The following is a 56,496-nucleotide window of genomic DNA, read 5'->3' as shown; positions in this document are numbered from 1 at the left end:
CGACACCACGGCGCGTCCCTGACCATCGTCGGCTTCGTTATCAGCGGACATGTCGCCGGCATGTACGCACTGTCCCCGTTGACCGGCTGGCTGGCCGACCGGCTGGGCCGCATCCCCACGATCGGCATCGGCCTCGGCGTACTCGCGATCGCAATGACTCTGGCTGCTCTAGCACCGGATGACGCCCATGCGCTGACCGGACTCGCGCTCTTCACTCTGGGGCTGGGCTGGTCCGCCTGTCTGGTCGCCGGATCGACCCTGCTGTCCCGGTCCGTACCGGACGGCATCCGCACCTCGGCTCAGGGCCTGTCCGATCTGACCATGGGCGTCCTGGCTTCCCTTTCGGGCACAGCTGCCGGCCCGGTCCTCGCCTACCTCGGCTTCCATTGGCTGGCGGTCTTCTGCGGGCTGCTCCTGATCCCGGCCGCCCTGACTGCCGCCCTAACCAAACAGCAGATGCAGCGTGCGTGAACCCGACCGAAAGCCGATGCTCTGATACAGCGCCCGCGCCTGCGGGTACCCGTCATCCCCTCGCGGACAGACGACCGCTTTGGTGCCACCTGCTTCTCGCAGCGCACGCAGTGCGGCGAGGTTGACTGCCGCGCCGAGTCCACGCCGCCGGTACGCCGGAGCGCACCCGACGGGCTCGACCAAGCCGACCTGGTGCTGCTCGTCCAGCCAGATCAATGCCGAGGCGACGAACTCCCCCGCCTCGTTCTCCACGACCCAGTCCAGCTCGGGTCGGTAGGGCCAGGTCGACATCACCTGCGCGATGTCGTCGTCGGTCACCTTCGACGGTCCCAAGTCGGACCAGGCCGCGCGGTGTGCGGCACCCCGCTTCGCCACCTCGTCCTGCCGCACGTGGCGCAGGGTCAGCCCATCGGGCACCACTGGTTCGGCCAGTGCGTCCAGCGAAATCCAGTGGTGCGTGAAGTACGGCGCGCTGTCGTCACGCCGGAAGCCGGCCGACTCCAGTGCAGCCAGCAGGTGCTTCTCGGTCTCCAGTACGCCGGCAGCCAATCGCGGGCCGTCTGCTGTCGCCTGGAACCACTCGACGACTGTGGCGGCCAGCTCCGGCCGGTCCGGGTCGACGGTCATCAGCAGATGGCCCGGCTGCTCCAGCCATCCCCAGGCCACGACGTCGTCGCCGTCGCGCCAAACCGCCGTACGCCAATCTGCCGACGAGCGGCGGGCGTTCACGCTGCGCTCCCAGGCGACGTCGCCGAGGTGCAGCCGGGACGCCGGACTCCAGGTCCGCCGGACGAGCTCCTGCATGTCACTCAGGCCGTCAGGGCCGGCGTACTCGGTCATCTGCACGCAGCGCAGCATCGCAGTGCCGGGAGGCCGACTCAACTGCATTAGGCTCGAACGTCGTGAGCATCGCGGAGGGCGGGATCCCGAGTCCCAACATCTGGCACCACCCGAAGGTGTACGAGATCGAGAACCGGGCAGTGGACCCGGACGGCGTGATCGAGCCGGCGATGCGGGCCATCCGGGACTGGACCGGCGCGACGGTCCTCGACATCGGCTGCGGTACCGGGTTCCACCTGCCGAAGTTCGCCGCGACCGCCGGGCGAGTGATCGGCGTGGAGCCGCACGGCGCGCTGGCCGACGCCGCCCGTCGCCGTACGCAGGCATTGCCGAACGTCGAAGTACGGCAGGGTACGGCGCAGCGCCTGCCGGTGGCGGATTCGTCGATCGACGTGATGCATGCGCGCTGGGCGTACTTCTTCGGGCCGGGCTGTGAGCCGGGGCTGGCCGAACTGGACCGGGTGATGCGCCACGGCGGGACCGCGTTCGTGATCGACAACGACGGCAGCCGGTCGACGTTCGGCGGCTGGTTCAGCGCGTCGTACCCGATGATCAAACCGGCCGAGGTGGAGCGGTTCTGGACCGACCGCGGCTGGCACCGGACACCGTTGGACATGGGCTGGCGGTTCGAGAGCCGGGCCGACTTCGAGGCGGTGGTGAAGATCGAGTTCACGCCGAAGGACGCGGAGCGGATCATTGCCTCGCATGTCGGCGCCGAGGTCGACTATGCCGTCAACCTGTGGAGCAAGAGCTTCTGACGACACTCTCTGTGGCCTGCGGATCGACCCTCAGTACTCATAGGGTTGACGGGATGGATGGCCTGCTGCTCGAACGCGTTCCGGGGCTGCCGGAGCGGCTCCGGATCGATGTCGGTGAGCAGCGCGCGGTCGTCGTACCGCAGGCCGCCGATCGTCGCCGGCTGGCCGACGTACTGACCGGGCTGGAGGACCCGTCGCCCGGTGCGGTCGTGCTGAAGGGCGGAACGGTCCGGTTGGTACCCGCTGAAGGCGGACTGCTCCCCCACCTGACTGTGCTCGGCAACGTGATGCACGGCCATCGCACCACGAATCAGGTGACGACACAGGCTGCGCGGGACGAGAGCCTGGTCAAGGTCATCGGTTGTGGCCTCGAGGACGTCCAGGATCGCTACCCGCACGAGATCACCCCAGGGCGTCGTCGGCTGGCCGGCGTGGCCCGGGCACTCGGCGCGTACCCACGAGCGATCGTGCTGGAGGACGCGACCGGCCTGCCTACCTGGGGATCGCTCCTGTCGATCCGTCCAAACCCTGACCTCGCCTCGGTCGCACTGCTGCTCATCACGACCAGCACGACACGCACTACCGGGTTTGACGATGCCGAGTAGCCGCAGAGCGTTCCTCGGCGCCGCAGGAGCCCTCCTGCTGACCGGGTGTTCGAGTGACGTGCTGGGACTGCGGCGCGCGGTCCGGGTGGCGGTCAGTTGGAGTGGGCAGGAGTTGCGCGCGTTCCACAAGGTCCTCGATGGTCTGGGAACGCTCGAGTACCCGGTAGAAGTCGTACCGCTCGGCGACGACATCTCCACTGCGTTCGGTGCACGCTCCACGCGACGTCCGGACATCGTCATGCTCCCGCAGCCCGGACTGGTCCCACGTCATCTCGACGACCTCGAGCCGATGCCCGACGACCTCGCCCCGCTCGGGCGAGCCCGACTGTGGAATGAGCTCCTCACGCACAACGGCACGACGTACGGCGTCCCGTTCAAGACCGCGCACAAGTCGGCGGTTTGGTATCGGCCCTCGGTGTTCGAGCAGGTCGGCGTACAACCGCCTCGGTTGTGGTCGGAGTGGCTCACGCTGAACCGGACGCTGACACAGGCGGGCATCACCCCACTGTCGCTTGCCGCGGGTGACGGCTGGGTGCTCACCGACTTCCTGGAGAACGTGCTGCTCGGTATCGCGCCCAGCGTCTACATAGGTCTCGCAGCGGCGACCGATCCACGCCCGTCACAGCAGCCACAGTTCAGTGCGGCACTACGGCTGCTGGGGACCATGTGGTCGGCGCCTGGAGCACTGGCGGGCGGAGTGAAGGAGTCGCTCGTCCAGCAGTTCCCGGATGCTTTGATCGAGGTGTTCGGCCATCGCAGAGCCGCCATGGTGCTGGCATCCGACTTCGCCGAGCCGGTCGTCCGCTCGTTTGCCGCAGACCCGGATGACATCGGTCTCTTCACGTTCCCCCCGATGAGTCCGGGAGTTGCTGCACCTGTGGTGGTCGGCGGCGACGTGATGGTGCTACCGAAGCCGACCAGGGACGACGCCCGCGATCTGGTACGCCGCTTGTCCGCGCCGGCCGCTGCTGACCCGTGGATCAAGGAGGGTGGCTTCCTGGTCGACGGACGCGTCTCTGGATACACGCCCGAGCTCGCTCGACTTGCCATGCAGCTGACCAAGCCCGGTGAGCAACTCCAGTTCGACCTGTCCGACCAGCTCGGTCGGCTCGGCGACATCAACGGGCTCTGGCGCGTGCTGACCGACTTCCTGGTCCAGGTCGGCGGGCGCGGCGCCGCCGTCGTACCAGGGGCCGTGGACGACGCGATCGACGAGCTGCGCACGGTGGAGGAGAGCTGATGGGGCTGCAGACCAACGGCTTGTCCCTCGAGATCGTCGGCCGGGAGATCTCCGGCCGCCCGGTCCCCGGCAAACCACGCCGACCGGCCGGACCGTATCTGCTGGGGCTACCCGCATTGCTGCTCAGCTGTCTACTGCTGGTGCCGATCGGAGTGACGGTAGTAGCAGCGTTCCGGACGCCGGGCGGTTTCGGGTTCGGCAACTTCGCGGTGATGACCGACCCGGGCGCATTGCGTGCCGTCGGCAACAGTCTACTCTGGGTGCTGGTTGCCTTCGGGATCGTGGTGATCGGGTTCTTCCTTGCCCTGTTGAGTTATCGACTGCCCGCGGTGACAACGTTTCTGCAGCCCGCACTGGTCATTCCGTTCGCAGTGTCGGTGCTGGTGTCCGGCGCAACGTTCCGGTTGCTCTTCGACCCGACACCCGAGCGTGGGACAGTCACGGCTGTCTGGACGCGGTTGTTCGGGACGAGCCCGGTGTGGCTCGGGCCTGGTCTGTTCTGGCTCGTGCTGGTGTCCGCGTTCGGCTGGACCTGGCTGGGGTACGTCGTGTCGCTCTTCCGCGCCGGTCTGGACGCGATCCCCGACGATGTGACCAGAACCCTCACGGCAGAAGGCGTTCGGGGCTGGCGTCGGCTGCGTGCGCTCGAGATTCCGTTGCTGCGGCCGATCACCGGTGTGGTCACGCTGACGGTGGTCATCGCTGCAGTGCGGGTCTTCGATCTCATATTGATCGTCGTACCAGGGTCGATGCAGCGGTCCGCCGATGTGCTCGGGCTGAACTGGTGGCGAGCGACGACCAGTGGTGACGACACAGGACGTACGGCGGCGCTCGGCGTCGTGCTGTTCGCGATCGTCGCTGCGGTAGGGCTGATCGGCGTACGGGGATTGCGCCGGCGGCGGTGGGCGATGCCGGTGACCGTCGTACCTCCGGACCCGTCGCTGGGGCGACCGAAGCCTCGACGATCCGTCCGTCGGTTCGGCTGGCTCATCGGACTCGCAGTAGCGCTGGTGTGGATCTTCCCGGCCGTAGTACTCGTTATCACTGCGTTGCACTCCCCCGCGGAGGCCGGTGTGCGTGGCTGGTGGTCGGCGTCGGGACTCGGGTTCTCATCCTTCGCTGCAGCGGCGAATGTGGGATTGTTCCGGGCCCTCCTGTCCACCCTGATCATCGCGAGCGCCGCCACCGCCGTGCTGCTCGTGATCGCCGTACCGACGGCCTATCTGGTCGCGTGGGGTGGTCTGCCGATGCGCGTCGGCCGGACCGTGATGGCAGTGTTCGTCGTACTCGCAGTCACACCGGTGCAGATGTACGCCGCTCCGCTGCGCGACGCGATCGACGCAGCCGGACTGGCCGGTTCCCGGATCGCACTGGCACTCGTCCATGCGGCTGCTGGTCTCCCCTTTGCTGTGCTGTTGCTGCGGTCCGCCTTCGCGTCTGCCCCACCTGCGTTGGTGTCCGAGGCGTTACAGGGCCCGGTCCGGCAGAGCGCCGTACTGGCGACTGTGCAGCGGACCTACCGTCCCGCGCTGATCGCTGTCGCGGTGCTGGAGTTCGCACTGGTGTGGAACGACTTCATCGTCGGATTCCTGATCAGTGGCCCCGGTACGACGCCGTTGTCGCTCGTGCTGTGGGGTGAGGCTCGACAGTTCTCCGCATCGAGCGGACCGGTCGCGGCAGCTGCGGTTGTCGCGTCGATCGTGCCCGTAGTCCTGATGTTGTCGTTCTGGCGGACCGTGGTGCGCGGGCTGACGACAGGCAGCCGGCCATGAGCGAGCCGGAGGAGAAGGCGCCGGAGAGACAGGAGTCGCCGTACCAGACGCGCGGCTTCCGCTTTGTCATCGGCACTGTGGCGTCCGCGCTGCTCACCGGGCTCGCATCGGAGATGCTCAACCAGAGCCTCGACAGCGGCGGCTGGGTGCAGTGGGTCGGCCTTGGCGTGACCGTGTTGCTCGGCGCCATCACGATCATCCAGTACGGCCCGGCGATCCGGCGTTCCTGGCAGCACAGCGGCGAGAGCGCTCCTGAACTGCATACGACCGCCGAGGAGGCCGAGCAGTGGATGATCGCGCTGGGCTCCCACGCCGGCGGTATGGCGGCCGCCGAGTGGTACGCCCTGAACGAGGAGTGGCTCCGCGAACTGCTGATGGCCGAGAAGCCGCACGTCGACACCATCGACGACTTCGCCCGCATCTGCGACGCCCTCGAGGCCTGGTACGTACGACGCGCCGATCCGGATGCGCTGCTCCAGCTCAGCGACCTGTTGAGTGCCGCGGCCGAGGTGTGCGGTCGCCGCGATCTCGCCGAACTCGCGGCGGCGCGCGCGGCGACGGCGTACCGGATGCTGGGTGACCTGGACACGGCCAGCACCCGGCTGGGAATCTCCGACAACATCGCCACCCACACCCGGACTGCGGCCGCTATGACCACGCGACGGCAGGTCGAACGAGCACTGCTGTCCCTCGCCCGCGCGGACCGCTCACCGGCCGGGAACGACCGCGACGAAGCCGTGTTGAACGCCCGCGAGCGGCTGGACGAGGCACGGCTCAAGCGGCCCGGTCCGGACCTTGCGGCCGATATCGCGATCGCCGTCAATCTCGCCGTCGTACACTTGTACCAGCAGGACGCCGAGGGTGCGCTGGACCACTTGCGACCGGCCGTCGCCCGAGCAACAGCCGCGGGCGATCTGAGTGGCCAGGCGCACGCACTCGAGCTCATGGGCGTGGCCGCGTGGATGCAACGCAATCCGCACGAGGCGGTCAGCCGCTGGGACCATGCCGCCCACCTGTACGCCGAGATCGACGAACGCGAAGGCCACGCCCGCTGCCTGCAACACCTCGGCTCCGCGGAGGTCGTCGCCGGCCGCATGGCCGCCGCGGTCGAACTTCTCGAGCAGAGCGCGATGCTGCGGAGAACCGAGAGCGAGATCCTCGTCAAGTACCTCGACGCGGCGCGGCAGACCTCCGGCGTGCCGGTCGTCGCCGACGATGCGCCCCGCCGTACGGCCAACCGGTTGAGGCGGCTTCTCAGGTCGTTGAAGGGATTTGTCGGACGGCCCGTTTAGGTTGGTGCCATGGCGAAGGTGGCGACACAGGCTAAGGGCAAGCCGGCGTACGCGTGCTCGGAGTGCGGGTGGACGTCGGCGCGCTGGATCGGGCGCTGTGGCGAGTGCCAGGCCTGGGGCACGGTCGCCGAGGTCGGTGCGCCGAAGGCCGCGCGAATCACGGCAGGTCCGGTGTCGTCGCCCGCGATGCCGATCGCCAAGGTTTCCGCGATCGAGGCCGAATCGCGCCCGACCGGCATCGGCGAGCTCGACCGCGTGCTCGGCGGCGGCGTCGTGCCGGGCGCGGTGATCCTGCTCGCGGGTGAGCCGGGTGTCGGCAAGTCCACGCTGCTGCTGGAGGTCGCGGCGCAGTCCGCGCGCGGCGGCCAGCGGACTCTCTACGTCTCCGGCGAAGAGTCAGCTGCTCAGGTGCGCCTGCGTGCTGGTCGTACGGACGCTCTCGTCGACGAACTGTTTCTTGCCGCGGAGACCGATCTGTCTGCCGTGGTCGGGCAGATCGACGCGGTCGAGCCGGCGTTCCTGGTGATCGACTCGGTGCAGACGATGGCCCACCCCGAGGTCGACGGCGCGCCGGGTGGTGTCACGCAGGTTCGCGAGGTCACGGGCGCGTTGGTCCGGCTCGCGAAGGAGCGGCACATCGCGGTCGTGCTGGTCGGCCACGTGACCAAGGACGGCGCGATCGCCGGTCCGCGGATGCTCGAGCACCTCGTCGACGTCGTGCTCGCATTCGACGGCGACCGGCATTCCGGGTTCCGGATGGTGCGCGCGACGAAGAACAGGTTCGGCCCCTCGGACGAGGTCGGCTGCTTCGACATGGTCGACACCGGGATCGTCGAGGTCACCGACCCGACCGGCCTGTTCGTGTCCGAGCACGCCGAGCCCGTCGCCGGGACCTGTGTGACGGTGATGATGGAGGGCCGGCGTCCGCTGCTGGCCGAAGTACAGGCCTTGGTCGGGCCGTCCGCGGCGCCACAACCGCGCCGGACCACCTCCGGGCTGGAGTCTTCGCGAGTCGCGATGGTCCTCGCCGTGCTCGGGAATCGCGCCGGGCTGAAGCTGACCGACAAAGAGGTGTACGTCGCAACCGTCGGCGGCGTGAAGATCACCGAGCCGGTCGCGGACCTGTCCGTCGCGATCGCGGTCGCGTCCTCGGTGATGGACAAGCCGATCCACCCCGGGCTGATCGCGATCGGCGAGGTCGGCCTGGCCGGCGAGGTCCGGCGGGTCGGCGGCCTGGAGAAGCGGCTCGCGGAGGCGGCCCGGCTCGGGTTCACCAAGGCGATCGTCCCGGCCGACATCCCGAATCGGAGCAAGGACCTCAAGCCGATGGACATCCAGAAGAAGTACGGCTTGCGTACCTTCGCCGCGCCGGACCTGCCCTCCGCGCTGATGGCCGCCGGTCTCGCCTGAGGGCTGTGTTCCCCGCCACGTTCCCGCCACGTTCCTCGCCACAGGACGGACGGGGGATCAACAGACTCCCGCTCGGGAACGTACCCTAGGGGCGCCCCCACGCCGGGTTCATCGTCGAACCTGGAAGCCCTTGATGACTGCAGGAGCACCTGATGACCGGATCAAGAGTTGTCGCGCTCGGCCACTACCAGCCGGAACGGGTGCTCACCAACGACGAGCTCGCCACCATGGTCGAGACCAACGACGAGTGGATCCAGAGCCGGGTCGGCGTCCGCGAGCGCCGGATCGCGGCCCCGGACGAGTCCGTCGACGAGATGGCCTGGCGCGCCGCCGACAAGGCGATCGCGAACGCCGGCCTGGACATCGCCGAGATCGACTACGTGATCGTCGCCACCTGTACGGCGATCGACCGCTCGCCGAACATCGCCGCCCGCGTCGCCGCCCGGCTCGGCCTCGGCAACCCGGCCGCGATCGACCTGAACACCGCGTGCTCCGGCTTCGCGTACGCGCTGGCCACCGCCGACCAGGCGATCCGGGCCGGCGCCGCGACCAAGGCCGTCGTGATCGGCGTCGAGAAGCTCAGCGACTGGACCGACTGGACCGACCGCACCACCTGCGTGCTGATCGGCGACGGCGCCGGCGCTGCCGTCGTGGTCGCCGACGACACCGATGACACAGCCGGGATCAGCCCGGTGGTCTGGGGCTCAGTGCCGGAGATGTCGGACGCGGTCCGGATCGAGGGCCGCGAAGGCCCATTCCAGCAGGAAGGCCTGAGCGTCTTCCGCTGGGCCACCACGCAGCTGCCCGAGATCGCCCAGCAGGTCTGCGAGAAGGCCGGGCTGAAGCCCGAGGACCTCGGCGGCGTCGTCCTGCACCAAGCCAACCTGCGCATCATCGAGCCGCTCGCGAAGCGGCTCGGCGCGACCAACGCGGTGGTCGCCAAGGACGTCGTGGAGTCCGGCAACACGTCGGCCGCGAGCATCCCGATCGCGCTGTCGAAGCTGGTCGAGAAGCGCGAGATCCCGTCCGGCGCGCCGGTGCTGCTGTTCGGATTCGGCGGCGGCCTCTCGTACGCCGGACAGGTCATCCGCTGCCCCTGACGCGGCAACCGACGTACCGCCGTTGCCCGTGATCACGCGGGAATCCAGTACTGCACGGACCGGATGCACGGGCGGGTGCACGCGCAACCGCCGGTGCGGACCGCGCGACATCGCGTGCGTCCGGCCGAGCAGCAGATATCCGCACAACTGCATCCGCGTAACCGCATAGACTCAGGTTCCGTGGCACCGAACTCGGACAAGAACAGCACCGGCGCCCGCCTGCGTGCGACGCTCGCGGCGGTCGCGCCCGGCACCGAACTGCGCGAAGGCCTGGAACGGATCCTGCGCGGCCGGACCGGCGCGCTGATCGTGCTCGGCCACGACAAGGCCGTCGACGCGATCTCCACCGGCGGCTTCGAGATCGACGTCGAATTCACCGCGACCGGATTGCGCGAGCTCAGCAAGATGGACGGCGCGATCGTCCTCGACCGCGAGGCGACCCGGCTGATCCGCGCCGCCGTACACCTGATGCCGGATCCGGCGATCGTCACCCAGGAGACCGGCACCCGGCACCGGACCGCCGACCGGGTGGCGCGGCAGACCGGGTTCCCGGTGATCTCGGTCTCGCAGTCGATGCACATCATCGCGCTGTACGTCGACGACCAGCGGTACGTGCTTGAGGACTCCGGCGCGATCCTGTCCCGCGCGAACCAGGCCCTCGCGACCCTCGAGCGGTACAAGCTGCGTCTTGACGAGGTGTCCGGCACGCTGTCCGCGCTCGAGATCGAGGACCTGGTCACGGTCCGGGACGTCGCCGCGGTCGCGCAACGGCTGGAGATGGTCCGCCGGATCGCCACCGAGATCGACGGGTACGTCGTGGAGCTCGGCACCGACGGCCGGCTGCTCACGCTCCAGCTCAACGAGCTCGTCGCCGGAGTCGCCGGGGAACGCGAGCTGGTCGTCCGCGACTACCTCCCGCCGGCCACGGGTCGCCGGGCCAAGACGGCCGACGACGTACTGCTCGAGCTCGACGCGGTCAGCCCGACCGACCTGCTCGACATCGGCCAGGTCGCCCGCGCCCTGCAGCTCGGCGGCGCCGAACAGCTCGACGCCGCGGTCACCCCGCGCGGCTACCGGCTGCTGGCCAAGGTGCCGCGTCTTCCCGGTGCCGTGATCGACCGGCTGATCGACCACTTCGGCCACCTACAGAAGTTGCTCGCGGCAAGCATCGACGACCTGCAGACGGTCGAGGGCGTCGGCGAGAACCGCGCCCGCACGGTCCGCGAGGGCCTGTCCCGGCTGGCCGAGTCCAGCATCCTGGAACGCTACGTCTAGGCCGGACACGCCCTCGCCACTCGCAGTCACCTGACGCCTCCGGTTCGTGAAAGAACCGGGGGCGTCTTGCGTTTCGGCACGGATCGGCTAATACTCCACATGGAACATTTGGCGCGGAACAATCCAGCTGGAGGATCATGGCCGACCTCACCCCGCTGGCGATCTCGGTGCTGGCGTTGCTCGAGGAGAAGCCGATGCACGCCTACGAGATGTACCAACTGCTCGTCAGCCGGCATAACCACCGGATCGTGAAGGTCCGGCCCGGTTCGCTCTACCACACGGTCGAGCGGCTGGCCGGGCAGGAGTACGTCCGTGCGATCGGCACCGACCGGGCCGGGAACCGCCCCGAGCGGACGACGTACGAGCTCACCCCGGCCGGTCGGGACGCGATGGTCCGGCGAGTCGAGAGCGGTATCGAGACCTTCGTCTACGAGTACCCGGTCTTCCCGGTGTTCCTGGCCGAGGCGCACAACCTCGACGCCGAGGACGCCGTACTGCGGTTCCGTCGCCGGATCGAGGAGATGGACTTCTGGCTGGCCGACGTGGACAAGGCGATGGCCGGCGCCAAGGCCCGCGACGTACCGGAGGCGTACTGGCTGGCCGGCACCTATGTCCGAGCACAGGTCGCGGCGGAACGCGACTGGCTCACCACCATCATCGAACGTATCGAGAGCAAGGACCTGGAATGGCAACCGGACAAGACGCAGTGAGGCCCGAGGTGCGGCCGTGGCCGGCACTGTGGGCGTTGGTGCTCGGCTTCTTCATGATCCTGGTCGACTCGACCATCGTCTCGGTCGCGACGCCGGCGATCCTCGAGGACCTCGGGTCGGACGTCGGCACCGTCGTCTGGGTGACCAGCGCCTACCTGCTGGCGTACGCCGTACCGCTGCTGATCACCGGACGCCTCGGCGACCGGGTCGGCCCGAAGAAGCTCTACCTGACCGGACTGGCGTTGTTCACGCTCGCGTCGGTCTGGTGCGGGCTGACCAACTCGATCGAGATGCTGATCGTTGCCCGCGTCTTCCAGGGTCTCGGCGCCTCCATGATGACGCCGCAGACGATGGCCGTCATCACCCGGATCTTCCCGCCGGACCAGCGCGGCCGGGCGATGAGCTTGTGGGGCGCGACCGCCGGCGTGGCGACGCTGGTCGGCCCGATCCTCGGCGGCGTGCTCGTCGACGGGCTCGGCTGGCAGTGGATCTTCTTCATCAACGCGCCGATCGGCGTGATCGGCTTCTTCCTGGCACTGCGGCTGGTGCCGGACCTGCCGACGCACCAGCACAAGTTCGACCTGATCGGCGTGGTGCTGAGCGCGGTCGGCCTGTTCCTGCTGGTGTTCGGCATCCAGGAGGGGCAGAAGTACGACTGGGGTCAGATCAAGGGCCCGATCACGGTGTGGTCGCTGATCATCTCCGGCCTGGTCGTGCTGGCGATCTTCATCTTCTGGCAGTCCCGGAACCGCGGCGAGCCGTTGCTGCCGCTGGGGCTGTTCAAGGACCGCAATTTCTCGCTGGCGAACGTCGCGATCACCACTGTCGGGTTCGCGATCACCGCGATGGCGTTCCCGCTGATGCTGTACGCACAGGCCGTCCGCGGGCTGTCGCCGACCAGGTCCGCGCTGCTGCTGGTGCCGATGGCGGTCATCTCCGGCGCGCTCGCGCCGTTCGTCGGCCGGCTGGTCGACCGTACGCCGCCGCGGTTCATCGCCGGGTTCGGGCTGCTGTGCTGCTCGGTGTCGATGTTCTGGATGAGCCAGGTGATCGAGCCCGACGTCGCGATCTGGAAGCTGCTGCTGCCGATCGCACTGCTTGGTGTGGCCAACGGTTTCATGTGGGCGCCGATCGGCACGACCGCGACGCGGAACCTGCCGATGCACCAGGCCGGCGCCGGTGCGGGCGTCTACAACACGACGCGTCAGGTCGGCGCGGTGCTGGGCAGTGCGAGCATCGCGGTACTGATGGAGTCGCGGCTGGCGCACAACCTGCCGGGGATGGGCGGGGGCGCGTCCGAAGGGTTCACCGGCAAGTTGCCGGAGGCCGTGCGGCAAGGCTTCAGCGACTCGATGGCGCAGTCGCTCATACTGCCGGCCGCAGTACTGCTGATCGGGTTGGTCGCAGCGCTGCTGTTCGTGGCCCCGTCGCACCTGCAGAAGAAGACCGAAGGCGCCACCCAGCAGGCGAAGGCCGCCTGATCAGACGACCTGGAAGGCCTGTGCGCTCGACAGGTGGCCGTCGTACTCGGCTTTGACGACGTACGTTCCGGGCTTGGCGACCGGTTGACCCGGTAGACAGCCAGGCCCGGAGCGGTGACCGTTCCACGGCACTGTGACGGCAGCCTGCTTGCCCTTGGCAACGACCAGCGTGGCGGTCTGGATCACCTTGCTGCATTGGCTGGTGCTCCAGATCAGGTCCTTGCCCGACGTGACGATCACGGTCAGCGTGTCGTTGCTGATCGTTGCCTTGCACCCGTCATCGGCCGGGGTCAGCTGGACCACGAAGTTCAGCATCGAGCCGGAGACGATCTTACGGTTGCCCGGCAGCGCGTCGATCCGTACGTCGGAGCCCTTGCAGGCCAGGTCCGCGGGTGGCGTGGTCTTCGTCGGTGTCGGCGTCGGGGTAGGCGTCCGAGTCGGCGTCGTACTCGGTGAGGTGCTCGGGGCCGAGGCCGGCGGGGCGCCGGACGGGTTCGGCTGCGGGTCGGTCGCGGCGGTGTTCTGCGCGTCGCCGTCGCCGGAGAACAGCCGGGAGATCAGAAAGACCAGCACGACTACGACCGCGAGCACCAGTCCCCGGCGGAACCAGTACACGCTGGCGGGCAGGTGCCCGACCGGACGGAGCAGGCTGCTCATGAAGCGCACTCTAATATCGGGCCTGTGCTCGACCAGTCAGGCTCGCCGTCACTCGCCGCCACCGCTCTTCACGGACCGGTGCTGAATTGGTACGACGCCAACGCCCGCACGCTCCCGTGGCGGGAGCCGGGTGCGGGGGCGTGGGCGGTGATGGTCAGTGAGTTCATGCTGCAGCAGACGCCGGTGAACCGGGTGCTGCCGGCGTACCGGAGCTGGTTGGAGCGGTGGCCGAAGCCGGTGGACCTGGCCGCAGCGGCCCCTGGTGAGGCTGTAAGGGCCTGGGACCGGCTCGGGTACCCCAGGCGCGCCCTGCGGCTGCACGCGGCGGCTCAGGCGATTGTGGAGCGTCACGGCGGCGAGGTGCCGGACGACCATGCCGCACTGCTCGCACTTCCGGGCGTCGGAACGTACACGGCCGCCGCGATCGCGTCGTTCGCCTTCGGCCAGCGTCATGCCGTCGTCGACACCAACGTCCGCCGGGTCCTCGCCCGAGCCCTGACCGGCGTCGCCCAGCCCAGCATCTCCCCCACCGCCGCAGATCAGCGCCTGGCGGCTGGCGCGCTCCCGGCTGACGCGCCGACAGCCGCCCGCTGGGCCGTCGCCTCGATGGAGCTCGGCGCACTCATCTGCACCGCGCGGACGCCGCGCTGCGCCGACTGCCCGATCCGCTCGCAGTGCGCCTGGGTCCGCGCCGGCAGCCCGCCGTACGACGGCCCGCCGCGCCGCGGCCAGACGTACGAAGGCACCGACCGCCAAGCCCGCGGCCGTCTTCTCGCCGTACTCCGGGCCGCGTCGGCGCCGGTGCCCAAGGACAAGCTGGACGCGTCCTGGCCGGATGCCGTCCAGCGCGAACGTGCGCTGGACGGATTGGTTGCCGACGGCCTCGTCGAACCGCTCGCCCGCAAGCGCTACCGGCTACCCCAATAGCAAGAGGCCGGCTCGACGACTCGAGCCGGCCCCTTAGGTGCTGCTTCAGTTCTTCTTGCTGCCGGCGGCTTCTTCTTCGTCGTCGGCCAGCAGGTCGAGCGGCATCGCCGGGCTGCCGGACAGCGTCGCCAGCATCTGGCGGACGTTGGTCAGCTGCGCGTTGATGCTGTCGCGACGCTGCGTCGCGGCGGCGAGCTCACGCTCGGACTCGGCGCGGATCCGCTCGGCCTTGTCCTTCGCGGCGGCGACGATCTCCTGGGCCTGCCGGTTGGCGTCGGCCAGCTGCTGCTGCGACAACCGCTCGGCCTCGGAACGCGACCGGTCGGCCTCCCGCTGCACCTGGGCGGCGCGGTCGGTGACGGCGGCCAGCTGCTGCTCGGCCAGCGCGGTGCGAGCAGCGAACTCCTGCTCGACCTTGCCCCGGCGCTCGGCCAGGGTGGTCTCGAAGGCGGCCGCAGCCTGAGCGGACTTGGCCCGCTCCTGCTCGTACAGCGCCTGGGCCTCGCTGCGGCGCGCGGTGGCGTCGCGCTCGGCCTCGTCGCGCATGTCGTCGGCCTGGGTCCGGGCCTCTTCGAGGATCCGGGCGGCCTCGGCGTCGACCTCGCTCTTCCAGTCCAGGGAGTACTGCTCGGCCTCCTTGCGGACCTTCTTCGCGTGCGCCTCACCGTCGGCGACGATCGCCTCGGCATCGGTGCGGGCGCGGGTCACCAGGTCACGGGCCTCGTCGTCGGCCAGCGACAGGATCTTCGCGACGCGCTCACCGAACTCGGTGAAGGTGGGCGTGCGGTCCTTGGAGTCCTCCTGGGCGGAGATGACGGCCGCTTCCGCTGCGTCCGTGCGGGACTGCAGCTCCTGCACATGACGCTGCAGCTGCTCGGACTGCTGCTGCAGCGCAGTCAGAGAGGTGGTCAGCTCACGGATGTGCTGGTCCACCTGGGCAGGCTCGTAGCCACGCAGAACGGTACGGAACGGGGTTGGGCTTTCACTGCTCATGTTTTCCGATGCTCACTTCGATGGGTGGGTGGATCACACATTGTCACTGACAAGGATCTGACTGTCACGTCCTCATCCTGATTCCCCCGTGGAACCCTCACTGGAAGACATTCCACCACCTGGGCGGAACCCCGGTACAGCGAGTGCCTCGATCACACCCGAAAGCTGGGTGAGCTCCTTGGTGATCTCATCACGGCGCTGGTTCAACGCCGCGACCCTCGCCTCGGCTTCGGCGAGAAGTTTTCGGGCCTGTGCGCGCAGACTATCGGCGTGCTCGCGCGCCTGCGCCTCGAGCTGCTGGGCTTCGCCCCGCGACCTGCGGATCAGCTCGTGCGACTGGCGCTGTGCTTCGGCCAGGTCGTTGGCCGCGCGCTCGCGCAGATGCTGGGTCGCGGCCTCTGCCTCGGCCTCACGACGGTTGGCCCGCTCGATGATCTCGCGGGCGTCGTTCGCGGCCGCGGCCTTCAGCCGGTCGGCCCGGGCCTGCGCCTGGGCGGTGACCTTCTCGGCCTCCTGCTTGGCGGCCGCCAGTGTCGCCTCGGCCTGCTCGCCGGCGGAGTACAGCGTCGTCTCGGCGAGCGCGGTGAGCTCGGCGTTCTCCTTGGCGATCGCGTCCTGGGTCTGCTTCAGGCGGCTGGTCGAGCGGCCGACGACGCGGCGCAGATGCGCACGCTTGCGCCGCATCAGCTCGGTCGCGTCGGCGGCGGCCGCGGCGCGGATCGCCTGTGCTTCCTTCTCCGCGGCGCCGATCAGGTCGTCGACGGTCTTCTTGCTCCACAGCGTCTGCTTCTCGGCCTCGGCCATCGCCGCCTCGGCCGCCTTGTTCGCGTCCTCGACGATCCGCTGCGCTTCGGCGGACGCCGTGCGCCGGTCGGCCTCGATCGAGTCGACGACCAGCTTGGCCTGGGCCCTCGCGTCGGCCATCAGCCGCTCGTTACCGGCCTCGGCCTCGGCCTTGCGCTCGGCGATCTCGGCGACGGCCTCGGCCCGCAGCTTGTCGATCTCCAGCGAGATCGCGGCCAGCTTGGCCCGCTCGGTCTCCTCCAGCTCCGCGGTACGGCGCTCGAGCTCGGTCCGGTTCTCGCCGCGCAGCCGCTCGATCTCGGCATGCGCCTCACCGATCTCGCGCCGGGCCTTCTCCCGGGCCGCCTCGACCTCACGCTCGACCGCGGCCCGCAGCTCGGCGGCCTCGGACTCGGCCCGCGCGATCAGGGCGGCCTCGTTGCGCGCGGCGGCCTGGGACACCAGCCCGGCCTGCTCACCGGCGTCGGAGACCAGTTGCTGCGCTTCCTTGCCGGCCCGCTCGACGGTGGCCTGCGCCGACTCGCGCGCGAGCTGGGCCTCTTCGAGCAGCTCGTCGGCCTCTTCCTTCAGCCGAGCTGCTTCGCTCTCGGCGGCGGCGATCCTGCGCTGCGCCGCGGCCTGCGACTCCGCCCGCAACTGGTCGGCGGTCGCCTGGCTCTCCCTCTGCAGCTTCTCGGCCGCTGCCTCCGACTCGGACCGGCGCTTCGCGACCTCGTCGGCGACAGCGGCGCGGAGCTGCTCGGCGGCAGACTCGGACTCGGCCTTCAGCCGCTCCGCGAACGCGGTGGCCTCGGACCGGACCCGCTCGGCTTCCCCGTTCGCGTCATTGGTCAGCTTGTCGGCCGCGGCGGCGGCATCGCGCCGGACCCGCTCGGCTTCGGCGGTGGACTCGGCGCGCAGCCGGTCGGCGGCTTCCTCGGCCTCTGAGCGGACGCGCTCGGCCTCGGCCTCGGAGTCGGTCCGGAGCTGTTCGGCGGCTCGCTCCGCGTCGTTCAGGACCCGCTGGGCGGCCGTCATCGCGTCGGTCCGGAGCTTCCGGGCGGCGGCCTCGGCCTCGGCCTTCAGGCGCTCGTTCTCGGCGCGGATCCGGGTGGCCTCTTCGCGGGCCAGGTCGTTCTCGTGCTCGGCCTGCTCGCGCAACGTGTCGGCGATCCGCTGGGCCCGCTCGAGCACGCCGCCGGCCTGCCGCACGCCAAAGGAACCGGTGTCAGCGACCGGTTCCTTGGTCAGGGGCAGACGCGGAGCGTCCATGCGACGAGATGATTCCATCCCCGGCCCCCTTTCCGACAGTCCGGGTCCGAACAGCGTGCTCACAGGGTTACAACGCGGTAGACAGGCGGTAGGTAACTGCTTCATCAGCAGTCGCGCGATCTTCCCATCGATCCGTTGGCGGGCGCGACCCACTCCCGTATCGAACTGGTCACGCTCCGCAGGACGATACGACCAGTCAGTAGCCTTCGCGCAAATCAGGCGTGTCGCACCGGTACTCAGAAGCGAAGCGCAGTACTCCGGCCTGGACCACTGCCGGCCTCCGGACATGCAGAAGGCCCCGCCGGAGCGGGGCCTTCTGGGTTGGCGTTTGTTACGAGTCCTGCACGCCGGAAGCCGGGCCGGTGCCGCCACCGGCGGTCAGGTCGGTCAGCTCCAGGTCGGACGCCGAGGACTTCTCGTTGCCCTTGAAGGTGAAGAACTCGGTCACACCGTCGTCGTTGACCTTGCCCTCCGGGATCGCGTCGACCAGGACGATCTGGCCGGGACGCAGCTCTCCGAACAGGATCTTCTCGGCCAGCACGTCCTCGATGTCACGCTGCAGCGCGCGACGCAACGGACGGGCGCCCAGCACCGGGTCGAATCCACGCTCGGCGGCCAGCTTCTTGGCTGCCGGGGTGAGCTCGATCCCCATGTCCTTGTCCTTCAGCCGCTGCTCGATCTGGGCCACCATCAGGTCCACGATCCGGACGATGTCGTCCATCGTGTGCTGGTGGAAGACCACGATCTCGTCGACACGGTTCAGGAACTCGGGCCGGAAGTGCTGCTTGAGCTCCTCGGTGACCTTCGACTTCATCTTCTCGTACGAACCGCTCACATCGTTCGCCTGGGAGAAGCCGAGGCTCACCGACTTGGCGATGTCCTTGGTGCCCAGGTTCGTGGTCATGATGATCACGGTGTTCTTGAAGTCGACCACGCGGCCCTGGGCGTCGGTCAGACGACCCTCGTCCAGGATCTGCAGCAACGAGTTGAAGATGTCCGGGTGGGCCTTCTCCACCTCGTCGAACAGCACCACGGAGAACGGCTTGCGGCGGACCTTCTCGGTCAGCTGGCCACCCTCTTCGTAGCCGACGTACCCGGGAGGCGAACCGAACAGCCGGGAGGCCGTGTGCTTCTCCGAGTACTCCGACATGTCGAGGCTGATCAGCGCGTTCTCGTCGCCGAACAGGAACTCGGTCAGTGCCTTCGACAGCTCGGTCTTACCGACACCGGACGGGCCGGCGAAGATGAACGAGCCGCTCGGGCGACGCGGGTCCTTCAGCCCGGCGCGGGTACGCCGGATCGAACGGGACAGCGCCTTGACCGCGTCCTCCTGGCCGATGTAGCGCTTGTGGAGTTCCTTCTCCATGTCGAGCAGCCGGGACGACTCTTCCTCGGTCAGCTTGAACACGGGGATGCCCGTCGCGGTGCTCAGCACCTCGGCGATCAACTCCTCGTCGACCTCGGCGACGACATCCATGTCGCCGGCCTTCCACTGCTTCTCCCGCTCGGACTTCGCGTTGATGAGCTTCTTCTCGTCGTCACGCAGCCGCGCGGCGCGCTCGAAGTCCTGCGCGTCGATCGCCGACTCCTTCTCCCGGCGAACGGTCGCGATCTTCTCGTCGAACTCACGCAGGTCCGGCGGAGCCGTCATCCGGCGGATCCGCAACCGGGCCCCGGCCTCGTCGATCAGGTCGATCGCCTTGTCCGGCAGGAACCGGTCCGAGATGTACCGGTCGGCCATCTGCGCGGCGTTCACCAGCGCGGCATCGGTGATCGTCACCCGGTGGTGCGCCTCGTACCGGTCGCGGAGGCCCTTGAGGATCTCGATCGTGTGTGCGATCGAGGGCTCGGCCACCTGGATCGGCTGGAACCGGCGCTCGAGCGCAGCGTCCTTCTCGACGTACTTGCGGTACTCGTCGAGGGTGGTCGCGCCGATCGTCTGCAGCTCACCGCGGGCGAGCATCGGCTTCAGGATGCTCGCGGCGTCGATCGCGCCCTCGGCCGCGCCGGCCCCGACGAGGGTGTGGATCTCGTCGATGAACAGCACGATGTCGCCGCGGGTGCGGATCTCCTTGAGCACCTTCTTCAGGCGTTCCTCGAAGTCACCGCGGTAGCGCGAACCGGCTACCAGGGCGCCCAGGTCGAGGGAGTAGATCTGCTTGTCCTTCAGCGTCTCCGGAACGTCACCACGGACGATCTGCTGGGCCAGACCTTCCACGATGGCGGTCTTGCCGACACCCGGCTCACCGATCAGGACAGGGTTGTTCTTGGTCCGCCGGGACAGCACCTGCATGACCCGCTCGATCTCGGTCTCGCGCCCGATCACCGGGTCGAGCTTCGCCTCACGAGCGGACTGGGTGTAGTTCCGGCCGAACTGGTCGAGCACCAGGGAGCTGCTGGGGGCGCCCTCGGTGGGCGCACCGGCAGTCGAGGTCTCCTTGCCCTGGTAACCGCTCAGCAGCTGGATGACCTGCTGCCGGACCTTGTTCAGGTCCGCACCGAGCTTGACCAGGACCTGCGCGGCGACACCCTCACCCTCGCGGATGAGACCGAGCAGGATGTGCTCGGTGCCGATGTAGTTGTGGCCCAGCTGCAGGGCCTCGCGCAGGGAGAGCTCCAGCACCTTCTTGGCGCGGGGGGTGAACGGGATGTGCCCGCTCGGGGCCTGCTGCCCCTGGCCGATGATCTCCTCGACCTGGGAGCGAACGGCCTCGAGCGAGATACCCAGGCTCTCGAGAGCCTTGGCGGCGACCCCTTCACCCTCGTGGATCAGGCCGAGCAGGATGTGCTCGGTCCCGATGTAGTTGTGGCTGAGCATCCTGGCCTCTTCCTGAGCCAGGACGACTACCCGACGGGCGCGGTCCGTAAATCGTTCAAACATCGCCAAAGCGCTCCTTGCCTCAGAGGAGTCGGACGTGCCGTGGTGGCCGACCCCCGTACATGCATGCTAGTCCCCGGTGCCGACAGGCTCGCTCTCGGCGAACATCCGATCACGCGTCCGTCGACTGCCCGGGTGGCATCACAAGGGGACAACCGCACTGATCACCAGCGTGTTCCCGCGTGGACCCGATCAGACAGCATGTTCGCCACCAGCGAATTTCCCCGACTACCTGTCCGGTCAGTCATCAGCCCCGACACGCCGTGTCCCACTCTGTGAAACAACCGGAATGCGGACGGTCCCGGCACCCCAATGAAGGGAGCCGGGACCGGGTGAAGGAAAAGTTACTTGGCTTCGTTGTACGCCGCGCGCACCTCGGCGGAGATCCGGCCCCGCTCGCTGACCTCGTAGCCGTTCTCCTTGGCCCAGGCCCGGATGTCGGCGGAGTCCGACGCCGAGCGGCCGCGGCCCCGCGTGCGGCCGGCGCCACCGCGGCGGCCGGAGACCCGGCGGCCCGAGCCGACATAGGCGGCCAGTGCGTCACGCAGTTTCGCGGCGTTCTTCTTCGACAGGTCGATCTCGTACGTCGTTCCGTCCAGCCCGAAGGTGACGGTCTCGTCGGCCTTACCGCCGTCGAGATCGTCCTCGAGAACCACCTGAACCCTTTGCGCCATCGATGACAACCTTTCCGCGCCCGCCATCGGGCACAATCCCCCTGCCGAATTGTTTGCACCTGATTTGTACCGCACAAACCGGGTTCGTGTCATTCATCGACGCCGCGCAGCGATCGTAACTTTGAGTATTCAACCCGTCCGAAACCGGCTGGACCAGAATCAATTGACCCCGGATTTGCCGAACGAGTCCGTTGTGCTATGCAACGATCTGCGGAGGGATTCGGAGCGTCATTCCGGCCGGAGCAACGGGAAGAGAATCGTCTCCCGGATACCGGTCCCGGTGAGAAGCATCACCAAGCGGTCCAGGCCCATCCCCATGCCACCGGCCGGCGGCATCCCGAATTCCATCGCCCGGAGGAAGTCCTCGTCCAGCTCCATGGCTTCCGGATCGCCGGCCGCGGCCAGCAACGACTGCGACACCAGGCGATCGCGCTGGATCACCGGGTCGTTCAGCTCGGAGTACGCCACCCCGAGCTCGACCCCGTTGAAGAACAGGTCCCAGGCCTCGACCAGGCCCGGAATTTCGCGGTGCGGCTTGGCCAGCGGCCGTGCCGACTCCGGATAGTCGCGGACAAAGGTGGGCTGGATCAACGTGTGCTCGCAGAGCTTCTCGAACAAGTCCACCGCGATCTCACCGGCATTCCGGCCCGGCTGCAGCTCGACGTCGTGCTGCTCGGCCAACTTGGTCAGAGTGGCCAGGTCGGTGGTCACGTCGACGCTCTCGCCGACGGCTTCGGAGAGCAACCCGAAAAGCGTCGCGTGCTGGAACGGCTGCTCGATGTCGATCGTCGAACCGTCGCGCCCAGTGATCGTCGTACGACCGATCGCACGGCCCGCGTTCCGGATCAGCTCCTGGATGAGTTCGGCCATCGAGTCGTAATCGCCGTACGCCTGATAGGCCTCGATCATCGAGAATTCCGCCGAGTGGGTGGAGTCCAGCCCCTCGTTGCGGAACGTGCGGCCGATCTCGTAGACCCGGTCGACGCCGCCGATCATCGCGCGCTTGAGATCGAGCTCGAGCGCGATCCGCAGCTTCATCTCCTGGTCGAACGCGTTCAGGTGGGTGCTGAACGGACGGGCCGCGGCGCCGCCGTTGGTCAGCTGCAGCACCGGCGTCTCGACCTCGACGAAACCGTGCTCGTCGTACGTCGCGCGCAGCGACTTCAGCACGGCCGCCTTCGCGCGGACCATCTCGCGGGCCTCGGGCCGGACGATCAGGTCGACGTACCGCATCCGGACACGGGCCTCTTCGCTGAGCGGCTTGTACTCGTTCGGCAGCGGACGCAGCGTCTTGGCGGCCATCTGCCACGCGGTCACCTGCACCGACAGCTCACCGCGCCGGCTGGTGATCACCTCGCCCTGAACGGCCAGCAGGTCGCCGATGTCGACGAGCTGCTTGAACCGGGCCAGCTCCTCCTCACCCAGGTCGGCCAGCGACAGCATCACCTGCAGCTCGGTCCCGTCACCCTCCCGGAGCCGGACGAAGCACAGCTTGCCGGTGTTGCGCAGGAAGATCACCCGGCCGACCACCGAGACCTGCTCCCCGGTCCGGGTGTCGGGCTCCAGGTCCTGGCCGTCGTACTTCGCCCGCAGGTCCTTCAGCAGGTGCGTCCGCGGCACCGAGATCGGGTACGGCGGGACGCCTTCGGCCAGCAAACGGTCACGCTTCTCCCGGCGAACCCGCATCTGCTCGGGCAGGTCGTCCTGTCCGCTGTCGGGGTCCACCGGGTCCACGTGCGTATCAGTCATGGCTCAAGGCTAGTGACTGACCGCCTCCAGCTCCGAATCCTTTGTTCCGTCCTCGACCCTGGCGAGGAGCACCCCGACGGCCACGGAGGCCACCGCGCACGCCACCCCGCCGGTCACGAACGTGCCGCGGGGACCGAGCAGCGCACCCGCCAGACCGCCCAGCAGCATGGCCAGGATGCTGAAGGACCGGACAGTCCCGTTCAGGGCCGCGATCACCGAGCCGCGGACGGCCTCGGCCGACCGCATCACGACGAGCGCATTGGTCGCCGCGTTCAGCAACCCGCTGCCGACGCCGATCGCGGTGGCCCCGATCATCAGTGTCACCAGATTCCCGGCCAGGCCCATTAACACGCTGGCCCCGCCGATCGCGGCCATCCCGGCGACGACCGCCAGGGATCGCGCCCTGTCATCACGCAGCCGGCCGCTGTACCAGGCACCCAGGATCGCACCGGCGCCGGTCGCCGCGCCTGCTGCGCCGTACAGGCCCGGGCCGAGGCCGAGCTCGCCGGTGATCAGGAAGACCTCCACGACATTCACCGCTTCACCGGCAACCACGAACACCCAGAGCGCCGGCACCAGGATCCGCAGTACGTCGTCGCCGAAGATGGCTCGCAGGCCGGCCGACACCCCACCGCGCCGGTCGGCGGTGGCCGGCTCGGGCCGGCGGCGGGTCTGAACCATTCGGGCGACAAGGACGAGAACCAGGAAGGTCCCGGCGTCGACGAGCAGTGCACCACGCGTCCCGGCCGCACCGACCAGCACCCCGCCGGCCGCCGAGCCGGCCAACGTCGCGACCCCGATCAGGGCCTGACTCGTCCCGGTGGTCCGGCCGACGAGTTCCTCGCCGACGATCCGCGGGATCAGCGCTCCCCAGGCGGGACCGGCGACTGCTTGTCCTACTTGCAGTACGCAGACCAGGAGCAAGGTGTTGACCAGGTCGTGCACGAAGGCGAGTCCGACACCGGCCACGACCTGCAGCAAACCCGACCAGACCAGGACCGTGCGGGAATCGAACCCGTCCACGATCCGCCCGGCGAACGGGATCATCGCGACCGTCGGCACGGCGACCGCGAGCAGCAGGGCCGTGATCGCGGCCGGGCCGTGGCCGTCGGACACGCGCAGCATCAACGCGATCAGGGCGATCGAGTCACCTGCGTAGGAGAGCGCACGGGCCGGCAGCACCAGGCGGATGTCGCGGTGCAACCAGATCGAAGTCTGAAGGGTTTGCTTCATAGATGTGAAGTTAATGCTTCACACTTGCGCCGTCAAGAGGTAGGGTGACGACCGTGGCGAAGCAGAAACGGGTGGAGATCTCGGACCCGCGGGCGATCCGGGCACTCGCCCACCCGGCGCGGCAGCTGATCATCGACGAGCTCTACAGCGGCCGGGTGCTGACCGCGACGGAATGTGCCGAGCTGGCCGGTCTGACCCCGTCGGCGACGAGCTACCACCTGCGCGCGCTGGAACGGTGGGGCCTGATCGAGCGAGCCGAGAGTTCCGAGGACGGGCGCGAGCGTCCGTGGCGAGCGCTGGGCACGGGACTGAAGATCGCCTCGCAGTCCGAGGGCGCGGGCCGGCTGGCGACCCAGGCGATGATGCGGACCTACGTCGACAGGCTGATCGAGCAGTTCGACGAACTGCCGGCGGACGACCCGTGGGAGGAACTCAGTTCGCTCAGCCGCAGCCGGCTGTGGTTGACCCACGACGAAGCGACCGAGCTCGCCGCCGAACTGACGGCTCTGATCGACAGCTACCGCAAGGGCCGGAGCGCGGCAGCGCATCCGGCCGGAACCCGGACGGTCAGCACCCTGGTGGCCATCGTGCCGACCGGGAAGGCGCCCGAAGAGAGCTGAACCGTTAGCTACACAACGACGTATCCAGGAGTACCTTCGAACTAGAGGTACTTGTGATGCAGTCCTGGGTCCTGTGGGTGATCGTCGCCGCCGTCCTCGGCACGGCTGAGTTGATGGCAGCGACCTTCGACCTGCTCCTGCTCGCCATCGCGGCGCTCGCCGCGGCTGCGATCGCCGGGATCGGACTCGGGATCGGCTTCCAGGTACTCGCCTTCGCAGTCACCGCCGCGACGCTGGCAACCCTGGTCCGGCCGGTGGCACGCCGGCATCTGACCGGCCACCCGCATCTGCGCACCGGGGTGGCCGCGCTGATCGGACGGGAGGCCGTGGTGCTCGCTCCCTGCGACCGCGACGCCGGCCGCGTCCGGATCGGCGGGGAGGAGTGGAGCGCCCGTTCGTACGATCCCGACCTGCACATCCCCGCGGGCACCCGGGTCGACGTTTTCGCCATCGAGGGGGCCACCGCCCTCGTCCACCCTCAGGAGGAGCCATGGCCGAACTGATCATCGGAATCGTCGTCGCAGTGCTCGCGGTCGTGCTGGTACTGCGGACCGTCCGCATCGTCCCGCAGGCACGGGCGAGCAACGTCGAGCGCCTCGGCCGGTACCTGCGCACGCTGGAGCCCGGACTGAACGTCGTCATCCCGTTCGTCGACCGGCCCCGGCCGCTGATCGATCTGCGCGAGCAGGTGGTCTCGTTCCAGCCGAACTCCGTCATCACCGAGGACAACCTGGTCGTCCACATCGACACCGTCCTGTACTTCCAGGTCACCGATCCGCGGGCCGCGGCGTACGAGATCTTCAACTACATCCAGGCGATCGAGCAGCTGACCGTCACGACGCTGCGGAACGTGATCGGCAGCCTGGACCTCGAGAAGACGCTGACCTCGCGCGAGCACATCAACTCGATCCTGCGCGGCGTCCTCGACGAGGCGTCCGGCAAGTGGGGCATCCGGGTGAACCGGGTCGAGCTGAAGGCGATCGAGCCGCCGGCGTCGATCAAGGAGTCGATGGAGAAGCAGATGCGGGCCGAGCGGGAGAAGCGGGCCGCGATCCTGAACGCCGAAGGCCAGCGGCAGTCCCGGATCCTGACCGCGGAGGGCGACCGGCAGGCCGCGATCCTGCGGGCCGAGGGCCAGGCGAAGGCGATCGACACCGTGTTCGACGCGATCCACCGCAACGACCCGGACCCGAAGCTGCTCGCGTACCAGTACCTGCAGATGCTGCCCGAACTGGCGAAGGGACCCGGCAACACGTTCTGGGTCATCCCGTCCGAGGTCACGACGGCGTTGCAGAACGTCACCAAGGCGTTCACCGGCGAGCAGGCCGAGCCGGTGAAACCGGCCGCTCTCCCGTCGGAGAACGGCCACAACCCTGAAATCCCCCGGGCATAGTTGCCCCGTCACCAAATCGGTTGTCGCTCGATGTCACTATGGGCACATGGGGGAACCTTTGTTGCTCGCGCAGGCGATCGCCATCCCGACCGGGGTGGCGGTCCTGGCCTACCTGGTGGTCGGACTCGTCATCGGCATCGAGAGCATCGGCGTCCCGCTGCCGGGTGAGACCACCCTGGTAGCGGCCGCGCTGCTCGCCTCACAGCACCATCTGCGGATCGAGTTCGTGATCCTGGCGGCGGCCGCCGGCGCGATCATCGGCGACTCGATCGGGTACTTCGTCGGCCGCAAGGCAGGCCGCCGGTTGTTCGAACGGCTCGGCCGGCGGTTCCACCACTTCTCCGCGGACCGGATCGCCCGCGCCGAGAAGTACTTCCACAAGTACGGCGTCTGGACGGTGTTCTTCGGCCGGTTCGTCGCGCTGCTGCGGATCTTCGCGGGCCCGATGGCCGGCATGCTGCGGATGCACTACCCGCGCTTCCTGGCCGCCAACGCCGCCGGCGGCATCGCCTGGTCGGTCACCATCGGCGTCGTCGCGTACAAGGTCGGCGACAACGCCGACAAGATCTTCGGCCGGGTGTCGCTGTGGGCGCTGGTCGGGATCGCGGTCGTGGTGGTCACGCTGTACGTCGTCCACAAGGTCCGCACCCGGCGCAAGCACACCGACGTACTGGAGCCGGCTCCGGCCGAGTCAGCGGACGTGTAGCTGCAAGCCCGGGGTGGTGACGCCCTGCATCGGACGGCCGAACATCATCGCGCCCGGGACCACGAACCGGTAGACGAAGTCGCCCGGCTGCCCGGCCTTGAACGCCAGTGCGGTCTGCCCCTGGCGCATCGCCATCGCCTTGAGGTTCGCCCAGGTGCGGGTCTGCCGGTTCCAGGCCTGCAGCATGACGGTGGTGTTCAGGGCCGGCTTGACCGTCGCCGAGATGGTCACCATCGAGCCGGCCTTCTTGGCCGTGTCCCCGCCGGCGAACCCGGCCGACGCGAGCCGGACGACACTCTTCGTGTACGCCGGTTTGCTGGTCGAGGTCCCGGTGATCATGCCTGCCTTCGTGTACACCGGCACGGTGATCTTGTACGGGCGGCTCCCCGTGGTCGGCACGCCGATGTCGTAATACCCGCCCGCCGTCGTGGCACCACGCGCCGCCGGGGTCCACCGCGAGCCCGGCGTGACCTGCGTGAGGACCACGATCGGCACCCCGGCCGGTGTCGCCCGTTGACTCGTGCACGGGCTGTCCAGGTCGCAGCCGACCTGGTGCAGGATGACCCGCCCGCGGACCCGGATCGGCACACTGAACTGCGCCAGCGGCGGCACTGCGCCGCTGATCGAGCTGGTCAGGCCGAGGACCTGCCCACCGATCCGCGTGCTCCACTCGTTCGTCGTCCGGAGCTGGAAGGCGTACGGCGGCTTGATGCTCTTGATCACCTGCCGGTTCGACGTCGTCGCCGGGCCGATCACCTTCAGCAGTTGTCCGGGCCGTCCGACCATCGGCACGTACCGCTGCGTCTTCTTGCCCTTGACGTCCAGCGGGTCGTTCGGGGTGAAGTCCTGCGGCGCGACCGGCACCGACCATCTGATCAGCACCCCGCGCCCCTGCGGAGCCACCGCGGCCGCACTCGGCCGCACCGGCCCGTCGGTGTCGAACACCGGCGACTTGGCGAGCTTGCTGGTCACGCCGCCCTGCGACGTCCCGATCGCCACCGCGACCTTGTAGTTCCCGTCCGGCGGGAACGCCGAGGTCGGGATCTCCCAGTGGTTCGGGTCGCCGGCCGGGATGTACTTCACGTACGACGGGCTCTCGCTCAGCACACCCTCGATCGTGATCCGGTTCGGCTGGTTGGTGTCCTTCCAGGTCACCAGCACCGCCGCCCGGCCGTTGGGCGCCCAGGCCACCGCCACATCGCTCGGCGCCGGATCCGAGGCACACGCGGTCAGCGAGGTCGCACCCGCGACCACTGCCAGCGCCACGGCGAGCATCCGCCGCACTCGAACCACCTCGTCTCAGCTGCCTCACTGTGCCGGTGTCCCGACCGACCGGTGAACCATACCCAGTCCGCAGTACCTGATCCCCATGGCCGTTGCCGGATCGGTATCACGCTCCTACCGTGAGAGGAGCCACAGAGGGGGGAACACACACGATGGCGTTCATCGACACACCGAAGGAACCGGAGTTCTTCGACGCGAACCGGGCGCCGGCGGGGCATGTGCCCAACTTCGTCCAGACCTTCGCCGCACGCCCGGCCGTCTACGACGCCTGGAAGCAGCTAAACGGCGCGATCAAGGAGTCCATGGATCTGCGCCGCTACGAATTGGCCACGCTGGCCGCGGCGACCGCGCTGAAGTCGAGCTACTGCAGCCTCGCGCACGGGCAGGTGCTGGCCGACAAGTTCTACACGGCCGAGGAGGTGGCGGCGCTCGTCGACGAGCCGCCGAACAACCCGGTCGACGAGGCTGTGATGGCGTTCGCACGGAAGGTCGCGCTCGGAGCCGACGCGGTCACCCAGGCAGACGTCGACGGACTGAAAGCGCTCGGCCTGACCGATGCCGACGTACTCGACGTTGCCCTGGCCGCCGCGGCCCGTGCGTTCTTCTCCAAGACCTTGGACGCCACCGGCACGCAGCCCGACTCGGTCTTCAACAACCTGCCCGACACACTCCGTACGGCGCTGACCGTCGGCCGCCCGATCTACTCGGGGTGATTGTTCGGTCCGCCGCCGAGGTGGAACTTCGTGCTGACGCCGTTGTACATCAGGTGCGTGATCAGGCCCTGTGACGCGTGCGGCAGGTTGTGGCAGTGGTCCATCCAGATGCCCGGGTTGTTCGCTACGAAGGCCACCTCGTAGGTCTCCTTGTCCTCGACGTTGAGGGAGTCCGTCCACCACGGGCTCCCGGTCGCCTTGACCCCGTTCCGGCTGAGTACGACGAGGTGATGGCCGTGCAGGTGCATCGGATGGACCTGACCCGACGTGTTCTTGATCGTCATCCGGACGATGTCGCCCTCGCTCACCACGAACATCGGCACGTCCGGGTACTGGTGGCCGTTGATCGTCCACAACCGCAGCCCGGGCTTGCCGTCGAAGAAGCCGATCGTCCGGCCGATGTCGTACCGGAACACCCGCGTCGCCTTCGCCGGATCGAACCCGATCGCCTTCGGCGACCCGTAGGTCAGCAGATCCACCCGGTCCTTCGGCTCGGTCCCGCTCGGCGCGTCACCGTTCCCGATCACCAGCGTCGTCGGTCCGCCGCCGAGCGCGATCCGCACCGGCCTGTCCGTGCGCATCTCCAGATCGACCCGCCCGCCGGCCGTCACGAGCACCTTCTTCCCGCTCACCTCGGTCGGCGCGTTCACATCGGTCCCGTCGACCGCGACGACCTTGTACGGCGCGCCGTCGACCCAGATCGCCATCGGTCCGTTGTCGGTGTTGATCAACCGCACGCGTGCCGTCGGCCCCGGTGCCTTCACCCGCCGTTCGCCGTACTCGCCGTTGACCGTGCGGATCTTGTCGTAGGTGTGCACGACGGCGATCACGTCATTCGCCGCGGGCTGGACGATCAGCACGCCGTACAAACCCTTCTGCACCTGCTCGTGCGCGATCTGGTGCGAGTGGTACCAGTACGTGCCCGCGTCCTTCGCCACGAAGCGATACACGTACGACTGCCCCGGGCCGACCGCGTCCTGGGTGACACCCGCGACACCGTCCTCGGCATTCGGTACGTCGACACCGTGCCAGTGCAGCGTGATCCCGTCGGCCACATTGTCGTTGTGCAGCGTGACCTGGACCAGATCGCCTTGTTTTGCGACGATCCGCGGCCCCGGCGAGGTGTGGTTCAACGTGTAACCGTCGAACGAACCCCGCCCGGGGATGTCGAACCGCTCTTTGCGGGCGACCAGATCCACGACTACGTCGGGCTTCTGCGTCGGCGGTCCGGTCAGCTCGCTGACGTCGACGCCGTGATGCTCATGCTCCGACACCGGGCCACCGCCGTAGTCGGCGTACCCCATCGACATCGGCGACAGGTCGTTCGGGACCAGGCTGCGCGTCCAGAAGAACACCAGCGGCGTCAGTACGACGATTGTCGCGAGCAACGCGACCAGCACCCGGCGAGGCGGCAGCCGCAGCCTCACGGCCGCCGCCCGTCAGTTGCCAAAGGCATCTAAGCGGTCGCCTCGGTGGACTGCGCGGCAGCGGGCGCGGCCGGAGCAGCACCCACGCGGCGCGACGCCATGGCGGCGACACCGAGGAGTGCGAACGCGTTCAGGCCGTGCAGCAGACCGACCACCGGCGCACCGAACGAGACGAACGCGAGCGCGATCTGGAGCACGACCAGGCCGACCACGTACAGCGCCCATTTGACGCCGCCGGGGACCTTCGCGAAGAACGACGCGATCAGCAGCAGCAACGCCAGGATCGGAATCACCAGCATCCCGAACTGGCCGTGGAGCATGTGCCCGTAGTTGCCCTCGTAGTTCTTGTCGATGACCAGGCCGCCGTCCATGTCCTTGATCGCGGTGAACCAACCGACGGCGATGAACATTGCTTGCAGCACCACACCGATCGCGACGAGACCGGCCAGTACCCGATAGGTAGCTCTCATGACTTCCCCCCAAAGTAGCTTGCTTCATGGTGATGCAGATCACCTGAAGCGCACAAGAGGTTTAGCTGTGATTGCGGGTGAACGCCTGGTACAGACCGTGCAACGTCAGCAACGGTTCGTCGCGGACCGGCGTGGTCAGCTGGCCGACGAGGAGCGGAGCCAGCGCGCCGGTGAGGACGACCGGGCTGTTCGCGTTCAGAGACTGTTCGGTCCGGATCCGTGCGACCAGGCCGTCGACCAGCGCGGCGAAGCCGTGGATCGCACCGGACTGCAGCGCCTCGACCGTGTTCTTCGCGACCACCGACCGCGGCCGGACCAGCTCGACGCGGCGCAGCTGCGCGGCGGCGTACCCGAGCGCGTCGGTCGCCGTTTCGATGCCTGGGGCAATCACTCCGCCGATGAACGCGCCGGCCGGGCTGACCACGTCGATCGTGATCGCCGTACCGACATCGACGACCAGGCAGGGAGCGCCGTACTTGTGCACCGCGGCGAGTGCGTTCGCGATCCGGTCCGTGCCGACCTCGCGCGGGTTGTCGACGAGCACCGGCAGGCCGGTCTTCACGCCCGGCTCGACGACGACGCTCGGCACGTCCCGGTAGTAGCGCGCGACGACATCCCGCAACTCGTGCAGCACATGCGGTTCGGCGGAGCACACGGCGATCCCGGACACCGGCGACTCACCGGCGAGCAGGCCCTGCAGCAGCACGGCCCACTCGTCCGCCGTACGCCGTGGGTCCGTGCCGACCCACCAATGCCGCTTCACCGTGCCTTCGAACACCAGGCCGACCAGTGTCCTGGTGTTCTCGACGGCGACGGCCAGCAACATCAGGCCTCCCGGAGGTCCAGCGCGATATCGAGCACGGGAGCCGAGTGGGTCAGCGCACCGACCGCGAGGAAGTCGACCCCGGTCTCGGCGACCGCCCGGGCCTTGTCCAGCGTCAGTCCGCCCGAGGCCTCGAGTCGCGCACGGCCGCCGACCTTCTCGACCGCTTCGCGCAGCAGCGGGAGATCCATGTTGTCGAGCAGGATCAGCTCGGCGCCGGACTCGACCGCGATCAGCGCGTCGTCGACCGAGTCGACCTCGACCTCGATCGAGATATCCGGGTACGCCTTGCGCACCAGCCGGTACGCCTCCGCGACGCCACCGGCCGCGATCACATGGTTGTCCTTGATCAGCGCGGCATCCGAGAGGCCCATCCGGTGGTTCTTCCCGCCGCCGCAGCGGACGGCGTACTTCTCCAGGGACCGCAGCAGCGGCATCGTCTTGCGAGTGTCGCGGATGACCGCGCCGGTGCCCGCGACCGCGTCCACCCAGCGCCGGGTCAGCGTGGCGACACCGCTCAGGTGGCACAGCAGGTTCAGCGCGGTGCGCTCGGCGGTGAGCAGCTGACGGGTCTTGCCGCGGATCGTCATCAGGATGGCGCCGGCCTGCACGGACGCGCCGTCCCGAACGGAGTACTCGATCTCGAGCTCGTCCGGGGCGGCGACCAGGCGCAGTACGAGCTCGGCGATCTCCAGCCCGGCCACCACGCCGTCGGTGCGCGCGACCAGCTCGGCGACCGAGATCTGGTCCGGGTCGATGGTGGCCGTGGTGGTCACGTCGACGCCCCCGGCCAGGTCCTCCTCGATGGTTGCCCGCACGAGGTCGACGACCCATTCCCGGTCGACTGTCTCATCCATGCCGGTGATTCTCCTCGGAAACGTGGGGAACGAACGTGGCCTGCGGCACAGCCCGGTCGGCCAGGGCAGGCAGCGTCAGGTCCAGATTGCCGGACCAGTGCAGATCATCGCGATCCGGGTGGTCCTCGCGCCAGTGCGCACCACGACTTTCTTCCCGGGCGGTCGCGGCGGCCAGCAGCGCGGACGCGACGGTGACCAGGTTCGTCGCCTCCCATCCCGGCGTCCCGGGCTCGTCGGCGGGCTGCTCGATCAGCTTGCCGATCGTCGCACCCGCCTCGGACAGACCGGCCGCGCTGCGGATCACGCCGGCGCCGACGGTCATCGCCCGCTGCAGTTCGGGGACGACGTCCGCGTCGACGAGGCCCGGCGTACGGACGTCGACCGCCGGCTCCCGCTGCTCGGGCAGGCCGCCGTCGAGATGTGCGGCGATCCGGCGGGCGAACACGAGCCCTTCGAGCAACGAGTTCGACGCGAGCCGGTTGGCTCCGTGTACGCCGGTGCACGCGACCTCGCCACAGGCGTAGAGGCCGGGCACCGAGGTCTGACCGTCGAGGTCGGTCCACACACCGCCGGACGAGTAGTGGCAGGCCGGCGCGACGGGGATCAGCTCACGCACCGGGTCGATACCGTGCGAGCGGCAGGACGCGAGGATGGTCGGGAACCGCACCCGCCACTTCTCGTCGCCGAAGTGCCGGGCGTCGAGGTACACGTGATCCTTGCCGGTGGCAATCATCTGCCGCATGATCGCCTTCGCCACGATGTCGCGCGGCGCGAGGTCGGCGAGCTCGTGCTGGCCCTGCATGAAGCGCTTGCCGTTGTGGTCGACCAGGAACGCGCCCTCACCCCGGACAGCCTCGGAAACCAACGGCTGCTGGCCTTTCGCACTCTTGCCCAGCCAGAGCACGGTCGGGTGGAACTGAACGAACTCGAGGTCGCGCACCTTCGCCCCGGCCCGCAATGCCAGCGCCATGCCGTCACCAGTGGACACGCTCGGGTTGGTCGTTGCCGCATACAACTGTCCGAGACCGCCGGAGGCCAGGATGACGGCCCGGGTGCGGATCGCGCCGACGCCGTCCAGTTGGCCTTCGCCCATCACGTGCAACGTGACGCCGGCGACCGCGCCGTCCTCGGCGGTGAGCAGGTCGAGGACGAGTGCGTGCTCGATCAGCCGGATGTCCTTGGCCCGCTTGACCGCGGCGACCAGGGCCCGCTCGATCTCCGCTCCGGTCGCGTCGCCGCCGGCATGCGCGATGCGGTTGCGGTGGTGTCCACCCTCACGGCCGAGCGAGATCTCGCCGTCGGCCAACGTGTCGAAACGCGCGCCCAACTCGATCAGGTCGCGCACCGCGTCGGGACCCTCGGTGACGAGCACACGGACAGCTTCCGGGTCGCTCAGCCCGGCACCCGCGACCAGCGTGTCCCGCAGGTGCTCCTCGGGCGAGTCCTCCGGGTCGAGCGCGGCGGCGATGCCACCCTGAGCCCACTGTGTGGATCCGGACGCAACAACGTCCTTGGTCACCACGAGCACGGAGCCCAGCTCACGCGCCTTCAACGCAGCGGACAGCCCGGCAACGCCCGAGCCGATCACCACCACGTCCACGGAGTCGGTCCAGCCAGGTTCAGGCGCGGCCAACCGTTGTGGGACTGCGGGTGCGGTCATCCCGCGACCGTATCAACCGATTTCATCGAAGGGTGATGGAAATGTTGTCAATGAGACGGGTCAGACCTACCCGGGCGGCGATCAGCATGCGCGCCTCCCCCGGCCCGATGACGGGACCCAGATCGGGCGCGCGGAGGGCCAGGTAGTCGATCTTGACCGACGGAACGGCCTCCAACTCGGCCTGGGCGGCGGTCATCACCGCGTCCGGGCCGTTCATCCCGGCCTTCGCACCGGCGCTCAGCGCGCGGTACAGCACCAGCGCCTCGTCACGCTCGGTCTCGCTCAGGTACCGGTTGCGTGAGGACATCGCGAGCCCGTCCGGCTCGCGCACTGTCGGCACCGGCACGATGTCGACGTCCATGTCCAGGTCGCACACCATCTCGCGGATCAGCGTCAGCTGCTGGTAGTCCTTCTCACCGAACAGCGCCAGATCGGGCGCGGTCAGGTGCAACAGCTTCGAGACCACGGTCAGTACGCCGGAGAAGTGCCCGGGCCGGAACACGCCTTCCAGCTCGTCGGCCAACGGTCCCGGGTGGACGGTGATCGACGGCTCGTTCGGATACAGCTCGTCGCGCGACGGGTTGAAGACCAGGTCGACCCCCTCGTTCTTCGCGATCGCCAGGTCGCTGGCCAGCGTCCGCGGGTACCGGTCGAAGTCCTCCGACGGCCCGAACTGCAACGGGTTCACGAAGATCGTCAGCACCACGCTGCCGTCCGGTCCGACCCGCTCGCGGGCCTCGGCCAGCAACGCCGCGTGGCCCTCGTGCAGGGCGCCCATCGTCATCACGACCGCCCGGGGCCGGATCGCGGCCGCTGCCCGCAGTTCGGCCTTGGTCTGGGTGAGTCTCATCGCGGTGTCTCCCCTGTCCGATCCTGCCCTGGGACCCCTGCCCGGTGCCCGTCTAGCACCTGCGTGAACCGGCGGGCCGTCTCCGCGTCCAGCCGCCCGTCCGCCTCCACCATCTCCACCGTCGCGCGGGCCAGCTCGGCGTACGTCGTCGCCGTGCGGTCCCGCAGTACCTGTAGTGCTGTCAGATGTGCTGCCACCGTGTCGACATCGCCGCGGGCGATCGGCCCGGTGAGCGCATGATGACCGGATCGCAGCGTGTTGTCGAGGGTTGCGGCCAGCAACGGCCGCAGCGTCGCCACCGGATCGGCCACGCCGGCCTCCCGCAGTACGCCGATCGCCTGGGAGACCAAGGTGGTCAGGTGGTTCGCACCGTGCACGAGACCGGCGTGGTACCGCGCTCGCTGCTCGTCGGCGACCCACTGCACCTGTGCCCCCAGCGACTTCACCAGTCGCTCGACAACCGGTCGGTCCGCGTCGGGAGCGGTCGCGGTGAACATGACGTCGTCCAGCTGCACCAGACCGCCGGGAAAGGTCATCGAGGGGTGCAAGGCGACCGGTGTCGCAGCCAGACCTTCGAGCGGGCCCAGCCCGTGCGCGCCGGACAGGTGTACGACGTACTGCGCGCTGGTCAACGGCAGCGTCTGCGCCACGTCACGGATCAGGTCATCTGGTACGGCGACCAGCACGACGTCGGCGCGCTTGGTGACCTCGTCGGCGGTCAGCACCGGCACAGCGGGCAGTAACTGGGCAACGCGGTCCCGGGACGCGTCCGAACGCGCCGTCACTCCGACCAACCGATACCCGGCTGCCGCCAAGGCTGCTCCCACGGCGGTCCCGGCCCGGCCGGCTCCGATCAAGCCGATCCGTTCCATCACTCACTCTCTTCTCGTTCCAGTCCCACGCGGGGTACCAGACGATCTACTTGTCAGAGTAGGTGATGAGAGCATGTGGCCGTGAGCGATGCGTGGGCAGCACAGAGCGGATTGACCGCGATTCTGATCACAGTGCCCGAGCTGGCGGCGTATACCGATCGTTGGCGTTCGGTGTCACGGTCGACAGCTCGGCCCCAGGTCCCACTGACAGAGCTGATCCCACCGCATGTGACTGTGCTGGTCCCGTGGGTTGCCGAGCCCAGCGACGCCGATATTGCTCGCCTGCGGTCTGCTGTTTCGTCCATCGAGCCTTTTGAGCTCAGCTTCCCGACCGCTGGTCAGTTCCCGAACGGCACGGCCTGGCTGAAGCCGGAACCGTTCGACACCGTCCGCTCATTACTTCACAGCGTGTTCGCAGCCTTCCCGGAGTGCCCGCCGTACGGCGGTGAGATCCCGGACGTGCAACCGCACCTGACCATCTCGTCGTCCACGCAGGGCGGTCCGGCCGTCGTGGCCGAGGCGAACGCCGCTCTGGCCGCGACGCCGGCCCCGACGGTCCAGCTGACGGAGCTGGGCCTGTGGCGCGAGGACTCGTCCGGGGTCTGGCATCAGTTCGGCGCCGTACCGCTCGGATGACCTTTCGAGCGGCCTGGCAGCAGGCTCTGTACGGACCCGACGGCTTCTACCGCCGGGAGCGGCCGTCCGCCCATTTCCGTACGTCGGTGCACGCGTCGACGCTCTTCGGGCAGGCCATCGCCCGCCTGGCTCGTCTGCTCGAGCTGGACCAGGTCGTGGATATCGGCGCCGGCTCCGGCGAGCTGGGCAAGGTACTCCGCGCCGACGGCCTCACCGTCCTGGACATCGAGCTGGACGACGACCTCCCCGAGCACCTCTCCGGGTTGGTGATCGCCAACGAGTGGCTCGACAACATCCCCTGCGAGGTCGTCGAGTGGGACGACGAAGGCATGCCCCATTACCTGCTCGCCGATTCGTCCCCCGGACCGCTTGTCAAAGGCAACGATCTGGCCTGGCTGGACCGCTGGTGGCCTGGTGAGCCGGGTGATCGGGCTGAGATCGGAACCACGCGTGACGAGTCCTGGGCCGGCGTGATCGACCGGCTCGCACCAGGGAGTCTCGCCGTTGCGATCGACTACGGCCACCTGAAGGCAGGCAGGCCGCCGTACGGGACGCTGACCGGCTTCCGCAACGGCCGCGAGTGCGACCCGATACCGGACGGCACTTGCGACATCACCGCCCACGTAGCTCTGGACTCTCTGGGCGGCACCATCGTGAGCCAGCGCGACGCCCTACGAGCCCTGGGCGTCAGCGCAACCAGACCACCGCTCGACCTGGCGCAAACTGACCCGATGCGCTATCTGTCCGAGCTGTCCTCGGCCGGTGAAGCAGCCGAGCTACTGTACCCGTCCGGCCTCGGCGGGTTCGGCTGGGTCTGGACCGCGAAAGGCGCCGACACCGTACGCCGGGCCTCGCGAGCCCTGTCCGCCTGAGCCTGCACCAGCGCGGCAGCCTCCACCTGGTCGCGGTGCAAGGCAATGGCGTCTGTCGGCCCGAGCGGGGTATCCACATGCACGTTGGCCAGCCCCAGCCGCCGCTGCAGCGGGCCCTGCTCCATGCGCACGGATTGCGTCTTGTGGTGCAGCACGATCGACGTACGGCGGCTCACCCAGCCCCGCGTGGTGACCATGACCTGGTCGTCCACGCCGTACGTCAGGTAGCGCCAGCCGATCGGGCGCAGCCACTTGGCCCGCTCCGGCGCCACGTGCAGCTGGATACCGGCCAGATCGAACCCAGGCAGCACGCGGGAGAGCACGTAGGCCACCTCGGTACGCTCACCGACCGGCAGCAACTGCGCGCCCTCGTTGTCGTTGTCACCGTCTTCCTTCTGACCAGCCACACCGGCGATGTCCAACTCGACCCGGGACCAGCCGATCAGCCGCCAGATCAGCGGCTCGGTGATCAGCAGGCCCTGCACGCGGCCTGGCGGGATCGTCTGTCGCTGTACGTCGAACAGCCCGCGCTTGGTCCGCAGACCGTGGCTGGTGTCGGACAGGGTGAATCCGTGGTTGCCGACGACCTGCTTCCAGATCGGCTGCACCACACCGAGCAGCAGCGGCAGACCGGCGAACAGACCGATGTGGAAGTTCAGCACCATGGTCGCGACGATCAACCAGATCAGTGCGCCGGCACTACCCACGACGGTCGACGACAGCAGGGTCGCGCCGAGCAGACGGGTGGTCGGGACAGTCAGCAGCGGCGGAGCCTCGGCCTCGGCCAACTGCTCGCTCTCCTGCTCCTCAGCGGCCTGTTGGCCCTTTGCACGGACGAGCAGCGTCGTACGCAGCGCCTGCGCCTCGTCGTACCCGAAATAGCTCAGCCTGCCGTCACTCTTGCCGCCCCCGGCCACATCCATCCGCAGCTCGGCCATGCCGAACAGCCTCGCCACGAACGGCTGCGCGACGTCGATCGCCTGGATCCGGTCGAACCGGATGATCCTGGTACGCCGGAACAGGAAGCCGCTGTCCACGCGGACCGCATCGCCGGTGAGCTGCCACTTGGTGAACCACCAGGACAGTGCGCCGAGCGCGATGCCTCCGACCAGGACCGCGGCCAGGCCGATGCCGGCGAACGTCAGGTTCTGCCGCAGACCCTCGTTGTTGACCAGCGCGACGGCTGCGACGACGAAGTACCCCCAGCCCTTGACGAACGGGGTCAGTGGGTGCAGCCGCTGCCCCACAACTTCAGCGGTTTGCTGTGTCACCGGTTCCTGGGTCACAGGCCCCACGCCTGCGCCTGACCGAGGGCGGACAGCCGGTCACGCAGCCGACCGGCCTCGTCGGGGTGCAGCCCCGGGATCTTGGCGTCGGTCGCCGGGGTGGCGGTGTGCAGCTCCACGGTGGCCATCCCGTACGCACGCTCCAGCGGCCCGGCCGTCACGTCGACGAACTGCATCCGGCCGTACGGCACGACAACCAGCTCGCGGAACATGATCCCGTGGCTGACCAGCAGCTCGTCCTCGCGTTCGGCGTACCTCCAGGACCGCTGGTTGCGCCCGATCAGGATCCACGCCCAGGCCAGTGCGAGCGCGATCACGACCACCGCGAGTACGCCGTACAGCCAGCCCAGCGTCAGCCCGAGCGCGAGCAGCGCCGCGATCGCGGCCAGCCCCGCCACGATCGACGCGTTCAGCCGACGCAGCGTCGCCAGCTTGGGCGAGACCGGCGTCCAACTGACATCCGAGGGTGCGAAGAGGTCATCCACGTACCCAGCCTGTCACGATAGGGGGCATGAGCACGGAAAGAGTCGTCGGAGTCGGGGCCGGAGCTGCCGGATTCGACCCTGCTTATGAGCGTGGTGGAGCCGGATCGGACCTGCCGACCACCGACATGGTGCTCAACATCGGTCCGCAGCATCCGGCGACCCACGGCGTACTGCGATTGCGGCTCACCCTCGACGGCGAGCGCATCGTGAGCTGCGAGCCGATCATCGGCTACATGCACCGCGGCGCCGAGAAGCTGTTCGAGGTCCGCGACTACCGGCAGATCATCGTGCTGGCGAACCGGCACGACTGGCTGTCGGCGTTCGCGAACGAACTCGGCGTCGTGATCGCGGTCGAGCGGATGATGGGACTCGAGGTGCCGGACCGGGCGGTCTGGCTGCGGACCCTGCTGGCCGAGCTGAACCGGGTGCTGAACCACCTGATGTTCCTCGGCTCGTACCCGCTCGAGCTCGGCGCGATCACGCCGGTGTTCTACGCGTTCCGCGAGCGCGAGACGATCCAGGCGGTGATGGAGGAGCTGTCCGGCGGCCGGATGCACTACATGTTCAACCGGGTCGGCGGACTCAAGGAGGACCTCCCGTACGGCTGGCTCGGTCGCGCGGCCGCCGCCTCCGCCGCGGTCCGCAAGCGCCTGCCAGATATCGAGGAGATCATCCTCGGCAACGAGATCTTCCGGGCCCGCACGATCGGTGTCGGCAAGCTCGCCCCAGAGCTCATCGCGCAGTACGGCGTCTCCGGCCCGATCGCCCGCGCCTCAGGTGTGGACGCCGACCTCCGCCGCGACGAGCCCTACCTCGCGTACGGCGATCTGCAAGACGTACTCCGCGTGGTCACCCGCCCCGAAGGCGACTGCTACGCCCGCTTCTCCGTGCTGCTCGAACAGGTGAAGGTCTCGCTCGACCTGGTCGACGCCTGCCTCGACAAGCTGTCCACGCTGCCGGCCGGACCGGTGAACGTGCGGCTGCCGAAGATCCTCAAGGTTCCCGAGGGCCAGACGTATGCCTGGACCGAGAGCCCGCTCGGCATCAACGGCTACTACCTGGTCTCGCGCGGGGACAAGACGCCGTGGCGCCTGAAGCTCCGCTCGGCCAGCTTCAACAACATCTCCGCACTTCCGGCCTTGCTGCCCGGCACGATGATCCCCGACATGATCGCGATCCTCGGCAGCATGTTCTTCGTCGTCGGGGACATCGACAAGTAGCGCGTCAGAACTCGCGCCCGGCCACCGGTGGCCGGTGTGCGCCGGCGATCAGCTGCACGAGGCCGGCCACCGGCAGCGGCTTCCCCGGATCGGCGTGCCCGGCCGCCCGCTGCTTCGCCGTACTCGCCTTCGACAGGTACGGCGTCACGTACGCCGCCGTCTCGGGCTCGAAACGCCAGCTCTCGCTCAGCGGACCGACGTCGACCACGTCGAACCCCAGCGTCTGGATCAGGGTCGTGGCCGAGGCCTTCGCGTCCGCGTCGTCGCCGGCGATCGGCAACGCACTGCGATCGGTTGCATCGGCGGGCCGGGCAAGCGTGACGATGTTCCGGGCGCTGATGTTGTTGAACGCCTTCACGGTGTGGGCCTCGGGCAAGTGCTCCTGCAACAGCTGCGCCGTCGTCACCAGCTCGCGGTCGAGCCGATCGATCCGGCCGTCGCGATGCGGGTAGTAGTTCATCGTGTCCAGCACGACCTTGCCGGCGAACGGTTCGACCGGCAGTTCGGCGTACCGACCGAGCGGGATGGTCACGAGGACCCAGTCGCCGGCGCGCACGGCGTCCTCGACGGTCGCGGCGCGGACGCCGAGGTCGCGGACCTTGTCGGCAAGGCTCTCCGGGCCGCGGGAGTTCGCCATCACCACGTCGAGGCCCGCGTCGACCGCGAGCCATGCGACCACCGAGCCGATGTTCCCGCTGCCGATGATTCCCAGTGTCGACATCGCCCTAGCTCCTTGCTGCGCTCAGCAAGTCCTGTAGCGGTTCGCGGATGCCGTCGGCGACGGCGAACACGCCGCGGGACTCGGGCGCGTGGTCGGTGCCGTCGAGATCGAGGACGGTGACGCCGGCCTCGCGGCAGATCGCCACGCCGGCCATCGTGTCCCACGGCTTGTTGGAGAACATGATCAGCGCGTCGAAGTACCCGTTCGCGGTCCAGGTGAGCGCGGTCGCCGCCGTACCGATCATCCGCAGCCGCTGCACGCGCGGGTACAGGCGCTGGGTCAGGGCGAGCCGATCGGCGTTCAGCGCGTCGGCGTTCGGCCCGACGGCATAGTCGCCCACGGCAACCAATGCCTCGGTCAGGTCGGTGCACTCACTGCCCCGGATCGGCTTCCCGTTGCAGGTGGCACCGAGCCCTTCGGCGGCGACGTACGTCGTGTCCAGCGCCGGGTGATCGATCACGCCGGCGACGGCCCGCCCTTCGTGGATCAGGCCGAGCGAGATCGCCCACAGCGGTACGCCGTGGATGAAGTTGACCGTGCCGTCGACCGGGTCGAGGACCCAACGCGTGCCGTCGGTCGCGCCGCCCTCCTCCTCGCCGAGCACCCCGATCTCCGGGGTCTCCCGCTCGAGAAACGCCCGCACCTCCCGCTCGACGGCGAAGTCGACCTCGGAGGCCATGTCCCGATCCCCCTTGGACGTCAACTCCCCCACCGCCCGCGACTGTGTCACCACCCGCCCCCGCGCAACAGCAGCCTCGGCAACCTTCAGCAACTCCGCAAGATCCACACCTCAGAACCTACGCGATGCCCAACTCCCGGCGTCGACGGCGCCAGGCGGCGGCTGCGGCTACTCCGCCGATCGCCAAGGCGCCGACCGCCGCGGCCTGGCCGATCTTGATCGGGCAGCCGCTGGCGCAATCCGGGATGGCATACGGCTGGCCGGGGTTCAGTTCGTGGGTCTCGTCGGCCGACACGTACGCCTCCTCGGCCGGGAACGGGAAGCCCTCCGGGTTCAGCAGCCGGTACCAATACAGGTCGTCCCAGGCCTTACGCCGGCACGTCACGTTCACCGATGGCGACTCGTACGGCGTCGGCCCCAGTTGCCCGATCGGGAGATGATCCTCGTTGTAGACCGTGACATGGCCGTTCGGATCGTTCATCGTCACAGCCGGGTAGTTCGCATCCAGCCCCATGACCGCAGTATGGGCGCAGGACTCAGGACGCGGCCAGACCTCGGAGCCTGAGGTCCACAACGGTCGGCGCGTCGGCCTGGGAATGCTTGTCGCCGGCGGCAACGACCGTGGCGACCTCTTCGTCGATCTTGTCGAGGCGCTGGTCGATCTTGTCCAGCCGGCGCTGCATCAGGTCGACGAACTCCGCGTTCTCGACCACGCGGGCGCTGGTGATCCGCGAGTACTCCTGCGCGACCTGCGCGCGCTCGTCCGAGTGGGCCAGCCGCTCGACCAGCAACTGGTGGCGGAACAGGACAGCGCCGGCGATCGCGACCAGAGCCGCACCGACCGCGGCCGCCCGGAGGATCCAGGCATTCTGCGAGAAGAGCGCGACACTCACGCCCAGGCAGACAACGATCAGAGATACGTTGGCAACGGTGAGAACGGTGGTCCTGGTTCGACGGCGGCTACCCCTTGACCCCATGGACCGACATGTTAGGGGGTCTCGTCGGGGTCCTCGGGAATGCGACACGCGCGTTCGAGCAACAATCCGGCCGTGACGACCAGCACAGAGATCACCGCCGCCGCGGCGGCCATGATCACACGGTTACGAGGACCGGAAGAGCCCATCGCTTGGAGAAACCTTAACGCGAACCCTGCGTAAACCCCGGTACACAACGCGCCGACGAAAGCGCTGGCCTTCCCGATCATCAACAGGAACACCGCACGGGACGGTTCCATCCGCTCCCGGCGGACCTGGATCCGCTGATGGGTGTTGCGGGCGGCGGCGAACAGCAGCGCGGCGAGGAAGGCCCAAGCGATCAGCGTCAGCCACGACACCGCCGGCGCGACCCCGCCGCCGGACTCGATCGCCTGCACCACCGTGACACCGATCGCGAGCCCGAGGACGGCGATCGCGATCAGCAGCCGGCGAGACGTCGGCCGCACCGAGCCCGGACGTGGCGGCTCCTGCTTGTCCCGGGGTGCCTGCCCCGGCTCGGGACCGCCGGACACCACTACTGCAGCTCGATGTCGAGCTTGGTCACGCCGTCGGTCCCGACCTTGGCCAGCAGCTCGGAGACCGGGCCGTGGCCCGGCAGGACGGCGTCCCGCTCGATGTCGAGCCAGGGTGCGAGCACGAACGCACGCTCGTGCGCCCGCGGGTGCGGGATCGTCAGCTCCTCGGTCTCGATCGTCTTCTGCCCGTAGGTGATCAGGTCGACGTCGAGGGTCCGCGGTGCACCCGGCACGCTGCGCTCCCGGCCGAACGCCTGCTCGATCGCCTGGGCGCGCTCGAGCAGCAGGTCGACGGCCAGCGTGGTGTCGGCGAGCAGGACGATGTTCAGGTACGGGCCGGACTCCTCCGGGCCGCCGATCGGCTGGGTCTCGTACACCGGCGAGACCTCGACCACGACGACGTCCGGGGTGTCCCGCAGCGCATCGACCGCGCCCTGCAGGTTCGCCTCACGGTCGCCGAGGTTGCTGCCGAGCGACAGGATCAGCTGGCGGATCGGCTTCAGACCACCGCTCAGGGTGTCCGCGTCGATGACGTGGGGACTAGGGGTCTCAGTCACGAGGATTCTCCGGCTCTGCGCTGCACGGTCAGGACAACGTCGTCGAACGGCACCGAGATCGGCGCCGAGGGTTTGTGGATGGTGACCGCCGTCGCTGTCACCCGCTTGTCGGCGAGGCAGAGATCGGCGATGCGCTGGGCGAGGGTCTCGATCAGATCCACCGGGTCGGTCTCGATCGCCCGGTGCACCTGCTCGGCCACCACCCCGTAGTTCACAGTGTCGGCCAGGTCGTCGGAGGCCGCGGCGGACCGGGTGTCCAGCTCCAGCCTGACATCCACGACGAACTCCTGTCCGTCGGTCCGCTCGTGCTCGAAGACCCCGTGGCGCCCGAAACCGCGGATGCCCCGGATCTCGATCACGTCAGAAGGCGATACGGGACTACTCATCCACGTCCTCGCTTCGCTGCGGGCGCGGATGAGGCACGAGCGCACGGTGCTTGATGGTGACCTCGCTCCGCTCAGTCACGGCGCCTCCTCCTGTCGGCCCCCAGACGACGACAGTACCGGGGAGGCATGGTGGATCCACAACCGCCAGCCGCTGGAAGTTCGGCGGAAAACGTTGGTGGCGAGCGCCTTGCCACCCGCGAACCCGTCCTCCGGGGCACCCTCACCCGAGGACAGGACATTCTCCGTACACGTGACGTATGCCACGTCTTCATCTACCCGGACCTGCACATCGGTCAGGAAGAACTGGATGTACGGCGTGTTCGCGAAGATCATCGCCCAGGCCCGCATCATCTCGGCGTACCCGGAGATCGCCGCGTTGCCGGGGTGGATGCAGACCGGATCCGGCTCCGGCAGCCAGACGGCCGCCATCAGGTCCAGGTCGCCGGCCTCGAACGCGTTGTAGAACGCGGTGTTCGCATTCAGTACGACGTCCTCGACGGTGGCACCGCGCGCACCATCGCCACCGGTGCCCTGCCGCGGTCCGTCCGTCATACCGTTCCCCATCTCTTCGCCACTCTGACCGCGTCCGCGTTCGGTGCCACCGCGTGCGCCCTGACACACCAGGCACCCGCTGCGGCGGCCAGGGCGGTCACGGCCACGCTCGCGTCGTCTCGTCGTACGGCCGGTCTGGGTTCGCCGGTCTGCTCGTCGGCGAGCAGCCTACCGAGGAACGTCTTCCGGGACGCACCGATCAGCAACGGTCTTTCCAGCACGGCGAACTCCCGCAGCCGGCGCAGGATCTCCCAGTTGTGGTTCGCGTTCTTCGCGAATCCGAGCCCCGGGTCGAGCGCCACCCGGTTCAGGTCGATGCCGGCCTGCCGCAGTACGTCGAGCCGCTCGCCCAGCTCGGCGATCACCTCGGCGACGACGTCGTCGTACTCCGCCCGGTTCTGCATGTCGATCGAGTGCCCGCGCCAGTGCATGCACAGGTACGGCGTTCTGCGCTCGGCCACCAGCGGGAGCATGTCCGGATCGGCCTGGCCGCCGGACACGTCGTTGATCATCGTGGCGCCCGCGTCGAGCATGAGCTCAGCGACGCCGGCCCGCATCGTGTCGACGGAGATGATCGCGCCTTCGGCCGCGAGAGTCTCGATCACCGGGAGGACACGGCGGATCTCTTCCTCGGGCGACGGCCGCACTGCACCCGGCCGCGTCGACTCCCCGCCGACGTCCAGAAGGTCGGCGCCTTCGGCCAGCAACTCACGTCCGTGCTTGATCGCCGCGGCCGGCTCGAACCACTCACCGCCGTCCGAGAACGAGTCCGGCGTCACGTTCACGACGCCCATGACGAGACACCGGTCGACCACCGGCAGCCCGTCCACGTGAACCCGCTCGAGATCCTTCACCAGACCACCGTAGTGGCCCGCACCCCCAGTCTGTCGCCTGGGCTCAGTTGGCGAGGATCAGCCGGGACTGGGTGGACTGCAGAACCTCGGCGATGGGCTGCGAGTAGGACTCGTTGGTCTGGCCGGACTTCTCCAGGCACTGGCCGTTGAGCAGGGCCGCGCCGCTGGTGATCCCCTGGGCGTAGTTGCCGGTCATGTTGGCGCCGCCGGAGTCGCCCGCCTCCACGCACGCGGTGTGCTGGAACAGGCCGCGGACGATGCGGTTGTTGCCGTAGTTCACCGTGACGTTCCGCGCGACGATCCGCCCGCAGGTCCAGCCGGTGCTCTTCCCGGACTTGCACAGCGTCGATCCGATGGTGGCGTCCGCGAGCCCCTTGACCGCGACGTTGCCGGCGCCCCAGCCCTCGACGTACCCCTGCTGGTCCCAGCCCTCGATCACGCCGACCGAGCCGAAGTCGTTGCCAGGGAAGCTCGAGGTGTACGTGTTGCCGAGGACGTAGCCGTTCCGGGAGAACGACGGCTTGCCCGCCGTGCAGTGTCCGGCGGTGAGGAAGATCCGGGTGCCCTTGCGGGTCCGGGCGTTGAAGCCCAGCGAGCAAACGTACCCGGTGTTCTTGTCGACCTGGACGCCGCCGCGAAGGCTGAAGTCGTCCGCGGTCGGGCGGATCGTCCCTGTCACCTGGCGGACCGTCACCCGCTCGCCGTTCGCCACTGCGCGGGACAGGAAGCGGTTGGTGATCGAGTCGTGCGCACCCTTCGGCACCGAAACGACCACGGTCCCCGAGACGGGATCGACGTACCACGACCGCACCTTGCCGGCGCTCGACGTCATGGCCAGCTTGTTCAGCTCACCCTGCACGGCGTTCAGCTGGCGAGCGGTGAACCGGACCAGGCGCGGAATCGCACCGATCTGGCGGACCAGCTCGGCCGTCGCGACATCCGACACGGCGACGATCAGCTCACCGGAGTTGTCGTAGTAGCTGCCCACCACACCCGAGTCGGACCCGAGCTGCGACTCCAAGGTCTCCGCCATCAGCGGGTCCTCGGTCTGCTTGGGGGAACTCTTCTGGGTGGTCTTGCTCCGCGTGTCCGCGGTGGCCCAGTTCGCTGCCGCCAGCCCGCCGGCCGTCAGGACGACGACCCCGGCAAGTGCGGCGCCGACCCGGAAACGCCCCGACATCCTGTCCTCCTCACACCGGCACTCTGGTCCCCGTTGGCCGAGTGCCACTACGGAAAGTAAACGCTCAGCGACAGAATGTCCATAGTCACGGACTCTCAAACTCCAACGAGGGGCAGGGGCCGGGGGCTACGCCTCAGCCCACGATCAGGCTCATCGCCTCCGCGCGCGTGACCGGATTGCGCAGCTGGCCGCGGACCGCGGAAGTGATCGTCTTCGCGCCCGGTTTCCGGACACCGCGCATGGTCATGCAGAGGTGTTCGCACTCGATCACCACGATCACGCCGCGCGGCTCGAGGATCTCGACCAGCGATTCGGCGACCTGGGTGGTCAGCCGTTCCTGGATCTGCGGTCGTTTCGCGTACACGTCGACCAGTCGGGCCAGCTTCGACAGCCCGGTGATACGTCCGTCCCGGCTCGGGATGTACCCGACGTGCGCGACGCCGGTGAACGGGACGAGGTGATGCTCACAGATGCTCCAGACCTCGATGTCCTTCACCAGGATCATCTCGTCGTGCTCGAGCGCGAACGTGGTCGTCAGCACGTCCTCGGCGGTCTGCCCGAGCCCGGCGGTGATCTCGGCGTACGAACGCGCCACCCGGTCCGGCGTGTCCCGCAGGCCCTCGCGGTCCGGGTCCTCCCCGATCGCGAACAGCAGCTCGCGGATGGCGTTCGCCGCCCGCGCGTGGTCGAACTTCGGTGAAGTCATCCGGCCACTGTAAATTTCGACGCCACAAACAGCGACGCCGCCACCCGGTGGGTGGCGGCGTCGCAGGTGTCACTGCTTGTTCGGCGGGGTCGGCCCGCTGCCGTAGTCCGTCGGCCGGATGGCCTCGTCCGGACCGACGGAGCCGCCCGGCAGCACGTCGTGGAGCGAACCGTTCTGCTCGGCGCGGCCGTTGCTGCCGGTCGGCATCACCGGCGGCTGGTCCGACGGCACCCGGGTGGACGAGCCGGTCCAGGCCGGCCGCCGCTCCCGCATGATCACCGGCTCGAAGATCCGGGCGATCTGGTGCTTGTCGAGCGTCTCCTTCTCGAGCAGCTCCTCGACCAGGTGGTCCAGCACCGCGCGGTTGTCGACCAGGATGTCGAAGGCCTCCTGGTGCGCGTTCAGGATCAGCTTGCCGACCTCTTCGTCGACCGCGGCCGCGATCTCCTCGGAGTAGTTCCGCTGGCTGCCGAAGTCGCGGCCCAGGAACGGCTCGCTGCCGTCCTGGCCGAACTTGATCGCGCCGAGCCGCTCGGTCATGCCGTACTGCGTGACCATCGCCCGGGCCAGCGCCGACGCCTTCTCGATGTCGTTGCTCGCGCCGGTGGTCGGGTCGTGGAAGACCATCTCCTCGGCGGCGCGGCCACCGAGCATGTAGGCCAGCTTGTCGAGCATCTCCGACCGGGTGGTCGAGTACTTGTCCTCGTCCGGCATCACCATCGTGTAGCCGAGCGCGCGGCCGCGCGGCAGGATCGTCACCTTCTGCACCGGGTCGGAGTGCGGCAGCGCGGCGGCGACCAGGGCGTGCCCACCCTCGTGGTACGCCGTGAGCACCTTCTCCTTGTCCGACATCAGCCGGGTCCGGCGCTGCGGGCCGGCGATGACGCGGTCGATCGCCTCGTCCAGCGCGCGGTTGTCGATGATCTGCGCGTTCGACCGGGCGGTCAGCAGGGCCGCCTCGTTCAGCACGTTGGCCAGGTCGGCACCGGTCATCCCCGGCGTCCGGCGGGCGACGGCGACCAGGTCGACGTCGGGCGCCATCGGCTTGCCGCGGGAGTGCACCTTGAGGATCTTCTCCCGGCCGGGCAGGTCCGGCGCGTCGACGGCGATCTGCCGGTCGAAGCGGCCGGGCCGCAGCAGGGCCGGGTCGAGCACGTCGGGCCGGTTGGTGGCCGCGATCAGGATCACACCGCCGCGGACGTCGAAGCCGTCCATCTCGACCAGCAGCTGGTTCAGCGTCTGCTCGCGCTCGTCGTGGCCACCGCCGAGGCCCGCGCCACGGTGCCGGCCGACGGCGTCGATCTCGTCGATGAACACGATCGCCGGAGCGTTCGTCTTGGCCTGCTCGAACAGGTCGCGGACGCGGGAGGCGCCGACACCGACGAACATCTCGACGAAGTCCGAACCGGAGATCGAGTAGAACGGCACGCCGGCCTCACCGGCGACCGCGCGGGCCAGCAGGGTCTTACCGGTACCGGGCGGGCCGTAGAGCAGGACGCCCTTCGGGATCTTCGCGCCGACCGCCTGGAACTTGCCGGGCTCCTGCAGGAACTCCTTGATCTCGCCGAGCTCCTCGACCGCCTCGTCGACGCCGGCCACATCGGCGAACGTCGTCTTCGGGGTGTCCTTGGTGATCAGCTTGGCCTTCGACTTGGCGAAGCTCATCACCCGGGAGCCGCCGCCCTGCATCGAGTTCATCAAGAAGATGAACACGACCGCGATCAGCAGGAACGGGATCAGCGTGGAGAACACCTGGCCGATGAAGCTCGGCTTCGGGTTCTCGACGTCGTACCGCTCGATCTTGCCGTCCTGGAACAGCGACTGCAGGTCGGTGCCGAGGGTCTCGGCCTGCCCGTCGACCCAGTGCGCCCGGAGCTTGGTGCCGTCGGTCTTCTCGACCCGGATCTCCTGGTCCGGATCGATCAGCGTCACCGACTTGATCGTCTTGTCGCTCGACGACTTGGCCTGCTGGATCAGCTGCACGACCTGGCCGGTGGCCTCGGTCTTGTACCCGGTCGAGCCGGTCAGGAGCTGCCCGATCACCAGTACGCCCAGGAAGGCGACGACGATCCAGAACAGGGGTCCGCGGAAGATGCGCTTCACGTCCATGATCGAGGCCTAAGCCCCGTCCCTCCTAGCTCGGCAGGCCCGGGTATGGCGGGCTTGTGACGGTAATACCAGTCCAAGTGTCTCGTGTCGCACAAGACAACACAGCACGAGGGTCACCAAAGGACAGTACGACCCGTTGTACAGGCCGTCACCAAGTCTGCCTTGTGGGAGCCGGTCAGGAGTAGACGTGCGGGGCCAGACTGGCCACACAGCGCAGGTTCCGGTACTTCTCCGCGTAGTCCAGCCCGTACCCGACGACGAACTCGTCCGGAAGTTCCAGGCCGACGTACTTCACCGGGACGCGCATCTTGGCGGCGTCCGGCTTCACGAAGGCGGTGCACAGCTCCAGCGAGGCCGGCTTGCGTGACTCCAGGTTGCTGACCAGCCAGCTCAGCGTGAGCCCGGTGTCGATGATGTCCTCGACGATCAGCACGTGCCGGTTGGTGATGTCGGTGTCCAGGTCCTTCTGGATCCGCACCACACCCGACGACTTGGTCCCCGAGCCGTACGACGAGATGGCCATCCAGTCCATCTCCACGTGCCGGCTGAACGACCTGGCCAGGTCGGCCATCACCATCACCGCACCGCGCAGGACACCGACCAGCAACAGGTCCTTGCCCTCGTAGTCGGCCTCGATCCGCGCTGCCAGCTCCCGCAGCTTCGCGAGGATCTGGTCCTCGGTGTAATGGATCTTGGTCAGGTCCTTCTCGATGTCCGCCGCATCCACGGCCCTCAGCCTGTCACATCAGGACCGAGGATGATGAATCCGCCCTTGCGGATCGCCCGGATGCCCTGTGGTAGGTCGATCCAGCGCTGGCCGCGCCAGTCGGTCACCAGCGCATCGACGGACGCGACGTGTCCCGCGGTCAGATCCGTGGCCCGGCAGCCGGCTTCCAGCGCGGCCTGCCGCAGCACCCGCGTGCGGATCGCAGCGGGCTCGTCGGTCAGTACGCCGATGTCCGCGCGCACCTCGCCCTCGGCGCGACTCAGTGCGGTCTCAGCAACGTCCGCAGCCAGCAGATCGAGCGCATCGGCGTCCGCCCGCAGCAATCCCGCCGTACGGGCCAGCGCCTCGACCACACCAGGCCCCAGGGCTTCCTCCAGCACCGGCAGCACCTCGTGCCGCACCCGCACCCGCGTGTACTGCGGATCGTCGTTGTGCGGGTCGTGCCACGGCCGGAGCCCCGACGCGATGCACGCCGCCGCCGTAGTGGCCCGCGGTACCTCCAGGAACGGCCGCCGGAGCAGTCCGACCGCCGGAGCCATGCCAGCCAGGGACCGCGCCCCGGATCCGCGCCCGAGCCCGAGCAGGACAGTCTCGGCCTGGTCATCACGGGTGTGGGCCAGCAGTACGACGTCCGCTGCCAGCTCATCCGCCGCGTCGCGGAGGGCGTCGTACCGCGCAGCCCGTGCGGCAGCCTCCGGACCGCCGTCGCTGCCGACCTCCACCGCACGCACCTGGACAGGCTCGAGCCCGAGCGTCCTGCACTGCTCAGCTGCGATTTCAGCAACGTGTGCGGAGTCCGGCTGCAGACCGTGGTCGACGACGATCGCTCCGGCCCGCAGACCGAGCTTCGGCGCCTCGAAGGCGGTCGCGGCCGCAAGAGCGAGCGAATCCGTCCCGCCGGAGCAGGCGACCAGCACAGTGGTCCCCTGAGGCAGCTCGGCGAGCGTCGCCCGCACCGCCTCCCGGGCGCGGGCTATGGCCGGGTGCAGCTTCCCTCGTCTGCGCTCGACCAGTTCCTCCATAGCGAACTCAGCTGACTCAGCCGTGGAGTCTGGCGACCCAGGCGTCGGGGTTCGCGATCTCGGTCTTGGTCGGAAGCGTGTTGGGGCCGGTCCAGACCCGGTTGAAGCCCTCCATACCGACCTGGTCGACCACACGGCGTACGAACGCCGCACCGTCCTTGTACTGCCGCAGCTTCGCGTCCAGCCCGAGCAGCCGCTTCAGCAGCTGGTCCACCGGGTTGCCGCTCTGCCGGCGCGACGTGAATTTGGACCGGATGTTCTCGACCGTCGGAATGACCGTCGGCCCGACCCCGTCCATCACGAAGTCCGCGTGGCCCTCCAGCAACGACATGACCGCCGTCAACCGGTCCAGCACCGCACGCTGCTCCGGCGACTGCATCAGGTCCACCAGGCTCAGCTCAGCCTCGCCACGCAGCGACCGCCCCAACCGCTGCACAGCCTCCCGGAACATCGCGGCGTACGCCGACGCATCTAGCTCGGCCTGGTCGAGGAACAGGGCGATCTCGGACCGCAGGTGGTCCCGCAGCCACGGAACGGCCGTGAACTGCACGCGGTGCGTCTCCTCGTGCAGACACACCCACAGCCGGAAGTCCCGCGGTACGACGTCGAGCTCGGACTCCACGTGCATGACGTTGGGGGCCACGAGAAGCAGCCGACCGGTCAGGTGCGGGCGATCCGGGTCGGGCTCCGCCGGGTAGAAGGGGTCGAACTGGCCGAGCACCCTGGACGACAGGAACGCCAGGAGCGCGCCGGCCTCGATCCCCGTCACCCGTGAGCCGACCGCGGACGACAGACCGGGCATCCGGTCCGCCTTCTCGCGCAGCTTGTCCGCCAGCGGCTGCAGCACGGTCCGGAAGCCGTCCGCGTTCGCCTGCACCCAGCCGGGCCGGTCTACGATCACCACCGGCGCCGTGGCCGACGTGGCCTGCAGCCCGGTGAACTCGCGAACGTGCCCCTCGGACTCGGCCGCGAACTGACGCAGGTCCGCGACCACCTGGTCCGCCTCCGCGCGGCTGACCGCCGGGCCCGGGCGCAGCAGCTTCCGCGCCACACCGGTCGCCAGCTGCCAGTCGACCATCTCGGTCGTGGTCTCGCCTTCAGCCGTACTCATACAACGACCCTAGTGCTATGTCCCAACATGCGCTGCTGATCAGCAGCCGCAGTTCGCCAAGGCAGCGGTGGTTCGGTCGAGGGCGGCGCGGGCGTCCAGTGTCTTCGGGACCGGAACGCTGTCGCTGGCGACTGCGAACACCAGCAGCGTGCCGGAGCGGTCCCGGGCGTACCCGGCCAGGCTGTGGACGCCGGTCAGTGTCCCGGTCTTCGCGTGGACCAATCCGGTCCCGGTGCCGGTGCCGGCGGTCGTGAACCGCTCCCTGAGGCTCCCGTTGAAGCCGGCGATCGGGAGTCCGGTCAGGAGATGCCGCAGCTCCGGGTGGTCCTTGGAGACCGCCACCCGGACCGCACCGGCCAGCAGGTCGAGCGGGACCTTGTTCGCCCGGGTCAGACCGCTGCCGTCGTAGATCCGAGCCTTGCTGACGTCGAGGCCAAGCTTGGTGAGCGTGGCCCGCACACCCTTGACCCCGCCGACGTACGAACCTCCGTTGCCGGTCGCGATGCCGACCTGCCGCAGCAGCACCTCGGCGCCGTCGTTGTCGCTGTGCTGGTTGATGTATTCGACGATCTGCCCGAGCGTCGGCGACTTCACCAGCGCCAGCGGGGCGACGCCGGCCTGGGCCGTCGCAGCCTTGACGGTCGGGGCCACAGTGATCCCATAGGTGCGCAGCAGCTTCGAGAACGAGGTGGCGGCGGCCTGAGCCGGCGATGGCGCCCGCTTGGCCATGCCTGGCGAGATCCGGCCTTCGTTCACCCACAGTGCCGTCGTCGGCGCGGCGATCCCTTCCGGGACGTAGTTGGCCTCCCAGTTCGCGTTGACCGCCGGACCGGTGAACAGCGAGGCGTCGTACCCGAGGGTGACCCTGGTGACACCCTGCGCCTTCAATGCCTTCGCGGTGCTCGCAGCGAGCGTCTGGAGGGTCGCACGGGTCGGGTAGTCCGACGCCTGCTGCACAGCGAGCAGCGGGTCACCGCCGCCGACCAGGACGATCGAGCCCTTGCCGGCGCTCACCACTTTGGTGGCGAACGTGTGGTCCGGCCCGAGCGTCGCCAGCGCCGAGACCGTGGTCAGGAGCTTCAGAGTCGAGGCAGGTGTGTACGGCGTCGCCGCACCGACCGAGAACACAGGCTTGCCGCGCGAGGCGTCGTACACGTAGACGCCGTGGTGCGGCCCGAGTGACGGGTCCTTGAGGACGGCGGCGAGCGCTTTGCCGACCCCGGCCGCCGTCGGAGCGACACCCTCGGTGGTCAAGGGCGCCAGGACAGGCGGTGCTTGCTGGGTGGTCTGGACTGTTCCGGGTACGGCGCGTGCGCTGCTCACCAGGCCGGCGCACATGCTCGTGCACAGCGCCGTGGTGAGCAGCGTGACGAATGCCGCACGGGCAGGTCGTGCCACCTGGCTGCTCCTGTCATTGGGTCGGTCGGAACCGTGACAGTATCTGCCGTATGGAGTTCGACGTCTTCATCGAGATCCCCAAGGGCACCCGCAACAAGTACGAACTGGACCACAAGACCGGGCGGCTCCGGCTGGACCGGACGCTGTTCACGGCCACCCAGTATCCGTCCGACTACGGGTTCATCGAGGACACCCTCGGCCAGGACGGCGACCCGCTGGACGCGCTGGTCCTGCTGCCCGAGCCGACCTTCCCCGGCTGCCTGATCAAGGCCCGGGCGATCGGCATGTTCCGGATGACCGATGAGAAGGGCCCGGACGACAAGGTCCTGTGCGTCCCGGCCGGTGACCCGCGCCAGGAGCACCTGCGCGACATCCACCACGTGCCGGAGTTCGACCGGCTCGAGATCCAGCATTTCTTCGAGGTCTACAAGGACCTCGAGCCCGGCAAGTCCGTCGAAGGCGCCACCTGGGTCGGCCGCGCCGAGGCCGAGGCCGAGATCACCGCGTCCTTCGAGCGTCTGAAGACCGAAGGGCACTAGGTCCCACTCCGGACCTACTCGCCTGACAGTCGGCCGAGCAGCGCAAGCAGCGTCTTGCGCTCCGCTGCCGTCAAGGGCTCCAGCAGGTCCGCCTCGGCGGCGTAGATGAGTTGGTCCATCGCGTCCAGCTGCTTCTCGCCGGCCGGGGTGATGGCCACGATCTTGCGGCGCCGGTCGGCCGGGTCGACCCGCCGCGCGAGGAACTTCAGCTCCTCGAGCTCGTCGAGCAGCGTGACCAGATCGCTGCGGTCGAAGCCGATCCGGTCGGCAAGCGTCGCCTGAGCCGCCTCGCCGTCGTCGGCGAGGCTCGCGAGCACGTGATAGTGCTGCGTCCGGACACCGGCCTGCGTCATGTGCTGCCGGACCAGCCGCTGGGCATGCTGGCTCGACCGCCCCAGCGCCCACAGCACCCGGTCGGCCAGCCGATGCGTCGGCGCCTTCTTCACCCTCCAACTCTATTGGCATCGTTCATCCCTGGCGTTATCGTGGGAATCTCCTATTATTTATAACTCCCACGAATATGGAGAACCCACAATGCGTGCAGTGCGCTTCCACCGCCACGGCGGCCCCGAAGTCCTCCAGCTCGAGGAGGTCGCCGTACCCGAACCGACCGCCGGTCAGGTTCTGATCGAGGCCGAGGCGATCGGCGCGAACGCGATCGATGCCGTACTCCGCCGCGGCGGCTCGCCCTGGGACCGCCCGCTCCCGGGCGCCCTCACCGGCGACGTGGTCGGCCGGATCGTCAAACTCGGGCCGGACACCCCGCCCGGCGTGGCCGTCGGTCAGCGCGTGTCGGCGCTCACCGTGGACGCCTTCGCCGACTACGCCGTTGCCGACGCAGCCTTCCTCGCCTCGATCCCGGACGACGCCGACGCGGGCGAAGCCTCGATGATGTCGCTGACCGCCCCGCTCGCGCTGCGCGTGCTCGAGTCCGGTCACATTCCGGCCGGCGGCACGGTCCTGATCCAGTCCGCCGCGGGCACCATCGGTCATCTCGCCACCCAGCTGGCCCGCTTCTACGACCCGAAGACGATCATCGGTACGGCGTCCAGCCCGGAGAAGCTCGACTTCATCCGCGAGCTCGGCGCCGAGCCCGTCGACATCAGCGACCCCGACTGGCCGGCCAAGGTCCGCACCCTCGCGCCGGACGGCGTCGACGCGGTCCTCGACGCAGTCGGCGGCACGGTCTTCGAGCAGGGCCTCGAACTGGTGAAGCCGCTCGGCAGGATGGTTTCGTACGGCGCCATCACCACCGAGGTCCCCGCGGTACCAGTGCTCGGACTCCAACTCCGCATCCTCACCGGCGTCTCCCTCTACGGCTGGCAGCAGGCCCGGCCGGACGAGGCCCGCGCCGACATCGCCGAGGTCATCCGCCGCTGGCAGTCGGGCGAGCTCCGCCCGATCGTCCACGCCACCTACCCGCTCGCCGAGGTGGCCCGGATCCACGAAACCCTCGACGCCCGGGCCAACCTCGGACGACTCATCGCCATCCCCTGAGCGCTCTAGAATCACGGGGTGGAGTTGCGGCAGATGCGGTACTTCGTGGGCGTCGCAGAGGAGCTGCATTTCGGCAAGGCCGCCGAGCGCCTGTACATCTCCACCCCGACCCTGAGTCAGCAGATCAAGCAGCTCGAACGCGAGGTCGGCGCCACCCTGCTGATCCGTCACAGCCGCGGCGTCGAGCTCACCCCGGCCGGCGAGGTGTTCCTGACCCGCGCCCGGGAGACGATCCAGGCGGCCGGCCTGGCGCTGAAAGACACGCGCCGGGCCGCCGGCCTGGACGAACCGGTCCTGCGACTCGGCCTGCTGAACGGCATCCCCGGCTGGTTGCCCGCCGCGCTCGAACAGCTCGCCACCGAACGCTTCCCGAACAGCACCGTCACCCTCGAGGCCGGCACCACCACCGACCAGGTCCGGATGCTCACCGCCGGCGAGATCGACCTCGGCCTGGTCCGCACCCCGTTGACGTTGCCTCCGGCAATCACCTCCGAGCATCTCGCGACCGAGGAGCTCGGCGTACTGCTGACCGCGACCCACCCGCTGGCCGCGCGACCCGAGCTCACGCTGGACGACCTGGCCGGCCTCGAGCTGATCTGGATCCCGCGGGACTCGGCGCCGGAGTTCCACGACGACGCGCTCCGGGCGATCGGC

Annotated in this window: 57 protein-coding genes and 1 pseudogene (2 of these 58 cut by a window edge); 23 read left to right on the top strand and 35 right to left on the bottom strand. The window is 68.8% G+C overall.

Annotation, left to right across the window (positions count from 1 at the left end):
* A protein-coding gene (locus AB0J62_RS31820) for an MFS transporter (protein ID WP_363878854.1) crosses the window boundary here: on the top strand, positions 1-471 show its end. 729 nt of this gene lie to the left of the window's left edge; only the last 471 of its 1,200 coding nucleotides appear in the window; its start codon lies off the left edge, out of view; its stop codon occupies positions 469-471.
* Here the strand turns inward: AB0J62_RS31820 and AB0J62_RS31815 are convergent.
* Positions 442-1,311, bottom strand: a complete 870-nt coding sequence (locus AB0J62_RS31815) for a GNAT family N-acetyltransferase (protein ID WP_363879247.1) — start codon at positions 1,309-1,311, stop codon at positions 442-444. The genes AB0J62_RS31820 and AB0J62_RS31815 overlap by 30 nt on opposite strands.
* Before the next feature lie 62 nt (positions 1,312-1,373).
* Between AB0J62_RS31815 and AB0J62_RS31810 the strand changes: the two genes are divergently transcribed.
* From AB0J62_RS31810 to AB0J62_RS31765, 10 genes are all read left to right on the top strand, one after another.
* On the top strand, positions 1,374-2,069 hold the full coding sequence (locus AB0J62_RS31810) for a methyltransferase domain-containing protein (protein WP_363878851.1): 696 nt from the start codon (positions 1,374-1,376) through the stop codon (positions 2,067-2,069).
* Positions 2,070-2,122: 53 nt separating this feature from the next.
* A complete protein-coding gene (locus AB0J62_RS31805) occupies positions 2,123-2,674 on the top strand; it encodes a hypothetical protein (protein ID WP_363878848.1) in 552 nt (183 codons plus the stop codon).
* Positions 2,664-3,914, top strand: coding sequence for an ABC transporter substrate-binding protein (locus AB0J62_RS31800; RefSeq protein ID WP_363878845.1), 1,251 nt, complete (start codon positions 2,664-2,666; stop codon positions 3,912-3,914). Before AB0J62_RS31805 ends, AB0J62_RS31800 begins: the two co-directional genes overlap by 11 nt.
* Entirely contained in the window at positions 3,914-5,686 is a 1,773-nt protein-coding gene (locus tag AB0J62_RS31795; protein WP_363878842.1) for an ABC transporter permease subunit, read from the top strand. The genes AB0J62_RS31800 and AB0J62_RS31795 overlap by 1 nt, the downstream gene beginning before the upstream one ends.
* Positions 5,683-6,978 (top strand): hypothetical protein, encoded by a 1,296-nt coding sequence (locus AB0J62_RS31790; RefSeq protein WP_363878839.1) that lies wholly within the window; start codon positions 5,683-5,685, stop codon positions 6,976-6,978. The genes AB0J62_RS31795 and AB0J62_RS31790 overlap by 4 nt, the downstream gene beginning before the upstream one ends.
* A 9-nt stretch (positions 6,979-6,987) precedes the next feature.
* Positions 6,988-8,388: a DNA repair protein RadA gene (radA, locus tag AB0J62_RS31785; RefSeq protein ID WP_363878837.1), complete on the top strand. Its 1,401-nt coding sequence runs from the start codon at positions 6,988-6,990 to the stop codon at positions 8,386-8,388.
* Between the two features lie 152 nt (positions 8,389-8,540).
* A complete protein-coding gene (locus tag AB0J62_RS31780) occupies positions 8,541-9,488 on the top strand; it encodes a beta-ketoacyl-ACP synthase III (protein ID WP_363878835.1) in 948 nt (315 codons plus the stop codon).
* 180 nt (positions 9,489-9,668) lie between these two features.
* On the top strand, positions 9,669-10,763 hold the full coding sequence (gene disA / locus AB0J62_RS31775) for a DNA integrity scanning diadenylate cyclase DisA (protein ID WP_363878832.1): 1,095 nt from the start codon (positions 9,669-9,671) through the stop codon (positions 10,761-10,763).
* Positions 10,764-10,900: 137 nt separating this feature from the next.
* Positions 10,901-11,473 carry a PadR family transcriptional regulator gene (locus AB0J62_RS31770; RefSeq protein WP_363878829.1) on the top strand — a complete coding sequence of 191 codons (573 nt, stop codon included), beginning with the start codon at positions 10,901-10,903 and terminating at the stop codon, positions 11,471-11,473.
* Complete coding sequence (locus AB0J62_RS31765; RefSeq protein WP_363878826.1) at positions 11,449-12,954, top strand: DHA2 family efflux MFS transporter permease subunit; 1,506 nt, start codon at positions 11,449-11,451, stop codon at positions 12,952-12,954. Before AB0J62_RS31770 ends, AB0J62_RS31765 begins: the two co-directional genes overlap by 25 nt.
* Here the strand turns inward: AB0J62_RS31765 and AB0J62_RS31760 are convergent, their stop codons facing one another.
* On the bottom strand, positions 12,955-13,611 hold the full coding sequence (locus tag AB0J62_RS31760) for a hypothetical protein (RefSeq protein ID WP_363878823.1): 657 nt from the start codon (positions 13,609-13,611) through the stop codon (positions 12,955-12,957).
* A 24-nt stretch (positions 13,612-13,635) separates the two neighbouring features.
* Here AB0J62_RS31760 and AB0J62_RS31755 point away from each other — a divergent pair, with 24 nt between their 5' ends.
* Positions 13,636-14,538 (top strand): A/G-specific adenine glycosylase, encoded by a 903-nt coding sequence (locus AB0J62_RS31755; protein ID WP_363878820.1) that lies wholly within the window; start codon positions 13,636-13,638, stop codon positions 14,536-14,538.
* Positions 14,539-14,583: 45 nt separating this feature from the next.
* Here AB0J62_RS31755 and AB0J62_RS31750 read toward each other — a convergent pair whose 3' ends face one another.
* From AB0J62_RS31750 to AB0J62_RS31725, 6 genes are all read right to left on the bottom strand, one after another.
* Positions 14,584-15,531 carry a DivIVA domain-containing protein gene (locus AB0J62_RS31750; protein WP_134109795.1) on the bottom strand — a complete coding sequence of 316 codons (948 nt, stop codon included), beginning with the start codon at positions 15,529-15,531 and terminating at the stop codon, positions 14,584-14,586.
* A 72-nt stretch (positions 15,532-15,603) separates the two neighbouring features.
* A complete protein-coding gene (locus AB0J62_RS31745) occupies positions 15,604-17,586 on the bottom strand; it encodes a kinetoplast-associated-like protein (RefSeq protein ID WP_363878816.1) in 1,983 nt (660 codons plus the stop codon).
* A 331-nt stretch (positions 17,587-17,917) separates the two neighbouring features.
* Complete coding sequence (locus AB0J62_RS31740; protein ID WP_363878813.1) at positions 17,918-20,467, bottom strand: ATP-dependent Clp protease ATP-binding subunit; 2,550 nt, start codon at positions 20,465-20,467, stop codon at positions 17,918-17,920.
* A gap of 341 nt (positions 20,468-20,808) precedes the next feature.
* On the bottom strand, positions 20,809-21,138 hold the full coding sequence (locus AB0J62_RS31735) for an Lsr2 family protein (RefSeq protein WP_134109801.1): 330 nt from the start codon (positions 21,136-21,138) through the stop codon (positions 20,809-20,811).
* A 228-nt stretch (positions 21,139-21,366) separates the two neighbouring features.
* Entirely contained in the window at positions 21,367-22,887 is a 1,521-nt protein-coding gene (gene lysS / locus AB0J62_RS31730; protein ID WP_363878810.1) for a lysine--tRNA ligase, read from the bottom strand.
* A 9-nt stretch (positions 22,888-22,896) separates the two neighbouring features.
* Positions 22,897-24,120, bottom strand: coding sequence for an MFS transporter (locus AB0J62_RS31725; protein ID WP_363878807.1), 1,224 nt, complete (start codon positions 24,118-24,120; stop codon positions 22,897-22,899).
* Between the two features lie 53 nt (positions 24,121-24,173).
* Between AB0J62_RS31725 and AB0J62_RS31720 the strand changes: the two genes are divergently transcribed.
* Genes AB0J62_RS31720 through AB0J62_RS31705 form a run of 4 tightly spaced genes read left to right on the top strand, consistent with a single transcriptional unit; the run spans position 24,174 to position 26,839 of the window.
* Entirely contained in the window at positions 24,174-24,740 is a 567-nt protein-coding gene (locus AB0J62_RS31720) for a winged helix-turn-helix domain-containing protein (protein ID WP_363878804.1), read from the top strand.
* A 56-nt stretch (positions 24,741-24,796) separates the two neighbouring features.
* Positions 24,797-25,243: an NfeD family protein gene (locus tag AB0J62_RS31715; RefSeq protein ID WP_363878801.1), complete on the top strand. Its 447-nt coding sequence runs from the start codon at positions 24,797-24,799 to the stop codon at positions 25,241-25,243.
* Positions 25,231-26,133: an SPFH domain-containing protein gene (locus tag AB0J62_RS31710; RefSeq protein ID WP_363878798.1), complete on the top strand. Its 903-nt coding sequence runs from the start codon at positions 25,231-25,233 to the stop codon at positions 26,131-26,133. Before AB0J62_RS31715 ends, AB0J62_RS31710 begins: the two co-directional genes overlap by 13 nt.
* Positions 26,134-26,179: 46 nt before the next feature.
* Positions 26,180-26,839: a DedA family protein gene (locus tag AB0J62_RS31705; protein WP_363878795.1), complete on the top strand. Its 660-nt coding sequence runs from the start codon at positions 26,180-26,182 to the stop codon at positions 26,837-26,839.
* Here the strand turns inward: AB0J62_RS31705 and AB0J62_RS31700 are convergent.
* A complete protein-coding gene (locus tag AB0J62_RS31700; RefSeq protein ID WP_363879244.1) occupies positions 26,825-28,114 on the bottom strand; it encodes a hypothetical protein in 1,290 nt (429 codons plus the stop codon). The two genes, AB0J62_RS31705 and AB0J62_RS31700, sit on opposite strands and share 15 nt — an antisense overlap.
* A 161-nt stretch (positions 28,115-28,275) precedes the next feature.
* Between AB0J62_RS31700 and AB0J62_RS31695 the strand changes: the two genes are divergently transcribed.
* Positions 28,276-28,836: a carboxymuconolactone decarboxylase family protein gene (locus AB0J62_RS31695; RefSeq protein ID WP_363878792.1), complete on the top strand. Its 561-nt coding sequence runs from the start codon at positions 28,276-28,278 to the stop codon at positions 28,834-28,836.
* On the opposite strand, the gene AB0J62_RS31690 is transcribed toward AB0J62_RS31695, so the two are convergent.
* From AB0J62_RS31690 to AB0J62_RS31660, 7 genes are all read right to left on the bottom strand, one after another.
* Complete coding sequence (locus AB0J62_RS31690) at positions 28,824-30,263, bottom strand: multicopper oxidase family protein (RefSeq protein ID WP_363878789.1); 1,440 nt, start codon at positions 30,261-30,263, stop codon at positions 28,824-28,826. The genes AB0J62_RS31695 and AB0J62_RS31690 overlap by 13 nt on opposite strands.
* Before the next feature lie 29 nt (positions 30,264-30,292).
* Complete coding sequence (locus tag AB0J62_RS31685) at positions 30,293-30,733, bottom strand: hypothetical protein (RefSeq protein ID WP_363878786.1); 441 nt, start codon at positions 30,731-30,733, stop codon at positions 30,293-30,295.
* 61 nt (positions 30,734-30,794) lie between these two features.
* Entirely contained in the window at positions 30,795-31,559 is a 765-nt protein-coding gene (locus AB0J62_RS31680) for a type III pantothenate kinase (RefSeq protein ID WP_363878783.1), read from the bottom strand.
* The gene (gene nadC / locus AB0J62_RS31675; RefSeq protein ID WP_363878780.1) at positions 31,559-32,413 is read right to left on the bottom strand and encodes a carboxylating nicotinate-nucleotide diphosphorylase; all 855 of its coding nucleotides are present in this window, start codon (positions 32,411-32,413) and stop codon (positions 31,559-31,561) included. The genes AB0J62_RS31680 and nadC overlap by 1 nt, the downstream gene beginning before the upstream one ends.
* Entirely contained in the window at positions 32,406-34,073 is a 1,668-nt protein-coding gene (locus AB0J62_RS31670) for an L-aspartate oxidase (protein WP_363878777.1), read from the bottom strand. Before AB0J62_RS31670 ends, nadC begins: the two co-directional genes overlap by 8 nt.
* Before the next feature lie 22 nt (positions 34,074-34,095).
* Positions 34,096-34,923 (bottom strand): pantoate--beta-alanine ligase, encoded by an 828-nt coding sequence (gene panC, locus AB0J62_RS31665; protein ID WP_134109822.1) that lies wholly within the window; start codon positions 34,921-34,923, stop codon positions 34,096-34,098.
* Positions 34,920-35,795, bottom strand: coding sequence for a Rossmann-like and DUF2520 domain-containing protein (locus AB0J62_RS31660; RefSeq protein ID WP_363878773.1), 876 nt, complete (start codon positions 35,793-35,795; stop codon positions 34,920-34,922). The genes panC and AB0J62_RS31660 overlap by 4 nt, the downstream gene beginning before the upstream one ends.
* 81 nt (positions 35,796-35,876) lie before the next feature.
* Here AB0J62_RS31660 and AB0J62_RS31655 point away from each other — a divergent pair, with 81 nt between their 5' ends.
* Both AB0J62_RS31655 and AB0J62_RS31650 read left to right on the top strand, forming a co-directional pair.
* Positions 35,877-36,431, top strand: coding sequence for a 2'-5' RNA ligase family protein (locus AB0J62_RS31655; protein WP_363878770.1), 555 nt, complete (start codon positions 35,877-35,879; stop codon positions 36,429-36,431).
* A pseudogene (locus AB0J62_RS31650) lies at positions 36,428-37,063 on the top strand (SAM-dependent methyltransferase); the annotation flags it as partial. The gene AB0J62_RS31655 and the pseudogene AB0J62_RS31650, both read left to right, overlap by 4 nt.
* A gap of 104 nt (positions 37,064-37,167) precedes the next feature.
* Here the strand turns inward: AB0J62_RS31650 and AB0J62_RS31645 are convergent.
* Both AB0J62_RS31645 and AB0J62_RS31640 read right to left on the bottom strand, forming a co-directional pair.
* Positions 37,168-38,574: a PH domain-containing protein gene (locus tag AB0J62_RS31645; protein ID WP_363878767.1), complete on the bottom strand. Its 1,407-nt coding sequence runs from the start codon at positions 38,572-38,574 to the stop codon at positions 37,168-37,170.
* Between the two features lie 11 nt (positions 38,575-38,585).
* On the bottom strand, positions 38,586-39,074 hold the full coding sequence (locus tag AB0J62_RS31640) for a PH domain-containing protein (protein ID WP_363878763.1): 489 nt from the start codon (positions 39,072-39,074) through the stop codon (positions 38,586-38,588).
* Between the two features lie 26 nt (positions 39,075-39,100).
* Here AB0J62_RS31640 and AB0J62_RS31635 point away from each other — a divergent pair, with 26 nt between their 5' ends.
* Positions 39,101-40,294 carry an NADH-quinone oxidoreductase subunit D gene (locus tag AB0J62_RS31635; RefSeq protein WP_363878760.1) on the top strand — a complete coding sequence of 398 codons (1,194 nt, stop codon included), beginning with the start codon at positions 39,101-39,103 and terminating at the stop codon, positions 40,292-40,294.
* 4 nt (positions 40,295-40,298) lie between these two features.
* Here AB0J62_RS31635 and AB0J62_RS31630 read toward each other — a convergent pair whose 3' ends face one another.
* The 16 genes from AB0J62_RS31630 to dacB all read right to left on the bottom strand — a co-directional run bounded on the left by AB0J62_RS31630 (position 40,299) and on the right by dacB (position 53,806).
* Positions 40,299-41,015 carry an NAD(P)-binding domain-containing protein gene (locus AB0J62_RS31630; protein WP_363878757.1) on the bottom strand — a complete coding sequence of 239 codons (717 nt, stop codon included), beginning with the start codon at positions 41,013-41,015 and terminating at the stop codon, positions 40,299-40,301.
* A 4-nt stretch (positions 41,016-41,019) separates the two neighbouring features.
* Positions 41,020-41,802, bottom strand: coding sequence for an inositol monophosphatase family protein (locus tag AB0J62_RS31625; RefSeq protein WP_363878754.1), 783 nt, complete (start codon positions 41,800-41,802; stop codon positions 41,020-41,022).
* A gap of 10 nt (positions 41,803-41,812) precedes the next feature.
* Positions 41,813-42,208, bottom strand: a complete 396-nt coding sequence (locus AB0J62_RS31620; RefSeq protein WP_363878751.1) for a hypothetical protein — start codon at positions 42,206-42,208, stop codon at positions 41,813-41,815.
* 22 nt (positions 42,209-42,230) lie between these two features.
* Complete coding sequence (locus AB0J62_RS31615) at positions 42,231-42,587, bottom strand: hypothetical protein (RefSeq protein ID WP_238160667.1); 357 nt, start codon at positions 42,585-42,587, stop codon at positions 42,231-42,233.
* A 95-nt stretch (positions 42,588-42,682) separates the two neighbouring features.
* Positions 42,683-43,201, bottom strand: coding sequence for a DUF3180 domain-containing protein (locus AB0J62_RS31610; protein ID WP_238160668.1), 519 nt, complete (start codon positions 43,199-43,201; stop codon positions 42,683-42,685).
* Between the two features lie 2 nt (positions 43,202-43,203).
* On the bottom strand, positions 43,204-43,761 hold the full coding sequence (gene folK / locus AB0J62_RS31605; protein WP_134109843.1) for a 2-amino-4-hydroxy-6-hydroxymethyldihydropteridine diphosphokinase: 558 nt from the start codon (positions 43,759-43,761) through the stop codon (positions 43,204-43,206).
* A complete protein-coding gene (gene folB, locus AB0J62_RS31600; RefSeq protein ID WP_363878745.1) occupies positions 43,758-44,147 on the bottom strand; it encodes a dihydroneopterin aldolase in 390 nt (129 codons plus the stop codon). The genes folK and folB overlap by 4 nt, the downstream gene beginning before the upstream one ends.
* A 75-nt stretch (positions 44,148-44,222) precedes the next feature.
* A complete protein-coding gene (locus AB0J62_RS31595; RefSeq protein ID WP_363878742.1) occupies positions 44,223-44,699 on the bottom strand; it encodes a nuclear transport factor 2 family protein in 477 nt (158 codons plus the stop codon).
* Entirely contained in the window at positions 44,696-45,493 is a 798-nt protein-coding gene (gene folP / locus AB0J62_RS31590) for a dihydropteroate synthase (RefSeq protein ID WP_363879241.1), read from the bottom strand. Before folP ends, AB0J62_RS31595 begins: the two co-directional genes overlap by 4 nt.
* A 103-nt stretch (positions 45,494-45,596) precedes the next feature.
* Positions 45,597-46,733 carry a S1 family peptidase gene (locus AB0J62_RS31585; RefSeq protein WP_363878739.1) on the bottom strand — a complete coding sequence of 379 codons (1,137 nt, stop codon included), beginning with the start codon at positions 46,731-46,733 and terminating at the stop codon, positions 45,597-45,599.
* A gap of 133 nt (positions 46,734-46,866) precedes the next feature.
* A complete protein-coding gene (gene folE, locus AB0J62_RS31580; protein ID WP_363878736.1) occupies positions 46,867-47,439 on the bottom strand; it encodes a GTP cyclohydrolase I FolE in 573 nt (190 codons plus the stop codon).
* A 69-nt stretch (positions 47,440-47,508) separates the two neighbouring features.
* A complete protein-coding gene (ftsH, locus tag AB0J62_RS31575; protein ID WP_363878733.1) occupies positions 47,509-49,548 on the bottom strand; it encodes an ATP-dependent zinc metalloprotease FtsH in 2,040 nt (679 codons plus the stop codon).
* Positions 49,549-49,723: 175 nt separating this feature from the next.
* Entirely contained in the window at positions 49,724-50,275 is a 552-nt protein-coding gene (gene hpt, locus AB0J62_RS31570; RefSeq protein ID WP_363878729.1) for a hypoxanthine phosphoribosyltransferase, read from the bottom strand.
* 5 nt (positions 50,276-50,280) lie between these two features.
* Positions 50,281-51,297: a tRNA lysidine(34) synthetase TilS gene (gene tilS / locus AB0J62_RS31565; RefSeq protein ID WP_363878726.1), complete on the bottom strand. Its 1,017-nt coding sequence runs from the start codon at positions 51,295-51,297 to the stop codon at positions 50,281-50,283.
* 16 nt (positions 51,298-51,313) lie between these two features.
* Positions 51,314-52,408, bottom strand: coding sequence for a zinc-dependent metalloprotease (locus AB0J62_RS31560; RefSeq protein WP_363878723.1), 1,095 nt, complete (start codon positions 52,406-52,408; stop codon positions 51,314-51,316).
* Positions 52,409-52,447: 39 nt separating this feature from the next.
* On the bottom strand, positions 52,448-53,806 hold the full coding sequence (gene dacB / locus AB0J62_RS31555) for a D-alanyl-D-alanine carboxypeptidase/D-alanyl-D-alanine-endopeptidase (protein ID WP_363878720.1): 1,359 nt from the start codon (positions 53,804-53,806) through the stop codon (positions 52,448-52,450).
* Between the two features lie 50 nt (positions 53,807-53,856).
* Between dacB and AB0J62_RS31550 the strand changes: the two genes are divergently transcribed.
* A complete protein-coding gene (locus tag AB0J62_RS31550) occupies positions 53,857-54,345 on the top strand; it encodes an inorganic diphosphatase (RefSeq protein ID WP_363878717.1) in 489 nt (162 codons plus the stop codon).
* Positions 54,346-54,359: 14 nt separating this feature from the next.
* Here AB0J62_RS31550 and AB0J62_RS31545 read toward each other — a convergent pair whose 3' ends face one another.
* On the bottom strand, positions 54,360-54,791 hold the full coding sequence (locus AB0J62_RS31545) for a MarR family transcriptional regulator (RefSeq protein WP_363878714.1): 432 nt from the start codon (positions 54,789-54,791) through the stop codon (positions 54,360-54,362).
* A gap of 88 nt (positions 54,792-54,879) precedes the next feature.
* Between AB0J62_RS31545 and AB0J62_RS31540 the strand changes: the two genes are divergently transcribed.
* Both AB0J62_RS31540 and AB0J62_RS31535 read left to right on the top strand, forming a co-directional pair.
* Positions 54,880-55,842, top strand: coding sequence for a zinc-binding dehydrogenase (locus AB0J62_RS31540; RefSeq protein ID WP_363878711.1), 963 nt, complete (start codon positions 54,880-54,882; stop codon positions 55,840-55,842).
* A gap of 18 nt (positions 55,843-55,860) precedes the next feature.
* A protein-coding gene (locus AB0J62_RS31535) for a LysR family transcriptional regulator (protein ID WP_363878708.1) crosses the window boundary here: on the top strand, positions 55,861-56,496 show its 5' portion. 255 nt of this gene lie beyond the right edge of the window; 636 of the gene's 891 nt are visible here — the first part of the coding sequence; its start codon is at positions 55,861-55,863; the stop codon falls past the right edge of the window.

Origin of the sequence: Kribbella sp. NPDC049584 (genome assembly GCF_040675555.1) — a bacterium.
In the GTDB taxonomy this organism is placed as follows: Bacteria; Actinomycetota; Actinomycetes; order Propionibacteriales; family Kribbellaceae; genus Kribbella.
Note: the sequence above shows the minus strand (reverse complement) of the source record. Positions and strands in the feature narration are given on the sequence as shown.

Coding starts and splice junctions, on each gene's coding strand:
- AB0J62_RS31815 (WP_363879247.1), bottom strand. CDS start 1,311: ATGACCGAGTACGCCGGCCCTGACGGCCTGAGTGACATGCAGGAGCTC.
- AB0J62_RS31805 (WP_363878848.1), top strand. CDS start 2,123: ATGGATGGCCTGCTGCTCGAACGCGTTCCGGGGCTGCCGGAGCGGCTC.
- AB0J62_RS31800 (WP_363878845.1), top strand. CDS start 2,664: ATGCCGAGTAGCCGCAGAGCGTTCCTCGGCGCCGCAGGAGCCCTCCTG.
- AB0J62_RS31795 (WP_363878842.1), top strand. CDS start 3,914: ATGGGGCTGCAGACCAACGGCTTGTCCCTCGAGATCGTCGGCCGGGAG.
- AB0J62_RS31790 (WP_363878839.1), top strand. CDS start 5,683: ATGAGCGAGCCGGAGGAGAAGGCGCCGGAGAGACAGGAGTCGCCGTAC.
- radA (WP_363878837.1), top strand. CDS start 6,988: ATGGCGAAGGTGGCGACACAGGCTAAGGGCAAGCCGGCGTACGCGTGC.
- AB0J62_RS31780 (WP_363878835.1), top strand. CDS start 8,541: ATGACCGGATCAAGAGTTGTCGCGCTCGGCCACTACCAGCCGGAACGG.
- AB0J62_RS31770 (WP_363878829.1), top strand. CDS start 10,901: ATGGCCGACCTCACCCCGCTGGCGATCTCGGTGCTGGCGTTGCTCGAG.
- AB0J62_RS31765 (WP_363878826.1), top strand. CDS start 11,449: ATGGCAACCGGACAAGACGCAGTGAGGCCCGAGGTGCGGCCGTGGCCG.
- AB0J62_RS31760 (WP_363878823.1), bottom strand. CDS start 13,611: ATGAGCAGCCTGCTCCGTCCGGTCGGGCACCTGCCCGCCAGCGTGTAC.
- AB0J62_RS31750 (WP_134109795.1), bottom strand. CDS start 15,531: ATGAGCAGTGAAAGCCCAACCCCGTTCCGTACCGTTCTGCGTGGCTAC.
- AB0J62_RS31745 (WP_363878816.1), bottom strand. CDS start 17,586: ATGGACGCTCCGCGTCTGCCCCTGACCAAGGAACCGGTCGCTGACACC.
- AB0J62_RS31740 (WP_363878813.1), bottom strand. CDS start 20,467: ATGTTTGAACGATTTACGGACCGCGCCCGTCGGGTAGTCGTCCTGGCT.
- AB0J62_RS31735 (WP_134109801.1), bottom strand. CDS start 21,138: ATGGCGCAAAGGGTTCAGGTGGTTCTCGAGGACGATCTCGACGGCGGT.
- lysS (WP_363878810.1), bottom strand. CDS start 22,887: ATGACTGATACGCACGTGGACCCGGTGGACCCCGACAGCGGACAGGAC.
- AB0J62_RS31725 (WP_363878807.1), bottom strand. CDS start 24,120: ATGAAGCAAACCCTTCAGACTTCGATCTGGTTGCACCGCGACATCCGC.
- AB0J62_RS31715 (WP_363878801.1), top strand. CDS start 24,797: ATGCAGTCCTGGGTCCTGTGGGTGATCGTCGCCGCCGTCCTCGGCACG.
- AB0J62_RS31710 (WP_363878798.1), top strand. CDS start 25,231: ATGGCCGAACTGATCATCGGAATCGTCGTCGCAGTGCTCGCGGTCGTG.
- AB0J62_RS31705 (WP_363878795.1), top strand. CDS start 26,180: ATGGGGGAACCTTTGTTGCTCGCGCAGGCGATCGCCATCCCGACCGGG.
- AB0J62_RS31700 (WP_363879244.1), bottom strand. CDS start 28,114: ATGCTCGCCGTGGCGCTGGCAGTGGTCGCGGGTGCGACCTCGCTGACC.
- AB0J62_RS31695 (WP_363878792.1), top strand. CDS start 28,276: ATGGCGTTCATCGACACACCGAAGGAACCGGAGTTCTTCGACGCGAAC.
- AB0J62_RS31685 (WP_363878786.1), bottom strand. CDS start 30,733: ATGAGAGCTACCTATCGGGTACTGGCCGGTCTCGTCGCGATCGGTGTG.
- AB0J62_RS31680 (WP_363878783.1), bottom strand. CDS start 31,559: ATGTTGCTGGCCGTCGCCGTCGAGAACACCAGGACACTGGTCGGCCTG.
- nadC (WP_363878780.1), bottom strand. CDS start 32,413: ATGGATGAGACAGTCGACCGGGAATGGGTCGTCGACCTCGTGCGGGCA.
- AB0J62_RS31670 (WP_363878777.1), bottom strand. CDS start 34,073: ATGACCGCACCCGCAGTCCCACAACGGTTGGCCGCGCCTGAACCTGGC.
- panC (WP_134109822.1), bottom strand. CDS start 34,923: ATGAGACTCACCCAGACCAAGGCCGAACTGCGGGCAGCGGCCGCGATC.
- AB0J62_RS31660 (WP_363878773.1), bottom strand. CDS start 35,795: ATGGAACGGATCGGCTTGATCGGAGCCGGCCGGGCCGGGACCGCCGTG.
- AB0J62_RS31635 (WP_363878760.1), top strand. CDS start 39,101: ATGAGCACGGAAAGAGTCGTCGGAGTCGGGGCCGGAGCTGCCGGATTC.
- AB0J62_RS31630 (WP_363878757.1), bottom strand. CDS start 41,015: ATGTCGACACTGGGAATCATCGGCAGCGGGAACATCGGCTCGGTGGTC.
- AB0J62_RS31620 (WP_363878751.1), bottom strand. CDS start 42,208: ATGGGGCTGGATGCGAACTACCCGGCTGTGACGATGAACGATCCGAAC.
- folB (WP_363878745.1), bottom strand. CDS start 44,147: ATGAGTAGTCCCGTATCGCCTTCTGACGTGATCGAGATCCGGGGCATC.
- AB0J62_RS31595 (WP_363878742.1), bottom strand. CDS start 44,699: ATGACGGACGGACCGCGGCAGGGCACCGGTGGCGATGGTGCGCGCGGT.
- folP (WP_363879241.1), bottom strand. CDS start 45,493: ATGGGCGTCGTGAACGTGACGCCGGACTCGTTCTCGGACGGCGGTGAG.
- AB0J62_RS31585 (WP_363878739.1), bottom strand. CDS start 46,733: ATGTCGGGGCGTTTCCGGGTCGGCGCCGCACTTGCCGGGGTCGTCGTC.
- folE (WP_363878736.1), bottom strand. CDS start 47,439: ATGACTTCACCGAAGTTCGACCACGCGCGGGCGGCGAACGCCATCCGC.
- ftsH (WP_363878733.1), bottom strand. CDS start 49,548: ATGGACGTGAAGCGCATCTTCCGCGGACCCCTGTTCTGGATCGTCGTC.
- tilS (WP_363878726.1), bottom strand. CDS start 51,297: ATGGAGGAACTGGTCGAGCGCAGACGAGGGAAGCTGCACCCGGCCATA.
- AB0J62_RS31560 (WP_363878723.1), bottom strand. CDS start 52,408: ATGAGTACGGCTGAAGGCGAGACCACGACCGAGATGGTCGACTGGCAG.
- AB0J62_RS31550 (WP_363878717.1), top strand. CDS start 53,857: ATGGAGTTCGACGTCTTCATCGAGATCCCCAAGGGCACCCGCAACAAG.
- AB0J62_RS31540 (WP_363878711.1), top strand. CDS start 54,880: ATGCGTGCAGTGCGCTTCCACCGCCACGGCGGCCCCGAAGTCCTCCAG.